This window comes from Terriglobia bacterium, assembly GCA_032252755.1.
Lineage (GTDB): Bacteria > Acidobacteriota > Terriglobia > Terriglobales > Acidobacteriaceae > JAVUPY01.
Genome location: JAVUPY010000010.1, coordinates 1 through 56,498, shown reverse-complemented (window position 1 = coordinate 56,498; position 56,498 = coordinate 1). Strand labels below are relative to the sequence as shown.

Genomic DNA, 56,498 nt, shown 5'->3' with positions numbered 1-56,498 from the left:
TGAGCGGCTACGGAGTTTTTGTCGCTCGTTCACCGAACGCACTAGGACCTTACATCGATAAGGACGGCAATTCCCTGCTCGAATCACGCATCGGCGGCACGCCCGTGGTAGGGATGAACGGGAATCGCTGGATTGGCCCCGGGCACAATGCGGTGATCACCGACTCCGCCGGAACCGATTGGATGATTTATCACGCTATTGACGCAGGCAAGCCGTACTTTGCCGGGAGTTGGACGCGACGGCCTGCAATGATCGACCGTCTCGACTGGGTGGACGACTGGCCTGTGGTTCGAAACGGGGCGGGCCCATCCGATTCGGAGCAAACCGCGCCCATTACGGGAATGACCACATCGCCGACCGCTACCGCACCGTCGCTCCCCATCCCGATTGACAGTCCTGGCCCAATTATTACTTCGCTCTCGGACGATTTCGATGGGAATTCCTTGTCGCCGCAATGGGAATGGATTCGCCAACCCTCGCCGAGTACATTCGCTGTTGCTGACGGCGTGTTGCGGTTCGACTCTGAAGCGGGCGATATCTTCGCAGGCCAGCACAGCGCTTCGCTTCTGACTGAACCCGCACCGGTAGGCGACTTCATGGTCGAAGTCAAACTGTCGAATAACGTGCCGATCGATGGTCAACTGAATTTCGTACAGGGAGGCGTCCTTATCTACAAAGACGATTCCAACTACGTAAAACTCGTGACGGTCGCGATCAACGGTACGCGCCAGATTGAGTTCGCCAAGCAGTATCCGCTCGCGGGCAACCCCCGATACGGCAGCACTTTCCTTGCCTCTCCCGCCGATACGACGTATTTACGCATCGTGAGGCATACGATCAGCGGCACTTCGCAGGAATTGTATACCGCTTATTCCAGCCATGACGGCGTGAATTGGGAACGCGGTGGAACCTGGACCCATTCGCTGGGCACGGGCGCAAGGATAGGTCTGGTTTCGATGGGGCGCGCGGGATTCTCAAATTACTTCGATTACGTTCGCGTTTACGACCTTCTAAATTAGCAGTGCTTTTGTGTCGTGCCTCTCCGGATGTGCTACGGCAAGTAGTCGAGCAGAGTCTTCTGCTGTGTTCGCGCCACAGCGGCGAGCGTCGCATCGCGCGCGTACTGTGCCTGTTGCATTCGGGTTATGGCTTCGGCGGGATCCACCCCAACCAGCTCGGTTTCACGTGCCTGGGCCTGTAATTTTGCCGATTGCAAAAACTGCTCATCGGAATCCAGCAGGCTCAACCCGCTGCCATACGTCACTCGCAACCCGCTGACGTGCGATAGCGCATCCCGAACCTGCCCCGTCGCGGTGGCAACTCCATCAGCGTCATTTTTCTTCAGAGCATTTACGAGACCTTGCAGCGATCCGAAGACGTTCGCCGCAGGATCCATGAAGAGACTGTCACCGGCGACCGCAGTCGGAACTAAATGGCCGTCGCCGACATAAACGCTGTTCACCAGCTGATTGCCACTGTATGCCACCACCGATGCGCTGTTCTCATCTGCAGAAAACGGCTTTGTCGTCAGTTTCGTACCAGAAAACAGGAAAACACCTTGAAAGCTGGCGTTCGCCAGGCTCAGCACCTGGTCGCGTATCCCATCGACCTCATTCGCGAGCGAGGTACGTTCATCACCGGAGAGTGTCCCTGTAGCGCCTTGCACGCCGACAGTCACCGCGCGCGTTAAAGCCTCAACAACACCGCTCAGGGCAGAGTCCGAAGCGCTCAACATCTCGCGCACGCTGGAAATACTTTGCAAATACTGATCTTGCCGCGACTGCTCCTGCAGGTTCACCGAGACTGCGGCGCTCGCTGCCGGATCATCTGAGGCGACCTGTACGCGGCGACCGGTGGACATCTGCCGCATAGCGACCTGCTCCTCTTCCTGGGCTGACGACAGTACGTTCAACAGGTATGTGGTCGAATCAGGATTAATTCGCATCGATTAGCGTGCCCCCAGATTCACGGCGATATCCAGCATCTCGTTTATGGTGGCGATCACCCTTGCCGCCGCTTGATATGCTTGCTGAAACCGAATCAGGTTTGCGGCTTCTTCATCGAGCGACACTCCTGAGACGGCACCCCGCAGATCCTTCAACTGACCCAATACGATTTCGCCCGCCTGTTCGTCCGCCTTGGCGTTTGCGATTGCGCTACCTACCAGGAACACCATTGCCGAATAGGCTTCCGCTGGCGTCTGCCCGTCGATCAACTGCGAATTTCGCAGAGCCATTAGCACAAGCAGATTCGCGTTGCCACCCGCGGCGCCGTCGGAGCTGGCCGCTACGGCATTCGGGTTCGCGCTCGCCAGTGCGATTCTGCTCGCGGCGCCTGACTGCGCTGCTCCGATCGTGAACATATCACCGGCGGCGTTTCCGTCCAGATCAAATCCACTTCGATGCACCTGGTTCACGGCGGTGGCAAACTGATACGCAAACGCGTCCACACTGGACTGCATAGAAGCCAAGTCCTGGTCCCGTGCCCGCAACATTCCACCCAGTTCCCCACCCTGAATATCCGCGGTCAAGTCTGTTCCATTCGCGAGCACGCGCGTCTTTAAATCGCTGCCGATCGACGTCTCCAGCAAATACGAATTTCCCGCAACCACCAACGGCTCCCCGTGCACTGTAGTTAACGTCAGACCGTCGGGTGTATCGGTTACGAATACGTCAATTTTGGACGCCAGTTCGTTAATCAATTCCGTCCGTTGATCTTCCAATGCACCGGGCTCTTCTCCAATCGCAGTTCTGTTGGCGACTTCCTGGTTAATGTTCGCGATTTGCGTTGTCAACCGGTTTACTTCGCTTAACGACTGCACAACAGACAGGTCGATCGCCGCGCTTTCGTTTTGCAGGTTCTGGGAAAGATTATTGAGGGTCCGCGCGAGGTCTCCCGCAGAGGTCAGCACACCCTGGCGCAGCGATCCGTCTGTCGGGTTCGTCGACAGTTCGTTCAGGCTGTTGAAAAAGTTCTGCACCTGAGAACCCAAACTGTCGTCTCCGGTTCCAAACAGAGTCTCTACCCCGCTCATCGAATTGATGAAAGATTCAATTCCGCTCTGCTGTTGGTGCTCGGCAGCTATCCGCAATTCCAGCACGCGATCGCGTATGCTCTCGATCGACGAGAGTTGTACCCCTCGGCCCATCAACACGCCGGACGCGTAGGTCGGTACTTGTTCGGTTATAACTGGTCTCCGCCGCGTGTAACCTTGCGTATTTACGTTCGCGATATTATCGGTGGTCGCCCGCATTGCTCCCTGTTGCGTTAACAGAGACTGCAACGCAGTGTCGAGGCTACCAAAAAGTCCAGACATCAGGACCTCCTCTGCGCCACCAGCGCTGAGTACGTTCCGTCTGCATGGGGCAACAGCGAGCGCAGCGCAATTACCGAGCGAATGCCGCGGGTCACCGCGCATCGCAGCACTGCAAGCTGGTGGGCGAGGACAGCACGGAGTTCATGCTGATCAGGAGCACAAGCCTCCGAGCCATCGTCGCCCGCAACTCTCACGTCGATTTGAGGACCGTCGAACGGGATTTTCCGGAGCAACGCCAGTTGCCGGGAAGTTTCAGATTCCAATCCCTGCAGATCGTTGCGCGCAAGTGCGGACGTAGCGCTCTCGACCGACTCGGACATGGCTCTCAGCCAGTTGCCGTCAATCATACCCACTCGCATTGAACGCTGTTCCCGCATTGGCGCTTAGAAGATGTCCTTCAGCATGGCGTCGGCAATTGCCTGCGGCTGCACTGCATAACTGCCATCCGCTATCGAGGCGCGAAGCGCATTTACCCGAACCGTTCGCACATCCGGTTCTGACATCGCCCGTGCCGCCAGCACCGAAATGTTGCTGGTTGCAGAAGAGAGACTAGCCTCGTCTTGCCGCTCCCGCCGTACGGATCGGTCCGCTGGTGCAGAATCCGCACGATTCGTCTTCTGCGTCTCAATCGAATGCACGTTCCCGAACTGTAGATCAATTCTCATAGCCACCTCGTTACACCCACCGACTCTTACATCGGCAAATCATAAGAACACTTTAATGTGCTGCTGTACTTTATCCGCTCCGGTCCCATGTCATTGCGAATCAATCACTTGAGCAGTACCCGGCACGCCGCTCCGTTGGAGAGAGCGCACGATCATCTCGCCGATTCCCAGTCCGCCGGACCGCGCCAATCCGCCACCCACAGCCGATGTCGCCAGGGACCCGAAGCTCTCGTTTGCCGAATCCGAGTCTTCGCTCTCGTCCAGTCGATAGCATTGGTTGAGCTTCTGCAGAATCTGCGCAATCAGAATGCCCTCAAACTCCGAGGCCTTCTCGCGGAGCAGTCGCTCATTGGCGTCGGCTTGAATTGAAGTGTCGGTGAGTTTTGCATCGAATCCCACCATCACAACACCTCCAATTCCGCCTGGAGGGCTCCGGCCGCCTTGATTGCCTGGAGTATCGCAATCACATCTCGGGCTGTCGCTCCCATGCTTTGCAACCCCGTTACCAATTCTTCGACCGTCGCTCCTTCGCTCAACTCAACCTTTCGGGCCGCCGATTCGCGCGCTCGAACGTCGGGTTGCGCAACTGGCGTCGTCGTTCCCTGGCTGAACGACTGCGGCTGCGATACCTCGTATTGCGTCGAAATCTCAATTGCTAAAGTCCCATGCAAGATCGAGACCGCACTCAAACGAACGTTCTTGCCGAGCACAATCGTTCCCGTACGTTCATTTACGACCACTCGGGCCGGGACTTGCGTCTCCACCATTACATCTTCGATTCGCGCCAGCAGCGCCGTAGCGCTCGCCGAACCACTTTCCCGAACATCGATTTCAATTCGACGTGCGTCGCGCACCTGGGCCGCTGGTTTTCCAACCTCGCGGTTGATTGCATCCGCCATATCCTTGACGGTCGAAAAATCAGGTTCGCGCAACAAAAGCGCGACGTTCTTCATGGACTGCATGTCCACCGCAAAGTCCCGCTCCACCGTCCCGCCGCCCGGGATGCGCCCGACCGTCGGATGGTTCACCTGCTTCGAATTTCCTGATACTCCAGCCGTATACCCGCCGAGAGTGAGCGGTCCCTGCGCCTCGGCATACACCTGGCTGTCGCCAGCACGCAGGGGCGTCAGCAACAACAACCCGCCCTCCAGCGACTTGGCGTCTCCAATCGACGATACTGTTACATCCAGTTGCGTTCCCGACCGTGCGAATGGCGGCAGATTCGCCGTCACGAATACCGCGGCAATATTGTTGACACGCACAGCCGAAGCAGGAATCTGCAGGCCCATTTTTTGCATGACATTGGCGAGCAGTTGCGTCGTAAACAGTGTCTGCCGACGATCTCCAGTCCCGTTCAGCCCCACTACGAGTCCATATCCAATCAGCGGGTTTTCGCGAACCCCTTCTACTGTGGCAATATCGCGAATTCGAACTTTGCGCGAAGTCGCATCCTGGGAAGACGTGAGTTGTGCGACCGCTAACAGCGCCAGAATTGTCACTCGGCGAAGCATGTGTCCCTCAGAAGCCCAGGATCCTGAGCAAGAAGCGAACAATGAAATTCGGCGGATGCGTGCTGTCGCTTATCACGCCCTTCCCCGCCACCTCCACCTCAAGATTGCTCAACTGCGTCGAAAGAATGGCGTTGTCTTGCGAAACATCCGCCATACGCGCGACGCCGCGCACAGTCACGTTCTGCCGCTCATTGTTCACCAGTACCGTGCGCTCCGCTTCCACTACCAGACTGTAGCCCGGGAGCACCGCGACAACTCTTCCGGAAATCGATGTCTGCAGCAGTGACTTCGACGACGTCTGTCCCTGCCCTTGCAGACTCTGGTTGGAATGCGGAGAAAACAGGTTCTCGATCCCGCTGGTATTGATCTTCCCGGGAAGTGCGCTGATTCCGGAATCCGCCTCCAGTTTTCGCTGGCTGGCGACGGCGGCACTGGACTGGGCCAGCATCTGCTCGGTGATGCGAATGACGATCAAGTCACCGACGCCGCGCGCCCTATGATCGGAACTCAAATCCCCGTATAGCCCGGAAGCGTCCCACAAACTACCCTTCGGAAGCTCACTCTTTTCCGCACTCGCTGTCGCGCGTACTCTTGTCAAATAATCCTCCAGGCTCTTACTCTTCGCCTTTCGATTCCGGCCGAACGATGCCTGAACCAGGAGCAACAGAGCCACTGCGAAAATGAAGCATCGTCGCATCATCGCCCACCCGCCAGGACCAGTTCTCCCGTTTCACTAACCAGCGCTCGTCTCGTCATTTTTCTATCCCGCGACCGCACCCGAATGATGTCTCCTGCTCTTCCAGCCTTGAGACAAATGACAGTTTCTGCAATGCGAACCCCCGAAAGTTCCACCGTCAGCCGCCTCGTCTCACCAGCGCGCACCAGAAGCGGAGTCGTGACCCGGCTCTTGTCATCAACCGACAGCCATTGCGGATCATTCACGTGGACGATCGCCAAAACTGGGACTGTGAAGCCGGCACAACTCACCTCCACCACCCACGACCGAAGCATGGCATCGAAATGCACACGCTTCACCCTCAACCCATCGGCAGTCTCTGCGCATGAAGGCGCGACCGGAACTTCAATCCGGGCTACTGCAACGCCGGCTGCGGTGCCCCACCTGTGTAATGCTGCCAATACTGCTTCTCTCGCATCCGCCGCTTTCGCGCCGGAGCCGAGCAGAAGCAGCATCGAAATCAGAATCAGGTTTCGTCGCATATCGCGCTAACGTGTCAACGAGTTGATCTGCTGGAACATATCGTCTGCCGCGCGAACCACCCGCGAGTTTGCCTCGTACGAGCGTTGCGCCAGGATCATCTGTACAAATTCCTCTACGACATTCACGTTCGAACTCTCCAGGAATCCCTGCTCGAGTGTTCCCAGTCCTTCCGAACCACCGGGATTCGCCACGATCGGATCCCCAGATGCAGTGGTTGCAAGAAAAAGGTTTCCGCCGATGCTGTTCAAGCCGCCAGGATTAGGAAACATCGCTAACTGGATGCTCCCCACTTGCTGCGCCTGGCTTTGCCCGGGCTGCACGACAGAAACCGTTCCATCGCTGCCGATCGTGATCGACTGCGCATCAGGAGGAATCGTGATCGCAGGTTCCAGTGGATTGCCTTCAGAAGTGACAATGTTTCCCTGCGCATCGAGGTGGAAAGTCCCGGCTCTCGTATATGCCAGGTCGCCGCTCGGCAGGCGCACCTGGAAAAATCCCTGGCCCTTGATGGTGAGATCCAGCGGGTTTCCCGTTTGCGTGAAGTCCCCCTGACTCTGAATCACCTCTGACGCCGCCGACCGCGTCCCGAGGCCCACCTGTAATCCCGCGGCAAGCGTGGTCTGTTGCGTGGCTGCCGCACCGGGAGAGATCAGGTTCTGATACATCAAATCCTGGAACTGGATTCTCCGCCTCCGGAACCCCGCCGTACTCGAATTCGCGAGGTTGTTCGCAACATTGTCCAGGTTCATCTGCTGCGCCGACATACCGCTCGCGGCCGTATACAGTGCACGGAACATAGCTTCTCCCTAACCGATTCGCGGCAATTCCTGCGCCGCAATCCTGTTGAATTCGTTATGAAATAGGTACAGCGCGCGCTGCAAGCTCTCCGAATTTCGTTGTATCGCAATCAGGTTTACTGCCGCCGTGAGGGGCTGTACGTTGGAGCCCTCGATCATCCCCTGGCGTAGCACCGAACCCTTCGCCGGCTGAGCAGCGGCGGTTGGCGCGGAATAGTAAGCGTCTCCAACCGGCGTGAGCCTGGTTGCGGGGTTGAACTCAATCAGCTTTAAGCGTCCCGCAACCGCGCCATTGATCGAGAGTGTTCCGTCGTCGCTCACCGTCAGTTTGCCTTCGGGAATCCGAATCGCACCTTGCTCACCCAGCACCTCGTCCCCATCTTGCGTAACCAACTTGCGATCGGCCCCCAGGTCAAAATCGCCTGCCCGCGTGTAACGCACGCCTTCGGAAGTTTTCACCGCAAACATCGCGCGGCCCTCGATGGCAAAATCCAGGGGATTGTCGGTTTTCTGCAGCGACCCTTGACTGAAGTCGGTGGTCGTATCGCCCATAACCCCGTAGGCATTCACCACCCGATTGAGTTGTCCGACGGGTACGGTGCCGGCCAGCAACTGCCGAAACACTTCGCGTTGTCCTCGGTAGCCGGCGGTGCCACTGTTCGCCAGGTTGTTCGCCGCAAGATCGAGCGCTTGCATCTTCGCGATCAATCCCGCACATGCAGCATAAAAACCACTATCCACGACGATGCCTCCAGTTAGAACCCCTGCAGGTTCTGGGCCAGCGAAGGCATCCTTTGGAATGAGTGGTTTGCGAAACTAGCGCCGCCGAGATTAGAAAAGATTAATGAGGATTGCAGAAAGATGGCCGAACTATACCGTCGCAGTCACCTCTAGAGTGACGCAAAGGATTTCATCTTCAAATCGCAAAGTCGCTTCCGCCGTGGCCCCTTCGGAGAGCGAATGCAGTTGGTAATCTGCCCCCGTAATTACGGTTGGCACAGAAAGCATGCACTGGCTGGCGAGGTTCGTGAGCTTGGTCTTAAAGTTTCCCGCGATCATGTTGCAGACTTCCCCGATTGCATCGCGGCTCTGGCCACCAGCTTCCACAATTGGAACGCCCAGCATCTTCGAAGCCATCAATGCAGCCGAACCTGCTGTGCAACGCAGGGTGATGACTCCGCACATTGAGCCCGCCAATCCAACGATGGCTGTGTATTCGTGAACGGTTCCGTTTGACACCTTATTGGTTGCCTCCAGGCTGCTACCCAACACGATCTCGAACACCTCGCATGTGGCCACTTCCAGCATGGAGCGCCAGTGCTCGACGGTTTCCCAGTTCGCATCTATCGCGGATGCCGCGCTCATATGGTCCTTTCCAGCAGAGGAGTGACCTGCTCTTTCACCTGGTCGGCTGTAAATGGTTTGCGAATGTATCCCTTCGCTCCCGCCTGCAATGCGTGCACAACATTCGACTCGCTGCCTTCGGTTGTAATCATCACGATCGGGGCTCGCGGGCCATTCTCAAGCTTCGCAGCTCGCCGCACAAACTCTAACCCGTCCATTACCGGCATGTTGATGTCGCACAGTATAAGATCCACGGATTGAGTTTGCAGAAGACCAAGCGCCTCGGAACCATTGCCCGCTTCCACAACCTGGGATATCTCGATCCCAGCCTGCCGCAACGATCTCTCCACGATCTTTCTCATGACCGACGAATCGTCTACTATCATGGCCCGAACTTTCATGGCCTCTTACCTCGGAACTGCGAAGTAGTCCTTGCGTCCAACGTACATTCTCTTCATCGGCGATATTGCGCGCCGGCTTTATTACGGCCGCTGGAAGAACAGGTCGAACTTCCCGGCTGCTCTCTCCACCCGAACCCAAATGTGGTCAAGACAACCGTGTACGCGCACCCGGTCCGCACCTAGTCGCTCCGCATATCCCGCGACACTCATTGCCATTTCCTTTGCCGTCAACGCCGTCGTGAAGGCCACCTCGTCATCGCGGTTGCCGGCGTCACTACCGAGTCGACGTTCGAGTTCGCTCTCATCAATCATGCACGGCTCGGCATGGCAATCCAGCATCTGCTCAATCGCCAGCAGCACCGTGTAATTTACGTCCTGGGCAAAACCGACAAACATGCAATTCCCGGAGTCAGCCAAATGAACCGGAGTCATTCGGTGTTTCAGCTGAAGGAGTCGCGGCACCAGTCGCTCACAACCCTGATGTTCTCCAGCGGGATACACCGGACAGCCCCATTGCACGGCCAGCGCCGCCGTTATCTGGCCTTCGTTGGCGATTCCAAGACGCCGCAGACACTCTCCAACGCGCGCTCCGGTTTCCCGATGCGCCTGCAACGCCGCGTAGAGCTGAGGCTCGTCGAGAATGCCGCGCGACAGCAAAAGAAGGCCAACAGGCGTTCGGTGCTTACGATTTCCCGCTCCTCGTCGCTCGCCGAGTAATGCTTCGAATCGGCGTTCCAATTCCTCCCGTAGGCACTCTGCCCCGCAGTACCACTGATCGGCAAAGCGCACGCCCACGGACTTACGCAGCACTCCCTGCCATCGCGTTCGCCGCCTGCAACGCTCCCATCTGCATCTTGGCGCCAGTTCATCCCAATTGATTTTTGAACCCATTCGACGCGCGGTATTCATCAACTCTGTAATCATCTGGGATCCTTTCTCAGGGATTCAACTCTCTCGCGCGCGGTTACGACTTCTCCTACTCGTAATCCATACCGACCGTCCACCACCACGACTTCACCCCGTCCAATCAGTTTCTTGTCCACCAGCAGGTCCACCGGTTCCTGCACTTGCCGATCTAGTTCCACCACTGATCCCGGTTGGAGTTCCAGGATTTCGCGCAAACGCATTCGGCGGCTCCCGAATCGCAGCCGAACGCCCAGTTGCACATCCATGAGCAGATCAAGATTCCCGCTACTTTGTGCCCCTTCCAGCGCCGGACGGTCCGTCTCGATCACAAGGTCGCGCATCCCGGCCAGCAGTTCCTCGCTGAAGCACAACCTTGCCGCTCCCGACCACTCCGGTTTCTCGAGCACAAGACTCGCAAACGCCTGAGGGGTCCATTTCGGATCCTCAAGAGCAACCGCGAACGACACTTCCGAGAATCTCGGTCGCAGCGCCGTCGCAGCTGTTCCGCAGACCTGCCGCAATAATTCCGTCAATGCTTCGCGTTCTTCGGCTTCTGCGACCTGGGCTTCCGGGCCTAACAGTGCCAGCGCCAGTTCGTGCGCAATCTTGTGGCTGAACTCAACCATCAGCTCGCCATTGAGTCCTCCTGAGGTCGCAAGCACCGCACGAATCTCTCTGTTCTCAATCACGGATACGTCCGACCGCACTTTCCATTCCTGCCCGGAACACTGCGATAGCACCGAAGCCGCTGCCTGGCAAAATGTCTCAACAAACCGTTCCATAAATTTTCCTCATTTCGCAACTTCTAGCTCTGCAAGGGCACAATCCGGGCGCCGATATGGCCCGCCCTTCGCGAACCTATTCGCACCACGTCTGCCTCGAAACAAGATTGATTTGCAACCAGCAACCGGACCGGTTGTTCCACCTGCCGCTCGAATTGAACGGTCTCCCCTGGCACAAGTTCCACCAATCGCCGCGCATCCATCGGCTGCGGTTCGAGCGAGAGTTCCGCCAGGAACGGACACTCCAGCAAACGGGCGATCAGTTGCTGGCTACACTCGGATAGTTCTTTGGGCCGCCGGTATGCCCAGTTGTCCGCGAGCTTCCGCAACAGAATGTTCGAGACAGATGACGGGCAGACCACGTTGAATACTCCCCGGCTCTCAGCCATGCGAATCTCGAAGCTCAGAGCCAGTGTCTTTTCGTTCGGCGCCATCAGTTGCTGCATTTGCCCCGGCGTCTGCCTATGCTCGAATGACACCGCCAGCCCTGCAGGCTGCCACGATATTTCCAATTCCTTGCAGACGATTCGCACCACTCCATCCAGGATCTGCTCCTCGATTTCCGTGATCTCGCGCACTTCCGCCTCCGCCTCGCCGATGCCGCCCAGCAGTAGATCGATGATCGGAAATGCCAGAGACAAGTCCATTTGAAACGCAACGCTCGCATTCGCTGGTTCGATGTGTGCTGTTGCGAGATAAGTCAGTTCCGGAAACCGCGTCAGTACATCGCTGTACGGCAGCTGTTCTACCGAAACCAGATTCGCGTCGAATACCACTCTCAGATATGCTCCCAATGAGTGCGTAAGATTGCGGGCAAATGCTTCATGCAGTTGCGTGATCGCACGCAGCGATTCCCTCCCGATCTGTCCGCTTTCGGCACAATTCCATGGTTTTACACGTTCTTCATTTGCAATGCCTTCTGTCGGGCGACCACGCGCTGCCCTGACCATCGCATCGATTTGATCCTGGTTCAGCACCTTTTCCATGACGCCTCCAGCAACGCATCGACTAAATGACCCGTCTGCCCCGGCATCATCTTGGAAACCAGCAACTCCTGCATTCGCGCACGCAACCGAACCAACGCAAGCGAATGAATTTGTGAAACTCGAGACTCGCCGACACCAAGCACTTCGCCCACTTCTTTCATCGTCAGCTCTTCGAAGTAGTAGAGCGATAAAACCTGCTGTTCTTTCTCACCTAGCTCGCCAATTGCTCGCGCCAGCGCCGACTTCATCTCCGACTGCAGGCACAAGAAGTACGGGCTCTCTTCAGGATTTCCGGCCACATATTCGCATAAGTCCTCCATCTCACCTCCCGACGCCGATTCGATCTGCAAGCTCCCCAAGTCGAGTCCGCCGAGTTCCCCGAGGATATGGTGGAGTTCTTCCACGTCGATGTGTAATTCTGCCGCTATTTCCGTTTCGCTCGCCGCGCGTCCCAGCTTTGAATTCAAACTTGCCGTCGCCTCTTCGATCCGCCGCGCCTTCCGTCGAAGGTCTCGCGGACTCCAATCCAATTCGCGCAGACTATCGAGGATTGCGCCCCGAATGCGGAACTTCGCATACGACTTGAACTGAACCTGCTTGGTCGAATCGTACTTGTGCACCGCGTCAATCAGTCCCAGTACTCCCGCATGCACCAGGTCTTCCAGTTGCACGTGCTGCGGCAAGCGCTCATGGATTCGCCGCGCGATGTAGCGCACCTGCGGTAATTGTTCCGTGATCAGGCGGTCTCGCTCGTGCTGGTCCATCATCTTGTAAGCAGTGTCGGCGGATCCCATCTGTCCTCCTTGTCCCTATCGCACCATTCCTAACGTTTGCACCGGCACAGTCGGCGGGACCTCTCCCGGCGACAGCACTACCAATTTCGGAATAAACGGCTCCAGCAACCGCCGCAGATGGAACCTGGCCGGTGTCGGACACAACAGGACGGGCGAGGCCAGCGACAACTGCTCTCCCGCCAGTCGTTTCATTCCCTCCAGCAATCGCCGTGCGAACGACGGTTGTAGCGGCAACTGCGCCGGTGCGGCAGCCTGGGGGTCGAATGCCCGCGTCAGTTCTTCTTCGATCTCCGCGTCAAGCGCCAGCACCTTGAGCGTGCCGTCGCCCGAAAGCAGCGGTTTTACCAGTGCCCGGCTCAGCGATTGCCGGGCCGACTCCACGAGCAGCACCGGGTTCTTGCTGATCGCCGCCATCTCCACCATGCTCTCCAGAATTGTCCCGAGGTCGCGGATCGACACCTGCTCCCGGAGCAACTGTTGCAGCACGCGCTGCACCTCGCCGAGGCTCAGCAGTTTCGGAACAAGTTCTTCGGCCAGTTTCGGGTGACTCTCGCTCAACCGATCCAGGAGCCGCTTCGCCTCCTGGCGCGTCAGCAACTCGTGCGCGTTCTGCCGAATTACCTCCGCCAGATGTGTCGCCAGAACCGATGTCTGGTCTACGACTGCGAATCCCGCCGCGACAGCCTGGTCGCGCGCCGCCGGCACAATCCATCGAGCACTTACGCCAAACGCGGGCTCTTTCGTTTCGATACCTGGAATCGCGGGCTCCTCCGCGGACGAACTGATCGCCAGCAAACGGTCCGCCTGCATCTCCCAGCGCGACACTTCCACCCCGCGGAGGCAGATCACGTACTCGTGCGGTTTCAGTCGAAGGTTGTCGGTAATGTGTACAGGGGGGACTACGAATCCCAACTGCTGTGCCAAATGTTTGCGTAACGCTCGCACCCGCGACAGCAACTGTCCACCCTGTCGCGTGTCGACGATCGGAACCAACCCATATCCAACTTCGAGGCTGAGTTCATCCAGTAGTGGCAATGCATCCGCAATGTCTCCAACCGGATGCTTACCCTCCGGTTCCGTCGCCTTAGCCTTTGCCGCCGTGGTTGCGTCCTGCTGCCTCTTGGCGCGTCGCGCCAGGAACCCGACTCCGACCGCCATCGCGATGAACGAAACTTTCGGCAGCCCCGGCACCAGCGCCAGCAGCAGCATTGTCCCGGCGCCGATCCACAGCGGACGGCTGCGCCCGAGCAACTGCTCTCCCACATCTGTGCCCAGGCTGCTCTGCGACGAAGCCCGTGTCACGACGATCGCACCCGCAATCGATACAAGCAGCGACGGAATCATCGTCACCAACCCATCGCCAACGGTGAGCACGGTGTAAGTCTTCAGCGCCTCGCGAAATGGAATGTCGAGTTGGAAAACACCGATCAGGAATCCCGCGATAATGTTGATCGCCGTGATCAGGACCGTTGCCAGCGCATCGCGCTGGTTGAACCTGGCCGCGCCATCCATTGCGCCATAGAATTCCGATTCCCGCGCCACCGACTCACGCCGGCTCCGCGCCTCAGCCTCATCGATCAGCCCCGCATTCAGGTCGGCATCGATCGCCATCTGCTTGCCCGGCATGGCATCGAGAGTGAAGCGCGCCGTCACTTCCGCCGTACGCACCGCACCGTGGCTGACTACCATGTACTGGATCGCGATCAGCGCCAGGAACAACACGAATCCAACAACATAATTACCGCCGACCACGAATTGTCCGAACGCCTGGATTACGCTTCCAGCCGCCGAGACGCCCTCGTTCCCATGCAGCAGAATTCGCCGGCTGCTCGCCAGGTTCAGCGACAACCTGAACAACGTCAGCAACAAAAGCAGGCTGGGGAATACAGAGAACTGCACGGGACGGAGGATGTGCACCGCTGATAACAACACCAGCACGGAAGCCGTGATGCTCAGTGCCAGCAGCAAATCGAGAAGCAGTGACGGCATCGGCACCAGCATCACGAATACGAGCGATACCGCCGCCGATGGAATGATCCACTCCGCGGCCGCGGAGAGCTTCGTTGGCGCCTGCGCCGGGACGCTCATCGCAGTGCCTCCGCCATGGCTCGCGCCCGCGCCTGGGCACGATACACGTATGCCAGCACCTCAGCCACGGCGAGATAGAGTTTGGGCGGTATCGCGTTCCCAATCGGCACAGCCCGATATAACGCGTGCGCCAGCGGCGGATTCTCTACCGTCGGAACTTCGTTCCACCGAGCTTCTTCTTTTATTCGTTCCGCTAGCCGGTCTCGTCCCTTCGCGACCACCACCGGCGACGGCATCTCGCCCGAATACGCCAGCGCAATCGCATAGTGCGTCGGATTGGTAACGACCACTGCCGCCTTCGCCACGTCGGCCAGCATCTTGCGGCGCCGCGCTTGGCGCTGCAGCCGACGAATCTTGCCCTTCACCATCGGATCGCCTTCGCTCTCCTTGTGCTCCTGCCGCAACTCTTCCCGGCTCATCTTCAGGTCGCTTTCTACCCGATACCGCACCAGCAGGTAGTCCGCCATCGACCACACCAGCATCACCAGGCCGCACTTCCACGCGATCTCGTACAGCAATGCGAATATCCACAGCGCCGACCCCGCGCCCGTTCGAAACGATGCCACCTTCAACTGGCTCCACTCGCGCGCAAGCACGCCGATTGTGAGATAAACAATCGCAGTTCCTGGAACCAGCGATCTCAGGAGACTCGCAACCGAGTTGATCGAAAACAGCTGCTTGAACCGTTCCGCAGGATTCATCCTGTCTGGCCGAAAGTTCAACACCTCTGGAGCCCACGTGAACCCTGCCTGCACAAACGATCCCGCCAGCACCATGGCCCAGCCGGCAACGACTCCGGGCAGCGCCCATCGAAACATTCCAGTCGCCGCCCACAGCATCATTGAAGTAACGTTCAGCCTTTCCCCGGCTCCAGCCGCATCAAGCCATGAATGCATCGCGTCTCCCCAATCGCGCACGTCTGCCTGAGACCGCCAATGCACCACTACCAGCAAAGCGAACACGCCGAGTGCCGACGACAGTTCACGGCTGCGCGCCACCTGCCCCTGTTCGCGCGCCTTCTGCCGTCTTCGCGGTGTCGGTTGTTCGGTCTTGTGATCCGCCATCGTTTTCCTCAGTGCGCCAGATGCAACAAGCGCTCGCCGTGCTCAACCGCACCGGCAAACGCGTGCTCAAACCATCGCGGCCAACTCACGATCGCCGCTGTCATTACAAGCAGCCCCAACACACTCTTCACCGAAAGTCCAACAAACAGCACTGGCAATTGCGGCGAGGCTTTGCCCAGGAATCCCAGCGCGAGATCCGCGAGCATCGTAGCCGCCAGCGCCGGCGCGGCAATCTGAACCCCGGCAAAGAATTGATAGCCCGCCTCATGCATCAGGGCCCCCACAACCGCACTATTGAGAACCGTTTCACCCGGCGGCACATATGCGAAACTGTGCGCGAGTCCGCGCAGCATCCAATTCGGCACATCCAACGCGAGAAAGAGCAGCATCACGATGGTCTGCTGCAATAGTCCAAATACCGGCGTGTCCGCCTGGGTCTGCGGATCGAGCACATGGACGAGCGAAAATCCCAATTGCACTCCGAGAATCTGTCCCGCCAGTTGCGAGGCCTCGAACACGAATTGCACCGACAATCCCAGAAGCAGTCCCAACATCAGTTCGCTGCTTGCCACTACGGCAAATTCTCCAGGCGTGGCGATCGCCGGTTTCGGTGCAATCCCCAGCGGATACAACAACCACATCAGCAGGATCGCCAGCCCCACCTTGATCCGCCCCGGCATCGACGCGCTTCCATAGAACGGCGCGAACAGCAGCAGCCCCGAAATGCGCAGCCCCGATACTGCAAATCCCAGCACGAGTTGTTCCAGGTTCAGCAACCTCGCTCCTAGTGCAGAAAAGGGTGAAAATCCGAAAACAACTGCACCGTAAAACCGGCCAGCCTCCGCAACATCCAGGGCATAAGCAGGACGGCCGCTACGGCCGCCGCCAGCAGTCGCGGAACGGTGGCGACTGTCGCATCCTGAACCGAGGTCAGCACCTGCACGATGCTGATCGCCAGGCTGATCACCGTCGCAATCGCCAATATCGGGGCGCCAATCAGCAGCGTTGTTTGCATCGTGATCCGCCCCAGTTCCACCACTCTCTCTACCGGCATCTCTTCCTCACGCATAACTTCGCATCAGCGAACCAATCAGCAGGTTCCATCCATCCACCATCACAAACAGCAGGATCTTCAGCGGGGTAGAAATTACTACCGGTGGAAGTTGCAGCATGCCTATCGATGTCGTAATCGCCGCGACGACCAGATCGACAACAAGGAATGGGAGAAACAGCACCGCACCGATCTGAAATCCCGCTTTCAACTCGCTCAGCAAGTAGGCCGGAGCCACCACCCGCATCGGCAGGTCTTCCGGCCGCTTCGGCCGCGGTGTATTGCTCAGTTCCACGAACAGAGCCGCGTCCTTCTCGCGGACATACCGCAGCATGAATCGCTTCAATGGCACCGAGCCCGCATCAATTGCCTGCATCGCTGTCATCCGGTTCTGCTGAAATGGAACGATTGCCTGCTGCTGGATCGCCACGCCCACCGGTTGCATCAGGAACCAGGTCAGCACCAGGGAGAGCCCGATCAGCGTCTGGTTGCTCGGCGCGGTCTGGGTTCCCAATGCCTGTCGCAAGAAGTGGAAAACGACCAGCAGGCGAACGAACGGCGTCATGGACAGCAGCACCGCCGGCAGAAGCGTCAGCAGCGTGAGAAGGATCACAATCGACCACGGCACCGAACCCGAATTCCCGTAAGCATTCCAGTTCAATCCCGCCGGCGGATTTTGCACCGCCGGAATCGGTCCCGCCCAGGCGCTGCCGGGAAGCAGCAACATGGCCAACCCGCCCCAGTCGCGAGACTGCATTAAAGAGTCTCCACGGGCGTGGCCATCTTCTCCGCCAGGCCTGCGGAGAATCTTTGGTCCTGCAATTCCGTCAGCAGGTTCACCGAGTTCGACGCCCCCCCAATCAGGAATCGCCTCTTCTCAAACTCGACCAGTGCAACGAATCGCTTCTCTCCCAACGGCACCGTCTCGCGCAATCGCAGCTGTCGCGGTGTGCGCGCCCGCCAACGAGAGGAGAACCAGCGCGCAAGTTTTGTCCACCAGTTCTTCACCGGCGGTGCGCTCTTCCTGTTCTTGCGGAGACGCCGCTTCTTCTTCGGTTCCATGGTCACCACTGCCGATTCCCGCTTCATGCCCACTCCGTGATTCGTATCGCAAGTTTCCCGCAAACCACCTCAAATTCCGCCCACGCAGCCAGTTCGCCATTGATCCTCAGCGGCACGTCTTCTCCCTGCGTCCACCTCGTGTCCAGAATCTCTCCCGGTTCCAGGCTTAACAGATCCGCCACTGTGAAATGGGGTATCGACAACTCCAACGTGACCTCGCATGGCAGGTTCAGCATCGGCCCCCATTGCCGAGGGTCATGTAGAATCCCGGCCGAAATACTTGCCACCGCGTCTTCAGTAGACGAGTTCATTGCTGCAGTAGGAATTCCGTGAAGTACACTTCCCTGGTCTGAAGTTCCGGCAGTTTGTCGTTCAATGCTTTGAGAATTTCTTCTTTCAGTCTTTTCTTGCCATCGCTGGTCGCCATATCCTCGGACTTCGTCGCCATCAGCACTCCCAGGATCACATCACGGATCGGCGCAACCGGTTTCGTTTCACTTTCTTTCGTCGTTTTCTCGCTGACCACTCCCAGATCAATCCCTGCCCGCAAGAATGTGCGCTGACCCTCATCTGCCAGGTTCACCACGAACGTCTCAAGGTGAATTACCGCGAGCACGGGCTTCTCTTGTTTTGCTTCTTTAGCGTGCAGCCATTTGCAGCCGCTCACAGTCAGCGCTATTCCCAGCGCCATCGTCAAACTCAGCACCTTCTTCGTCACTGCAAGCTCCTGAAAAACCGTAGACACACACTGCAATCGGCGTGCCGAGTTCAAAGCGAGTTTTTGTGGAGAAATATGCGCAGAAACAAATCACTTATCGCGACAGGGCATCGCGCACGCGTCCGAAGATTGGAACGCTTTAATGAGGGAGATTAGAAGGGCGCCGTCGGCATTCCGGCACCCTTCTCTATACCTATCGTTTCAAGTTAATCGTATCTTGAGTAATTTCGTCGAAGGTTGTGATCGCCTTCGCGTTCGCCTCGAATCCGCGCTGCGCCAAGATCAGTCTCGCAAACTCGCTCGCGATATCCACATTGGAGAGTTCCAGTGCGCCGCCGGATAACGTTCCACGTCCGCCCGTCCCCGGCTTTCCAACTACTGCTTGGCCCGAGGAAAGGGTTGGGGTGAAGCAGTTGTGACCATCGCGCAGGAGGCCCTGCAGGTTCGCAAAGTTCGCCAGCGCGATCTGCCCTAGGACCTTCGTCCCATTGGTGAACGAGCCCAGGATAACGCCGTCACTGCCTATATCAAAATCAAGTAGCGATCCGCTGCTGAACCCATTCTGGTACGTAGAGGATGTGTTACTGGCCGACGCCATCTGCGTGAGCATCGGCTGCCCCTTGTCGTAGAGCCGCCAATCCAACAGTAGATCCGCAGCGCCGTTCGAAAATCCGCTAATCGTCAGGCCGGTTACGTCTGTGGCCGGAGAGATCAGTTGCCCGTTGCCGTCGAACTGCACCGTCCCCGTTCCCAGCGTTACGGGATTACCGGTCTGGCCCAAGTCCTCTGCGGGAATCGTGATTGTATAGCCCCACTGGTTGAGATCCGTTTTGGAGAATTGGAACTGCAAAACGTGGCTTGCCCCGAGAGAGTCGTACACGGTCAACGGGCTAGTAAACGGCGTGTCGCCGATATTTGTATTCGCGTCAAGATTCGTCTTCATTTGAAGATAGCTGGTCGGGCTCGGCGAGTTAATCTGACCCTTGCCCAGCTGAATCGGGCCGAGGTCCAGGCTTGTGTCGATCACCCCATCGATGGCCTGGTAGCCGAGCACGCGCTGCCCGTCTTGTGTCGTCAGGTATCCTTCAGGATCTTGCGTGAAGTTGCCGGCGCGCGTGTACTGCAATGCTCCGTCCTTCTCGACGACGAAGAAGCCATCGCCGCTAATCGCCACGTCCGTCTTTACGCCGCTCGACTCTGTGCTGCCGCCAGTGAAAATCGTTCCGATGCTTCCCACCGTTGCTCCTGCCCCGGTCTGGATCGCATCGCCAGCGCCATTCGTACCCAACGTCTGGTAGAAGAGGTCGCGAAACGTCACCCGCGACTGTTTGTAGCCAACCGTGTTCAGGTTCGCCAAGTTATTACTGATGGCGGAAAGCGCCGTGGAACTCGCCGTCAGCCCGGAAAGTGGAATCGAAAAGATCGGCATTATCGGCCTCCTGCCGCGGCGTTCGCGGCCGAACTCGTGGACGCATCCGTTGTTGAGCCCAACAGCTGCCGGATCTGCATGATTTCTCCCAAGGTGTTGAATTGCACCAGTTGACCGACAAACTGCGTCGGGTCCATGGGCGAAATCGGATCCTGCGACTTCAGTTCCGTCGTCAGGAGTTGCAGGAACATGTCTCCGCTCTCTCCTGTTAAGCCCATCGCGTTTGAACTTGCATCCGTACTTGTTCCCGAACTCCCATCTACCTGCATGGCATCTCTCCTCAGGCACGCAGATCGAGCGCACCCTGGTGAATTGATAAAACCGATTTCCGGATTTCGAGAGGCCGCCAGCTCTCACCATCGCTACTTGCGTCCCTCTCGCTTCTCCCACCCGTATCCTGGCCTCTCCCTGCACCACCGTCAGACCCGGAGCTGGAAGTCTGAAAATGCGCCAGTTCCAACGACTGGTTGGCCAATGATCGGCTCAAGCTTGCCAAGTCCGCGTGTAATGAATCGCACAAACGCGCATCCGCCGACACCACCGCTCCAACGCGATCGTGGTCCACCATCGCCCGAATCTCGACACGCCCGAAATCCGGCGTATCCCATCCAAACCGCATCTCCTGGTGCGAAAGCCGCGACAGCATTTGACTCGCACCCGGCACAAAACTCTCCGGCAGGCGCCACTCGGCCTCCACAGGACGTGACGTTACGGTCCCGCTTGGCACGGGTGGTTCATGACTCCGCGCCGATCCCGGAACGTCCCCGCAGGTGATCACCGCGGCTCTCGTGAGGCCAACCGACCTTTCGGCATTCGCATTCTTATGAGGGCCTGACTCAAGCGCGACGGAGTCCACCCTGGTCGCTCCGCTCTGATTTGTTACGTGCCTTTCCAGGTGAGACTCCGTCGTACGTTCGCGGTTCGTCTGCGTGGGCAATGAACTGTCGTCTGTGTTGGCATCGACTTTCGATGCTGCCTTCTTCATTGCGGTCTGCACGGACTGCGGCTTCGAGGTCTTGCGATCTTGTGTCAAAACAGGCTCGCGATATCCCTTTACGGCGGCTTGCTCTCCGCTCGCGCGCTGGCGCACTTGTTCGGCCGCTCGTGCCAAGTCCGCGGTGTTCGCTGTCGGCTTCGGAGTCCCTTCGACGGGTTTCGCAGCGTCTGGATTTGCCGTTCGCTCCGCATCGGTAGCGGTAGTCGTTAAGTCTGCGTTCGCGACATTATCCATGCTCCGTTGTACAGAAACCTGTACGCGCGCCTCCTTAGTCGACGTTAACTCCGGCTTCGGAAACTCCGCACCCATCTCCTGCCTTTGATAGTTGTCCTCGCTTGAGTCCCTGACTTCGAGGGCCGGGGAACTGGCACCCCCCGGTTTCGTACCCTTGTTCATCAATCTTTCTGCAACCTTCTCGTCAGATCTCGCTGGGTCGGTGTTCTGCGCCTCTTCCGCCCCCCGAGGTTTCGTTATAGGGTTCGCCTCGGAAACCAACGGCTCACGTTCCACAGCGCACTGGTTCGAATCGGTGGGGGCGGCTGATTCAGCGCACTTATAGGATCCTCCCCTTCGCAACGTCCCAGTTGCGGTTGTATCCACAGTGGGGGGATGCTTCTCTGCCGTACCGGCAGGAACCGCCACCCGCATTACATCCAGAACTGAGTTTTCTGCGGAGATTATCTGTACTGGCACTGCAACTGGAGTTACCGGGGATGCCACGGATGCCGGCGTACTTTCACCCAGATCTGGTTTCTTCCCCGCGGGTCCTTTCGGCAGTCCTTCTTTGCCCTTCTCGCTAATCTTCTCTGCCGCGAGTTGCACATTATTGCGTTCTCCTGACGGGCGTGACGCAACCTCGGAAAAAACGTCTGCAAACACGGAACCTGGAGAAGTTGGCGCGCTCGTCGCTGAGTTCTCGACTTCCACCGGTGCGGCCTGGATTGTGCCTACCATCGCAAGAACACACTGCAATCGTCAGCCCGTTTCTCGCATGCGACTACAGCCCCACCCTCAACCAACGAAGGCTAAAGCTTTTATCCATCACTGCCGATATTCTTTCGGCACACCGCTTCATCCGTTGTAGGCGTGCCCTGGGCAGCCTCTGCCGAGTAGATAGGCAACGCTTGCCCACTTCGCTGCGCGCGCGTCAGCAGGTATGCCGCATCCAGGTCTCGCTGCTCTCTGCGTATTTCCTGGGTACGAAATATTTCCATCTGCTTTTCGCGGAATTTCTCCAGCACTTCACATTCTTGCCGCGTTGCCAAATACACTTGCTCCTGCTTCCCCGCTGCAGCGTTTGCCTCCTCGGCACGCTGCTTCGCCCGTCTCTCGTGAATCCCTAATACCGCGCAGCACTCCCGGACAAACCTCATCTGCGCCCCCCACGTACCGTTTGGCTGAGCGTTTGAGCTTAGCGACTCTTTTCGCAACAACTCAATCCGCTGCGCATCCTGCTGTGCTTTTGCCTTTCTGAGATTCGCCGTAGCCAATTTCAGTCGCTCCTGCTCATCCCGCAGCCTCCGCAGGTGTAGCAGGGTTGCAAGCGGAAATCGCATTAGAGTGATAAGGCGGAGAGTGCTTGAATGGTCTCCGTGATCGACGGAAGTTCATCCTTCGACTGTCGCAGGAACTTCATGATCCCCGGGTAAGCGGCAATAGCGAGGTCCAGTTCCGGATCGCTCCCTGTTTGATACGCCCCAACGCGCAGCAGGTCTTCCGAGCGCTGATAAAGCGCCAGCACGCGCCGTACCTGTCCAGCGTGCGCCAGATGGTCTGCCGCGCAAACAGCGGGCATCAGTCGGCTCAAGCTTTCGGAAATCGAAATCGGCGGATAGTGGTTCGCATTCGCCAGTTTGCGGTCCAGCATTACGTGCCCATCCAGTAGCGACCGTACCGCATCGACAATCGGGTCCTGCTGATCGTCGCCTTCCATCAGTACGGTGTAGAACCCCGTTATGCTTCCGTTGCTGAAATTCCCGGCACGCTCTACCAATTTTGCCAGCAGGCTGAATACCGATGGCGTGTAGCCCTTCGCCGTCGGTGGCTCGCCGGCGGCCAACCCAATCTCTCGCTGCGCCATGGCGAAGCGCGTCAACGAATCCACGACCAGCAGAACGTTTTTTCCTCGTGCCGCAAAGTACTCCGCAATCGCCGTCGCGGTCGAGGCCGCCCGCAAGCGCAGCAGTGGAGACTCATTCGACGTGCTTGCAACCACCACGGACCGCCGCCGGCCTTCTTCGCCGAGCGTCTCCAAGAATTCGCGCACCTCGCGCCCACGTTCGCCGACCAGCGCCAGCACCGTCAGATCCGCCGAGGTCGCACGCGTCATGATCCCAATCAGCGTCGTCTTTCCTACACCACTGCCGCCGAAGATTCCGATACGTTGTCCTCGCCCGCACGTCAGGAGCGCATCAATCGCACGAACCCCGCATGCGAGCTTTTCGGTTATTGGCCGCCGGGACAATGCCTGGGGCACGCATCCTTGCAACGGAATCGAAGCGGTACCGCGCCCAAGAGGCATACCGTCCAGCGGTTCCCCTCTGGCATCCAGCACTCTGCCCAGCACGTGTTCGCCGACTTCGAAGGCGGGCAAGACTCCACGCGTCACCACCTTATCGCCATAGCGAACACCTTCCGGCGACGTGAGTGGCATCGAAAGTACAAGAGAGCTGCGAAAACCTACGATCTCCCCCGCAATTTCCGCTCCACTGGCAGACTGAATCCAGCACTCCTCGCCCACCGAGCACAGTGGGCCCTCGGAGCAAACAATCGATCCCAAAACCTGCACCACGCGCCCGCTTGATCGTCGCCAGGGAATTCCGTTCAGCCGATCGATCTGCGGCTGAAGAGTTAACAATTCGCTCATTGCACCGCAACCGCAGTTTCCGTGCGCGATTTCCCCGCCGTACCGATGAGTCCTCGCTCAATCTCATCCAGTCGCTCGGTGATATTGAAATCAGTCACGCCCAGAATGGTTTCCACAGCGCATTGCCCAATGCCCAATTCCTCATCTCCAGCGATCTCAAGACCGGGAAAATTTCCAATTTCTTTCGTGAACGCCGCAACCCATGCCGGGACCACACCTTGCGGGACGCGCAACCGGATCTTCGACCCGCGATCGACCCTATTCAAAACCTCCTGCACTGCTGTCTCCAGCAGCACTGGGCGCGTCTCCAATTCCCGTTCGATTACTGTCCGTCCTACGGCCAGCGCCAATCGCACTACCTCGTTCTGCATGTCACGAAAATACTTCGAACGCTCCTGCTGCAAGGTGACCAATGCACGCATGAACTCCGCACGGGCGCCTGTCAGCGCCGTTTCGTACTCACGATGCAACCGCCCCTCGGCCTCGTGCACGCCGCGAATATGCGCCTCCCGCTCCCGTCGCGCCAATTCCCCAGACTGCAGCATGACTGCTTCGTTCCCTTCCGACTGCCACAGCTTCTCCAGCGGACCCATGCCAATCGGCATTCTGCTGTCAAAATGTTCCAGCGATTCAGACCACGAACTCATCTTCGCCCTCCGTCCTCAGAATCAGTTTGCCCTGCGACTCCAATTGTCTTGCCACTCCGACACATTCCTGCTGTGCCTTGGCCACATCGCGCGACCTTACCGGCCCCAGCACATCCATGTCTTCTTTCAACATCTCCACCGCCCGCGACGACATGGTTTTGAAAATGTGATTTTTCAGCTCCTCCGCCGCCCCCTTCAGCGCCAGCGACAACGTTTTCTTGTCGAGGTGAGATAGCAACTCGCGAATCCCGGCCTCCGGCACACTCAGAAGGTCGTCGAACGTAAACATCAGGTTGCGGATGCTCGACGCCAGCTTTGGATCGTCCTGCTCAATGTTCTCCAGGATCACTTTGCAGGCCGAGGGCTCCAGTCGGTTCAACAAGTCCGCCACTCCCTTGAAGCCTGCATACGCGCGCCGGCTCTGCTCGCCTAACGCCTGCAATTTCCGGTGCAGAATCATCGAAACCTTCTGCGCCATCTCGGGCGAGAACTGCCGCAAATTCGCCAGCCTCGTTACTGCCTCCGCCCGCGTCTTTTCTGGCAGTTTCATCAACAACATGGATCCCTGCCTCGAATCCAGGTGCGCCAGAATCAGCGCAATCGTCTGCGGATGCTCCGACTCAAGGAATTTTGCCAGCTGCTGGGGATCCGCCTTCTGCAGCGAATCCAGCTTGCTCGTACTCAACTCCTGTGCCCGCGAAACCTGCTCGAGAAGCTCCTTCGCACCTTCTTCCCCGAACGCTTTCACCAGCAGCTTCGTCGCGTACTCCGCGCCGCCCTGCGCCATGTAATCCTGCGTGAGCATCAACTGGTGATACTCGCGCAGCACCCTTTCCACCATGTCTGGCGGAATGACTTTCAACTCCGCGATCTCCTGCGTAATTTGCTGAAGATCGCGCTCACCGAAATGCTGGTAGACCGTGCTGGCTGCCTCCTCGCCCAGGGCAACCAGCAGAATCGCCGCCTTCCTGATCCCAGTCAGTTGGTGAGGCTGGGCGTTCACTTAGCAGCTCCATCGCGAATCCAGGTTTGCAACAATCGGCTCGTCGACACCGGCTCCGCCTTGACCTTGTTCAGTACCTGCCGCTTCAACCGCATCGAATCCGGAGTCTCCGCTTCAACCTCCAGCGTATTCTGGGCTCCCGGAGTGCCACCCTCGATCGTGGTCGACTTCGCCGCGGCTTTCAATCGTGTCCGCTGCGCCATTTCGTGAAACGACAACACGAGTTGCTTCTTTAGCGGCCGCAGGAACATCAGGTATACCGCCATGAATATCGCGCCCAGCGCCGCAATACGAAGCACACCCGACCACTGCTGCACGATCGTCTGCACCCGCTGCGGAACCGATGGCGCGAGTGGTACCTCCACGGGTTCCACCTGGAACGAGAGGCTCTCCACCGTCAGCACATCGCCGCGCGAGGTATCCAGTCCCAACGATGCCCGCGCCAACTCCTCAATCTGCTTCAATTCTCCCGGTGTCCGTTTCCGGCGTGTCTCTGTAATCTGTCCGTTACTTGTCCTCTTTTCAATTGCGTCGTCGACCAGCACCGCCGCCGTAATCCTGCGTACTCGGCCAGCCGGAACCAGCGTGTGCCTCACCGTCTTGTTCACCGCATAGGTGCTACTCTCGGATTTCGAACTCTGCGAATCATCCGCCACCACCGCCTTTGCCGCTCCCGGACTGCCCGCTCCCGGCACATTGCTCGCCGTTCCCGGGATACCCATGGGCGCCGACGACCCTACGCGCTCTTCGCTTTTCTGCACCGCAAGCGCTACCGTCGTAGCGGGATCGTACGTCTCCTGTGTCTCCTCGCCTGAGGTGATGTCCCGATCCATATGGACCGTCGCTCGCACGCGGCCGCGTCCTGCAACCGGTTCCAGCGTTTGCACCAGCTTCGCTGCGAGCTGGTCCTCGGATCTCATCGCTTGCGATGACGGATCGCGTTCATTCCGATCGTCCAACGGGCGATTCGTGTCTGCATCAATGACTGCCACATTTTCCGGACGCAATCTCTCGACCGCTCCTGCCACAAGGTTTGCGATCGCCATCTGCGCCTGAGCGTCCAATCCGCTGCGCAACCGCAATACCACTGACGCCTTTGCCGGCTGCTCCCGGTCCACGAATACGGAATCCTCCGGCATCACCAGGTGCACCCGGACCGCCTGGACTCCCCGCAGCGTCTGAATCGTCCTCTCCAGTTCGCCCTCGAGCGCTCTCTGATAATTCACTTTCTCGCTGAAGTCGCTGCCTGCCCAATTCATTTTGTCGAACAATTCAAATCCCAAGCGTCCGCTGCGTGGTACGCCCTGCGATGCGGTTTCGAATCTCGCGCGGTCGAGTTCATCCGCCTCGATCAGCACCGAGCGCCCATCCTGCGAAATCTCGTACTTCATGTTTTTCGCTGCCAGTTGCGACGCCAGCGCCTGCGCGTCCTGCGGTTCCATTCCCGACATCAGCGGCTTCATCTCCGGTTTCGCCATCAGTCGCACGAACCCAAACAGCGTCGCCGCTACTGCCACTGCGGCAATCGCCATCAGCGCTTTCTGTCGCGCCGTCAGTTCGCGCACGAACTGCACTACCTGCCCAAGTCCCTGGCTCAACGAATTGGCGGCTTCAGCCATTGCTTATCTCAGAACTGCCCGAGTCCCACGTCTGGCGTGACTAGCCGACATGGGTATAGCGCAAAACTCTAGAACTGCATGCGCGCCACTTCCTGGTATGCGCTCACGATCTTGTTCCTCACCTGCATCATCAGTTGGAATGACAAATCCGCCTTCTCCACCGCGATCATCGCTCCATGAATGTCCTGTCCATTACCGTCCAGCAGCGCCTGCACCTTCTGGTCCGCGTCGGACTGTAATTCCTGAACTTTCCCCATCGCATCTTCCAGCGTCGAAGAAAATCCACCGTCCTTCCCGGACGTCTCCGGCGAGAGCGGCACTTGCGTGTTCAGCGACGGCAATCCCTGAATCGGATTCATTCACGACTCCCTTCTCAATACCCCACATCTGCGTAGTGAGCAGATGTGACCTGCCTTTCGTATCACCGCACCAGGTCCATCGAACTCTGGATCATCTGCTTGCTCGCGTTCACCGCGGCGGCGCTCGCCTCGTATGAGCGCACCGCGCTCATCAGGTCCACCATCTCGGTTGCGGGGTTCATGTTCGGATACGCGACATATCCTTCCGCATTTGCGTCCGGATGTCCGGGTTCATACCGCAGCACCGGCGGAGTGGTGTCTTCCACTACCTGCCGCACCTCAACCCCGCGCATCGACGCAACTTGCGGGAATCCCGCATTGCCCAGCGCCAATTGAAACCGTGGCGTCCGCGATCCAAACACGACGAGTTTCCGCCTGTACGGGCCGCCTTCGTCGGTTCGCGTCGTTTCCGCATTGGCTAGATTCGCTGTCGCCACTTCCGCTCGCACTCGCTGCGCCGCCAATGCCGACGCGCTGAGTTCCATCACGCCAAACAAATTCATGAGCCGCCTCCACCCTGGATCGCCGTCTGCAATCTTCGGAACTCTACCCGCAACAACTCGACGCCCGTCCGGAATTTCAACTGCGTCTCCGCCATCAGCAATCCCTCGCGCTCCAGGCTCACATTATTTCCATCCGGACGCTGCAACAGCCCCTGGACCTCGCGCGCGTGAAACGACGCCTCTTCCTGCCCCGCCGCGTTCGCCAGATGCGTGCGGAAATCTGCATCCACCGTGCGATATCCCGGCGTATCGACATTGGCTACGTTCTGCGCGATCACCATCTGGCGGTATGCCGCCCGGTCCAGCGCGTGCGAAATTGCCTGGATATTCGGAGTGTCGAGAAAACTCATGCATACCTCCTTGGCGGCAGCCCGTAATCACGAATTTTGTTTCGAATCGTTCGCAGGCTCACGCCCATCAACTCCGCCGCACGGGTCCGGTTGCCATCTGTAGCTCGCAGCGTTACCTCAAGCAGGTGGCGCTCAGCGTCGCGCAATGAAACTCCCGGCGCGATCCGCGGCATTGCCTTTTCTTGCCGATCAATCGTCTCAAGGAAATCCGGCCCGACTTCGTCTTTTGTGCATAACACCGCGATCCGTCGCATCAGGTTCGCCAGTTCGCGAACATTTCCCGGCCACGAATGTCGCCGCAGGCCCTCCACAAATCCCTCGGACAATCTCGGCCTGGGCTCAGGTCGAAAACTCTTCAGGAAATGTTCCGCCAACAACGGAACGTCCTCACCCCGATCCTTCAGCGACGGCAGAGTCAGCGGAATAACATTCAGCCGATAGTACAAATCGAGCCGGAATGCGCCCTCCTCGACCCTCTCCAGCAGCGACCGGTTTGTCGTCGCGATCACGCGAATGTCCACCTTTTGCGGACATGACTCCCCGAGGCGTTTTACTTCGCGCTCCTGCAAAGCCCTCAACAACTTCGGTTGCAGCGCCAGCGGCATTTCTCCTATCTCGTCCAGCAACAGCGTTCCACCATCCGCCGCTGCCATACTTCCAATTCGCGAGGCCAGCGCACCAGTGAACGCACCCTTTATGTGCCCGAACAACTCGCTCTCCAGCAAACTTTCCGGAACCGCCGCGCAATTGACTGCCACAAAAGGCTGGCACCGTCTCGCGCTCTCGTGGTGAATCAACCGCGCCAGCAGTTCCTTCCCGGTTCCACTCTCCGCTTCAATCAGGATGTCGGCATCACTCGTCGCCGCCTGCCGCGCCTTCTCAATTGCATCGAGTAGGACCGGGCTTTGCCCGACAATTGCTATTTGTCGCGCATCCTGTACTCGTGCCGGGCCGCCACCGTTCAGAACGCGCTTGGCCGCCTCGCGCAGTTGCGCAAATGGAACAGGCTTCTGCAGGTAATCGAATGCCCCATCGCGCATCGCCTCCACCGCTTGCGAAACATTCCCGAACGCGGTGAGCAGGAGGATCGAAGTGCCCGGAACTCTCGATTTCAGTTCTCGCATCAACTCGATCCCGTTTCCGTCCGGCAATCGCACGTCGCTGATCACCAGTTTCGGAGTCAACTCCGCCAACTCGCGCGCTCGCCCGCAGGTCTCTGCGCACAGCACCTGCCAGCCATCCCGTCGCAGGGACTCCGCCAGTCCCGCACGTACCGCGCAATCGTCCTCTACTACGAGAACGCGATCAGCGACCGAGATTTTTGCGGACGAAGTCACAGCGCCGGAAGCTCCACGATGAACTTCGATCCCCTGCCAACCACAGTGTCCACCAGGATCCTTCCGCCATGCTGATCGACGATCTTTTTGCACACGGCGAGCCCCAGTCCCACGCTGCCCGGCCGCGTTGTGAAGCCGGGTTCGAAGATTCGAGCCCGATGCTCCGGCGAGATGCCGCGCCCGAAATCTTGGACCATAACTCGCACACACTTTTCAAGACGATCAGCGCCTTCGATTTGCTCTACTGAGAAGTTGACCTGCCCGCCGGGTTGGCTCACATGCAAGGCGTTGAGCGTCAGGTTGAGGAATAACTGCTGCAACCGTGACAGATCTGCCGCAACGGTCGCCCCCTCGCTCCGATCCTCATACGCCAGTTGCACAGAGTTCTGGTTAGCGACGGGCGCCAGAAATTGAACCGTCGATGCCAGCACATTTCCGACCTGCAGCGTCGACATAGCTCCCGTCCCCGTCGTTTCGTGAATCCGGAGGACGTTGTTCGTCAGCATGGCTAGCGTTCGCAAACCGGCCTGCAACTGCTCCACCCACCCTCGTGCGTCCTGCTCCAGATCCCCGCATTCCAGCAGAAGTTCGGTAAACAGTTCCATCGATGCCAGGGGATTTCGCACCTCGTGTGCCAGGAGAGCCGAGTACTCGCCCAGAGCTTTCGCCTGCCGCACCCGCTCGCGCTCCGCGTCCAATTCACCCTGTTTGCGTCTCAACTCGTCCCGCAGCCTGGTCACTTCCTCACGCAATCGCAGATAGCTGCGCTCCAGCGAAATCGCGGTCTCCGAGAATTTTGCGAACGCGTCCTGCAACTGCTCCCGGGTTTCACTTGCCGCCACCACCGGCGGCATTGCCGGAATAGCTAGATCGGTACTGGGCAACATATGCCTATCTCCAAATGCACGAACCGTGCCAACTTTCACAAAGGGAATGTTAGAAACCTCTAGGGTTCAGCTCTGCGACGCCGACCTCCGACTTTTCGTCCCACAAAATGCTCGCCCGTTCCATACAGTGCCGAAGCTCACGCACATTTCCTCGCCAGGGTTGCTCCGCGATCCACCGCATCGCCTCTCCACCCAAACGCGCGTTTGCGCCGCAGAACCGTCGGAGGAAGTACTTCGCCAAGAGAACCGCATCTCCGCCCCGCTCCCGCAACGGCGGTAACTCGATCGGAAAGACCGACAACCTGTAGTAGAGATCCTCGCGAAACAGCTTCTCCGCCACGCGGAGCGTCAGGTTTGCGTTCGTCGAAGCGACCACCCGCACATCAACATGCAACGACTCCGAACTTCCCAAGCGCTGCACTTCACCGTTTTCCAGGAACCGCAGCAACTTGGCCTGTAGCCCTATCGGCATGTCGCCGATCTCATCCAGCAATAGGGTTCCGCCCTGCGCGGCCTGCACTCGTCCCACCCGCGATTGCACCGCTCCCGTGAACGCCCCGCGTGTGTGTCCGAACAACTCCGCTTCAAGCAGAGCCTCCGGAATTGCCGCGCAATTCACAATCACCAGCGGTCGCGAGGCCCTTGCGCTCGACTCGTGAATCGCGCGCGCAATTACTTCCTTTCCCGTTCCCGTCTCTCCCGTCAGCAGAACCGACGTGTTCTTGCGCGCCACCAGGCGAACCAGGCTCACCACCCGCTGCATCTGCGGAGAGTTCCCAATCACCCCGGGTAGCGCGCCGTCCGATTCCTCTGGATCGTTGACAATCCACGGAGCCCCGCCAACGTCTCGGTGCGATTTACTCCATCCCGCCGCCGCACTCTGATTCGCCGAATCCAGTGGGACAACTTCAACCGCCGGAAAACGCGAATTAATCAGTTCCTTCAGTTCCTCAGCGTCCAGGTCCCAAAGACACCGGTCCAGAAACAGAACCTGGCAGGCGCCTGTTTCCAACTTGCTGAGCGCGTCCGCGCCGCCTACGGCTTCGCCGATCAGTCGCGCATCGGTCTGCAGGTCATTAATCACCTGCCTTCTGAAGTTGTCATTGGAACTCGCCACCAGAATCGTCGGCGGTTCGGGAAACAGGCTGCCGGTGCTCGTGATCATGTCCCGAAACTAACGCGGGAAGATTAGAAGGAAGATAGGAAAGGATTAGAGTTTTCTCAGAATCCTAAAGTTTTCAGCCGCTCCGTCCGATACGCTTTCCCCTAGATCGCTGCCCCTGGAAAAGAAAACAAGAACGCAGTGTAGTTCTGCAGAAATACTTGCCAAGCGGATCCCCCAGCCGCACCCACCATCCTCGCCACAATTTCTGATGCCCCACCCGGCTCAGATGCACGTAAATCCATACTGCTGATCGTTCCCGGCAACGGCGCGCGATCTTCGCCGATATAGCAGACCGCATCGCGCCCACAGCGGTACGTTGCCAGCAAAAGCCTTTTCCGATCTCGCAACCGGTACAGCGCGAGGTCCACCGCGACAAACAGAGCCCGTGAAATCCGCTCCGGGTCGGCACAAATCATCGCAGCCTCCCCGGTTGCAACCAACATTGTCCTGCCACAACTGTCGATTACTGGCTCGAAATCGGCCGCAACCGCGCGCACTGTTTCGGACAAATCCATCCGCACAGCTTTGCTGGCGCTTTCCGCGTCGAGTAGTTGCCGCTCCGACGACACAATTTTCAGCAATCGATCCGTGAGGACGGCTGCCTGGTTCAGCGCTTCCTGCAATTGCTCCTCTGTGGCCTTCCTCCTCAAGGCAAGGTCCAGGGAGCAGCGAAGCGCCGTCAAAGGCTGCCCGAGGTCATGCAGCAGGTCGTCGATGACCGCCTGCACGTATGCGCAGTTCACCACTAATCCCGGCGGCCTACCCCGTTTCCCGCAATTCATAACCCACACCTCGAATCGTGTGAATCAGCTTCGGCGAGAACGGGCCGTCCACCTTTTTGCGGAGGTAATTTATATATACGTCCACGACGTTGGTCGAAGTATCGAACCCAATATTCCACACATGCTCCACGATCATCGTTCGCGTAATGCGTCGTCCAGCGTTGCGCATCAGGTACTCCAAGAGGGCGAACTCTTTTGAGGTCAGTTCAATCTTTTGCCCTGCCCGCTCGACTCGCCGCTCCACTCGATCCAGTGCCAAGTCCGCAACCCGCAGTAGCGACGGTGCCGAAGTTCGTCCACGCCGCAGAATCGCGCGCACCCGCGCCGACAATTCGCTGAACGAAAACGGCTTGCTCAAGTAGTCATCTGCACCCGTATCCAATCCCTGGACGCGGTCTTCAATCCGGCTTCTCGACGTGAGTACCAAAACAGGCAAATTCGGCTTCAGCGGCCGGATATACCTCAACACCTCGATCCCATCCATTTTGGGCAGATTCAAATCCAGGACTGCCAGGTCGTAGTCGGTCTCGCGCAGCATAAAGCGCGCCTGCTCGCCGTCATTCGCGACATCCACGGCGTAGTGCTCCGACTCCAGACCCTTCCGCAGGAACGAGCACAGCGGCAAATCGTCTTCCACAACCAGTATTCGCATCTAGTCGAAATTCTGGGTGGGGCCATGCGCCGCGTCAATCTACTCGCTGGTTACTCCTACATTTGCTTTCCCATTTTGGAATTGCTGCAGGTCTCCCATCACCTTATCCATCAGGACTCGCAGGTCTTCCCACCGAAACGGTTTCTGCAGGAACGCCGCGTCGGCTGCCAAAATACCGCGCTCGCACAGCACCATCCTTGGGTAGCCCGAGATATAGATGACCTTCGCCTCAGGATGCTCGATTCCGAAATAACCTTGGATATCCATGCCATCCGCTCCCGGCATCGTGACATCGCTGATGATTAGGCTGATTTTCCGCTGTTCCTGCTTACAGATTTGCAACGCTTCGCCGCCGCTCCGGGCACTTAGAACTCCGTACCCATGAGTTCGCAGCAACTCCTCGACTAATTGCCTGGAATCTAGCTCATCATCAATAACCAAGACGCACGCACCGGAAATCTCTGTTTCTACCGCCTCGACTTCCTCCGATACCCTATCCGCTCTCGGAAAGTAAACCTTGAATGACGTCCCTTCCCCGGGTTCGCTATACACATACACAGCCCCACCTGCCTGCTCAACGATCCCGTAGACAGTGGACAGTCCCAATCCCGTACCTTTTCCCGCAGCTTTCGTCGTAAAGAACGGCTCGAAAATTCGTGACAAAACCTCGCGTGACATACCGCAACCCGTGTCTGTGAAACTCAGCATCACGTAATCGCCCGGGGCCACCTTCAGGTGCGTGCGAGCGTAACTTTCATCAAGCTTTACGTTCCTGGTCTCAAGCGTAATCGTTCCTCCGTTCGGCATTGCATCCCGCGCGTTCACCGCCAGGTTCAGCAGTATCTGTCCCACCTGTCCCGCATCCGCCATGATGGTTCCCAGTTCCTCGTCCAGCAAGGTCGTCAACTGGATGTCTTCGCCTATCAGTTTCTGGAGCAGCTTCCCCATTTCCCGCACAGTACTGTTGATATTGATCTCGCGCGACTTGACGACCTGGCCCCGACTGAACGCCAGCAGCTGCTGCGTCGTCATCGTGGCCCTCTCCGAAGCATTCAGGATGTTGTCCACGTAACGGCGATACTCGCTTTCCGGTGGCAATCTCAGTTTGAGCAATTCTCCATAACCTCTTATGGCCGTCAGTAGGTTGTTAAAGTCATGCGCGATTCCCCCGGCCAATAGTCCGACGGCTTCCATCTTCTGGGCCTGCTCTAATTGCTGTTGTAACCGTTTTCTCTCCGTCACATCCCGCACAACTGCCAGATGTATCCCCGGCAGCACATGCGCCTTGGCCGTGTACTCAAGGTGCTGCGGTTTACCGTCGCGCAGCTGAATCTCGCCTGTAGCCATGCTGGTGTTCGGGTCCAGCACCATCTGCAGTAACTCTCTTGCTGCTTTTGTGTCTTCGCTGAATACGCCGACTTCCCGACCTACGATTTCTTCCCTCGCTCGTCCCATAATCCTGCAGGCTGCTGGATTAACCTCAACGTACCGCAGTTCATCATCCAGGATGATCATTCCCTCCGAAGCCGCCTCGAAGATTGCCTGCCATTTCTGGGTGCTATCCGCCAATACCTCACCGGAACCTTTCCGATTCTCCATGTTCCTGCCCATAGCAATGTCACTCCTGCTTCTCAGCCTAACCACGGTCGCAGGCGCCTCGCAGGAATTTCTTTCCTGTTCCGTTTTCATCTCCCATTTTGAAACCGTTCCTTGGTAGAACTAAGGTGCTCTGTGCAGAGGATTACTACCTCTGTTCGATTGTTTCGGTCTACCGCCCGCCCTAACCTCATAACGCACTCGATAACCTCCGCGCGGATAGCCTGGATGCAATCTCCTCCCAAAAAGAATCGGCGTATGCTTTGGCGTCGCCTGTTCGAACTGGCGCGTCCCAATGCCCCCCATCTGACCGGCATCGTTCTGCTGAGCCTGCTCGCAACTCCGCTGGCTCTCCTCATGCCGCTCCCTCTTAAAATCGCCATTGATAGCGTCCTCGGCAATCAGGCCCTGCCCAACTGGCTGCGTGCCATGGTTCCCGCTTCTTTCGAGGCCAGCAAGCGGTCGGAACTTTTCCTTGCCGGTGCCCTCCTGCTTGCAATCGCCCTTCTGGCCAGCCTGCAGTCTCTCGCCAGTTGGCTACTGCAAACCTACACCGGCGAAAAACTCGTCCACGACCTGCGCGGGCAACTCCTATGGCACGTCCAGCGCGTCGGGTTGGCCTTCCACGACCGCCGTGGGCCAAGCGATACCAGTTACCGCATCCAGCATGACGCCCCTGCCGTCCAGAACATCCTCATTCAAGGTCTCGTACCCATCGTCACCTCTGCCTTCGGCTTTCTCGCGATGCTCTATGTCACAGCGCGCATCAACGGGACTCTTTCCCTCATCGCCCTTTCCCTCTCGCCGGTTCTCTTCGTGCTCGCGCGTCACTCCAGCCGCAAAGTACGTGCCGGTTACGACGAGGTCAAGCAACTCGACAGTTCCGCCATGCTGGTAATGCACGAGGCCCTGGCTTCCGTGCGTGCCGTCAAAGCCTTTGGCCAGGAGAACTACGAGGACGAGCTCTTTCGCCGCAAGTCCCGCATGAGAATGAAGGAGCAGGTCCGGCTCGCCTCCATCCAGGCCGGATTCCACGTTGTTGTTGGCATCACTATCGCACTGGGAACCGCTGCCGCCCTCATCATCGGCGTCTCGCAGGTGATGGAAAACCGGATTACCGTGGGAGACCTCTTGCTGGTCATGGCTTACATGGCGCAACTCTACGAACCTCTGCGTACGGTCAGCGGCAAGATCCCCGAGTTGCAATCATCTTTGGTCAGCGCGCAGCGCGCTTTGTCCCTGCTCGACGAGTCGCCTGAAGCCGTCAACATCGGTGAAACGATCCCCTCGCACCGCATCAAGGGAAGCATCGAATTCCAGCATGTCTCGTTTCAATACACGCAGGGCTGTCGGGTTCTTGATGACATCAGTTTCCAAATTCCTGCCGGCTCCTCGGTCGGAATCGTCGGTCCCAGCGGCTCCGGCAAAAGTACTCTTCTCAACCTGCTCACCCGGTTCTACGAACCGATCTCGGGACAAATTCTTCTCGACGGCCTCGACCTTCGCAACTACCGCCTCTCCGACCTGCGTGCCCAGTTCTCCATCGTCATGCAGGAGCCAATGCTTTTCTCAACCACCGTAGCCGGCAACATCGCCTACGCACGTCCCAACGCAAGTCGTGCCGAAATCATCGATGCCGCGAAGAAAGCCAACGCTCATGCGTTTATTGAGCGCCTGCCGCACGGATATGACACACCCATTGGCGAAGCGTCTGCCAGTCTCTCTGGGGGAGAGCGTCAGCGCATCGCCATCGCCCGCGCATTTCTCAAGGATGCTCCCCTCGTCATCATGGACGAGCCCACCAGCGCGGTCGACATCAGGACAGAAACCATGATCATGGAAGCGGTTGAGAAATTAATGCACGAGCGCACTACCATCGTGATTGCTCATCGCCTCAGCACGCTCGAAAAATGCGATATTGTCCTCGTGATGCGTCAGGGCCGTCTGAACATGATCACGGCCGATCTCAGCGAAGCCAGGGCACACCTCATGCAGACAGAAAAAAGCGCCGCTCAGGCGGCGTCCTCCTCCGGTCCGAAACTCGTGGGCCAACCAGGTTTTATTGCCCCTTCCCAAAAATGATCGAGACGAGATTCCTGGACAAGAACTTTATGCGAAACCACTCCTTCGCCGTCCCAGGCTTGCCTGTCTAAAATCCGGCTCCCGCACCCGTTTGCACATCTCGTCAAAGTGCTTGGTGCCTCGCAGAATGTCCAAATGAGGATCCACCCCGAGGAACAATGTTTTCTGAAATCTCTCCTGGCACGCTCTTTCGAGCCAGCGTACCGCGCCATTCACATCGCCCAGGCCCAATCGCACCAGCGCAATCTGGTATGCAGGTTGCGGAGCGTGGTCCTGTCCGGTTTCTAATCTTCGTAAAATTGGCTCAACATTCGCGGTCTTGCCCGCCTGCGCATATGCGTGCGCGAGATGTGCGTCCATAACTGCTGCCTCGCCATTCGCGTACTTCGCTCCTGTTTCAAACTGCAGCAATGCGTCACCAAACCGCCTTTGTGCCAGATAGGCGCTACCCAACAATGCCCTCGCTGCGCAGTTCGCTGAATCCATTTCCAGCGTTCGCCGTGCCACTCGAATCGTCTCATCGAAACGGCGCGCGTAATAACATGCCATCGCGTAGTTAGCGGCCATGAGACTCGAAAGCGGATCGAGGGAATACCCCTGCTCCATCGCCGAAACCGCTTCATCCACTCTGCCCCGCGACAAGAGCAAGTGCCCATAGCCTGCGTAGCCAAACGCGTAGCTCGAATTCAATTGCAAAGCGCGTTCGAACAATCGCGTCGAGTTCGCCCAGTCATGGTCCAGTGCAAGTTTCGCCCATGCTTGAGCCACCAACGCCTGCGGCAGATCGGCACTCAGTTCCAGTGCTCTTTCTGCTGCGGCCAGTGCCGCCTGGTAAGCAGGGCGCGGCACCACTAGATCGTGAGCGGCAAGCATGATCCAGACGTTCGCGGCACCGACGTGAGCTTGGGCGAATTCCGGCTCGCGTTCGCACAGCCGCTGGTACGCCGCCAGGGCTACTCCCAGGTTCGAACCCGTTCTCCGGAACCACAACTGCTGCGCAGAGAAATACTCCCGAGCCCTCTTCGCCTTCAGCTTCCACCACGGTCCCGGCGAAGAGTGTTTCGGCGACACTCCCGGCAGTATCGCTTGTACAACTCGCCCTGCCACATCGTCCAGTATCTCCGGCAAACCCGCGCGTTCCGTTTTGCTCTCCCAAAGCACTCTTTCTTCGGGCAGTTCGAGGAGCCGCACTCCGGCCGAAAATCGTTCCTTTTGCTGTGCGATGCTTCCCTTCAGAACGTACTGAACCCCCAGGTGGTGTCCAATTGCTCGCGCAGAGACATGGGTCCCGCAATAGCCTTGCACAGACGTTGGCGCGACGACCTTCAACCGTGGATGTAAACTCCCCAGCATCGAGATCAACTCGCCCGCAAAACCATTTCCAAGAGCCTCTTCTTCGTTCTCTTCCACCTGCAACGGAATCACTGCTATCCGGGATAGTTGCTCCTCTTTCGTCTCCTCACACTGCGACCACGCAAGCACCTCGACCGGGTGGACAAACCTGTATCCGTCACTGCCAACCGTTTCGAAATACATTGGGGTTGCGAACTCATCCTTGAGCGCAATACGCACCTTGCGCGCCGCTGCATTCAAGCCTTGGTTAACCTGGACATAGATGTCGGGCCACAGTACATGCGACATCTCCTCGCGCGTCACCAACGAGCCCTGGTGCTGGAGAAGCATCACCAGAAATTGGAAGGGTTTGCTCTGGAGAGATACAGGCTCGCCGTGCTCGAAAACCTCTTCGGTAGTAACGTCGAGTTCAAACGGCCCAAACCGAAATCGAATTGGCCTTGCTGTGTCCATCACTGTGGCCCCGGTTCAGGCCACAGTAACAGTCAATTCCCACTTTTTTTCGACAAGCTGCTTTTTGTTCCGTTTCCGGAACAAAAAGGGCGCATCCTCTATATATGTCACGGAGCGCCCCTTAGTCCCTTCTGGTCTAGACTAAATGCCACCGAATCAACAGCTTACGGTTTCGAATACAGGTCAATAACCCTGTCTATGGCACCTTGGCACACTTTGCAGAAGTAATTCGTCCGGGTAAACATGATGCAATTCACCTCCGGCCGGTAGTACCCCCTCGCCTCATAGTTCGCCCCCTCGAATGCACCGACTTTCCCGGCATACTTCTCCTCCGCGAACATCTTGTCCTCGTGCGCCTTCTCTTCCTTGAAGAGCGCATCCATCTCCGACTCCGGCCGGTTTTCCTTCCGCAATTCCCGCCGGCGCTTCTGGATATCCCGCTCGTAATTCTCAAACTCCGTCTTGCTCCACGGCGTCGGAATCGGCACCCCATGCGTCACATAACTCTTCCACTTCAGCAACTCCGGATTCAACAACGCCGTCGCATTCGGCTCCCAAGGCTCCACCTTTTCCGTCGGCGACTCATATGCCACATCGGATGTGTAGTACTCATCCGCCAGTCCCGCGAAATGATGCCCGAACTCGTGCACAAACACATAAGGTGCCCATAAGCTGTCCGCCGCCACCGTACTGTACAAATTGAAGATTCCGCCACCTCCATATGTATTGTTGTTCGCCAATATTTCCACAAATTCATATGGCGCCCACGACGCAACCTCGCGGAACTTCTTGTTCTCGAAAGTGAGCACGTATCGCTCGGAACCGAACGCGTCATAGCTCGCCCCGATCGCCGTCCGGTGATGCACACCCGTGGAAGGCCGCGAAATCCCCGAGTCCTGCGACGCCGCGCAAATCGCCCACACGTTGAAATCCGTTCGCCGCGACTTGAACGGCTCCGTCGCGAACAGAATCTCTGTCAACCGATGCGCGTCCTTCTCGCACTTCCCGCGCTCCGCCGCCGTGTACCCGTCCCCAAGAATCAGGAAATCGACCTTATTCGCCGGGTCGCCATGCTTCTCAATCTCGACCACTGCCCCAACCTCGGGCGGTTTCGCCGTGTTCACGAACATGTTTTTCGGATCGATATTCAGCGACCAGACCTCGCGGAAAGTATTCTCCTTGTCTCGCTTCTTCAAGATGATCTGCACCGGTTTCTCCGGCGCCGGGAATCGCAGCGACTCGCTAAAGGTGCGATTCATCTTCTTCGCCTCGTCTGTCGTCTCCCACTCGCCATAAATCGACGAGAACCCACGCGAATACAGCAAATTGTTCGTCGCCCGATCCCGCACCTCGAAGTAATACTTCCCGAGGTTCGTATCATCGATCGGCTTGTCCGGATTTCCCGGCCACGGCAGCGGCTCAATTACCACCTCATCCAGGCTGAACATCTCCGTCGAGCTATTTCCCGTGTGGTAGTAGTCCACCCGCATAGTCCGGGGCGTCGCCGCCACCGCGCACGTAGCAAAAAACAAAAACGCCAGTATCAGTGCTTTTCTCATGCCCCGCATTGTAGATGTCGATCTTCAGAACTGCCACGCAATGTTTTCGCAGGCGAGCGCAAAGTCGCATCGTCATTGCTTTTGTAGTTTGCTTCGGGGTTTCGGTTTTCGTTTTGCCGTTTTCCGGTTTTGCCGTTCGCCTTCTTCTGTTCTTCGGTTTCGCGCCGTACAATCATTCCGCCATGATTCCCACCACCTACCGCCTGCTCCTGATCTCCAGTTCCACGGTCGCCGGTACCGGCTATCTTGACCATGCAGAATCCGAAATCCGCGATCACTTCCGCGGGGTCGACCGGGTTCTTTTCGTACCGTATGCCCTCGCCGACTACGAAGCGTATTTTTCCAAAGCCCGCGAGCGCTTCATCCTGATGGGCCTTGACCTGACTTCAATCCACACCGCCGCCAACTCTTGCCGCGCGGTTTCCGATGCCCAAGCTATCTTTATCGGCGGCGGCAACACCTTCCGCCTCCTCAAAGCCCTTTACGACCTGCAACTCCTCGATCCCATCCGCGAACGCGTTGTCGCAGGCATGCCCTACATGGGCGCCAGCGCCGGATCGAACGTCGCCGGCCCCACAATCCGCACAACCAACGACATGCCAATAGTCGAACCACCATCGCTCGCCGCGCTTAACCTTTTTCCTTACCAGATCAATCCGCACTACCTCGACCCCGACCCGGCCTCCACCCATATGGGCGAGACCCGCGAGGAACGCCTGTTGCAATATCTGGAGGAAAACGAAACCCCGGTCGTTGCGATCCGTGAAGGGAGTTACCTGCGTGTGCAGAACGGCGAAATCTGGCTCAAGGGCCGCGCCGCCCGCATCTTCCGCCGTGGCCAACAACCCTACGAAATCAACCCGCCCGCGACGATAGAGTTATAGGAGCACCGGCGACGCGCCCGCCACGATGCCCGTCTTAATGTTGGCCCAGACGCCCTCATCGGGATCCACGCGAACCGCGTTGGTGGTGGTCGTCAGGGCAGGCGAGCAAACTCGCCGGGCTGTTGTTGTCACCCTTGCATTTCTGTTCTTCATATCGCCCGGTCCGCGGTCGTTTGGGTGATCTAGATTCTCGCTAAAGCCTGCACCCATCCGGTCGTGAGCACCCTCCACGGTCCCCAGAAGTACAGCAGTGAGGCAACGAACATCGCTGTCAGCAGAGCCGTTGCTCCGATCGCGAAGGGACGCATCAGTCGCCCGCGCCACCAATCCCACCCAGCCATAAGCAGGATCAACAGCACATTTCCATAAAACATGTAGAAGAACCAGGGAATCGCGGATGTTGGCTGGGGAACGAGATTCCCTGTGAACCGCGCGAATCCCGGGTCGGCCAGCGCGACCGTAGAAAGTATCATCATTCTCCGGTGTGCAGCCGGATTCTTCCTGAGCGTAAGCCCCCACGCCAGCAAAATGAGAAACCCGCCGATGTCAACGATGTTCACCGAAATAAATGGCGGATCACTTGCCGGTGTGTGCAGATCCACTATCTGCGATGCCATTGCCGCCCACGGTCCCATGACCGCCATAAGGCAGGCCCATCCCGCGGCGAACCAGCCCAGCTTTCGATGCCAGGCGACATGATCGCTCTCAACCAGTAGCACCTGCGCCGTTATCACGAAGAGCCAGATTACGAATACCGCAGCGTGTACATTTACAACCATCGGCGGTGTGGGTTTCTCGTGCAAATAGCGCGAGATATCCACGCCGAATCCTGCGATCATCCCCACCCATAGAATTCCGAGCCAGACCACCGAGGCTTTCCGGTCCTCCCGTGTGCTCCACGATCCGCGAACATGCCACTGGGTTCGCTGCCTCTGCACTGCGGCCGCCGCTGTTGTCACCCCACACCCCCCTGCTTTGTGTTCGCAGAACATTGCCTGACGTATTGGTATTCGTCAACGGAATTCTGGTCTAAGATGGTGTGCCGAAACGTGCCGCCGGTATCCAGGCCGCCAGCGCCGCCTCGGTGTCCATCTCCCGCAACTCGTTTTTCCCCTTTTCCCTCCACCCCTTGCCTTGCATTCTTCCCCCTGTCCCAAACCCCCGCTTTTGGACTACAATCCTGCTACTTCTTTCGAACCGACCGTGCAAAGCTCAATTGGACTATCCGCCAAATCGACCTCGAAGCTCTCGCCCGGCCTCGTACTCCATCTGCGCGATGGCCTTGACGAGCACACCGTACCGCTTGAGCGCTTCCCCGTCACTGTAGGCCGCAAACCCGAAAAGGACATCGTCCTCAAGGACGCTCGCGTCTCGCGCGACCACGCCAGGTTTAGTTGCGAGGAAGGGATCTATTTCATCGAAGACGAGGGCAGCCGTCACGGAACCTACGTCAATGGACAGCGCATCAATGGCCGCATCGAGATCCACCCTGGCGACCACATCCAGTTCGGCCCGAGCGTAACCGCCGCGCTGCAGACCGCCAGCGCCAGCAACCAGCAGGTCCTCGAACTCCTCAGCCAGATCCATGTCCCGACGAACAGCAAGAGTTCGGAACTCGAAAAGCTCACGCTCTTCCTCGAAGCCGCCCGTGCCCTCAGTTCCTCAAACGTCCTCACCGATGTCCTGAGCGTACTGCTCGACACCTGCCTCGCCCTGACCGGTGCCGAGCGGGGATTCGTCTTCCTGCGCGATGCCGAAGGCGGCGAGATGAAACTGGCAGTCGGCCGTAACAACAAGAAAGAGCCCATCACCACGGACAAGGGCATCTCGCATTCCATACTGCGCGACACCGTTTCATCGGCAGACGAGTTCATCGTCGCCGACACCACCAAGCTCAGCGACATGGCCGCGCGCCAATCGATCGTTGCCCACGATCTGCGCTCCGTGATCTCCGTCCCGCTACGCATGACCGTACAGCAGAATCGCGAAGGCCCGCAGAGCAGCGAAATCCGCGGCGTTCTCTATCTCGACAGCCAATTCATCTCCGGCGACCTCTCCAAAGTCGATCACCAGATCCTAAAGGCCATTGCCGGCGAAGCCGCGATGCTGCTCGAAAACGCGGTCCTCATGCAGGCCGAAGAAGCCCGCCGCCGCTACCAGCAGGAGCTTTCCATCGCCGCCGGCATTCAGCAGGGCCTCATGCCCGCACGCCTGCCTGATGTGCCTTTCGCGCGCGTGCGGGCTCGAAACGTTTCCTGCCGCGAAATCGGCGGAGACTTCTACGACGTGCTCTACATCAATGGCAAGCTCAACATCGTCCTCGCCGACGTGAGCGGCAAAGGTGTCTCTGCGGCTTTGCTCGCTGCCATCTTGCAAGGCCTCATCTATTCGCAACTGATGGAAGAGCGCACGCTCGCGGATGCCGCTAGCGCGATTAACCAGTTCCTTTGCTCCCGCGATCTCGGCGGCAAGTACGCCACCTTCTTTCTAGGGCGTATTCATCCCGACGGCAACATGGAATGGATTCGCTGCGGCCACGTCCCACCGGTCCGTATCCAGCCCGACAAATCCATCGAGCGCTGGGAAGAGGGGTCCATGCCCGTAGGGCTTATTCCGATCGCTGATTTCGAGATGCACACAGGCCAACTCAAACCGGGCGACCGCTTCATCGTCGTGAGCGACGGAATCACCGAGGCCGAAAACCCCGTTGATGATCTCTTCGGTGAAGAGCGCCTCGAAGGCGCCTGCCAGTGCGATGACGCCTTCACCAACATCATGGAACAGGTCGCCAACTTCCGCGGCTCCGCCGCCCAGAACGACGACATCACCCTCGTCGAGGTCACCTTCAGCGCCTGAGCTTGGTCCGAGAATGCAGCCCACGTGAGTGCGGGGAAAACGAATCGCAGTGTTCCTCTCGTCGCGCGAATGCGCGACGCCAGAAGCAACTCCTGATCCTTAGTGCCCTCGTGCCTTCGTGGTTTCCTTCCTGATAAACTGATCTGTCCCCACCCAGGAGAAACTCCCTTTGTCCACCCAGCATTCCGCCGTGCTCATGTACGGCAAGCCCGTCGCGGAAGAAATCCAGGCTCACCTGCGCGCGGAAGTCCCCGAATTCATCGCCAAATACAAGGTTGTCCCCTCGCTCGCCATCGTCCAGGTCGGCTATAACGCCGCCTCCGAGCGCTATATAAAGAAGAAGATCGAGGCCTGCGCCAAACTCGGCATGAACGCGCAGCTACGGCTGTTCCCCGATGACATCGATGCCGACTCCCTCAAGAACGAAGTCGCCCGCCTCAGCACCTCACCCGAATTCCACGGCATCCTCGTTCAACTCCCGCTGCCGCGCCACATCGAGGAGCACGAGTCCGCCCGCACCAACAAGTTCGATATCTTCGACGCCATCGGAGACGAGAAGGACGTCGACGGCGTCGGCCGCGCTGCCATCGCTTCTCTCTACCGCGCCCGCGCCGAAAAAATCCGCTTCCTTCCCGCCACCGCTCTCGCCGTCCGCCGCATGATGGCCCACTACGGAATCAAAACCCAGGGCAAACTCGCCGTCGTCGTCGGCCGCAACGACATCACCGCCAAGCCCATCCTCCACATGCTCGGCGGACGCATGTGCAACGCCGCCGCCATCTGGTGCCACCGCTACGTCTCCAAGGCCGACCAGGAGCGCCTCATCCGCGACGCCGACATCCTCGTCACCGCAGTCGGCTCCGAACACTATTCGATTACGAAGGAAATGGTGAAACCCGGCGTAGCCATCTTCGACGTCGCCACCCGCGTCGACGAAGCCGGCAAACTCCACGGCGACATCAAGAAAGACGTCGCTTCTTTCGCCGCCTACATGACGCCCGTCCCCGGCGGAGTCGGCCCCGTCACCGTCGCCGCTCTCACCGAAAACGTCTTCCGTGCCGCCAAATTCGCCACCGGCGCCGCGAAACCAGGCTACAGGTTCTGAGCCCTGAAAGCTGAAGCAGGATGCTGGCTAATGCCGTTGGGGATTTCTATCAATACAATCAATGAATGAGAAGCCCTCGCTCCTTAAGTGCGGAACCTCAAACCTTTGTTAGGTGTCTATAGATTTGTGCGGCTACCCACTGCAATAACGACGGTCATTGTTCTTGTAATGACGCTGATCTGCGTGGAGTGCAATCGTGCCCCTGAAATAAATGGCACGTTCGACCTCTCGTTTGTTTGGCGCGACCGGCAACTGCAATCTGCAACGGTTCAACCTGTCGAGCGAACCCTCACCCCGTCGGCGTTGCAGAAGGAGACTATCACAGAGTTGTCGGAGCCATACATCGCCGATACCGTGCGAGCAGCTAACCTCGACGTTGCCAGCGGATCAATTCGGATTGCGGTTTCCGGTCGTCCGCCTTACTTTGTGCAGGTCGCTCCGGTGACGATTACAACGCCAGACTTTTCGTAATTGAGCATTGAGTTGAGCAGGAGAACACCGAACAAATACGGGCTTTCGTGCGCCGATACGGCAACGTGAACCAACGAGAACTGCCCTCTAGGCAATCAGCGTTAGCAATAGCAGCATTAGGTCGGCATGACAAGAGTGTAAGGGTGTTGTTGGACTTGGGAGCGGACGTAAATGATGCTGATTACATCGGCATGACTCCACTGATGGATGCTGTCTCTGCGGACGATGCGACCGCAGTTCGGATGCTTCTCGCCGCGGGCGCGAACACGACCGTGACTAACAAATCGGGAAGGTCAGCATTGTCGTTAGCGCAGGAACTGCATCACGCTGGAATCGCCGAGTTGCTGCGTACACCCACTCTTCGTTAGTTGATGAGAAATCGGCGTAACATAATCTATCCCAAGGTGCTGGATACGTTTCACTGCCACCCACGTGCCAACTTGCGCGCACAAAAAAGGGCGCAGCCCGCGCCGCGCCCCGTGTGATTTAGTTTTGCCGTTTTTCCCTTAGCCGTTTTGCCGTTTATTTCTTCTTCTTCCCTGCCTTCACCGGCTCGGGCGGCTTCGGTGCCTCTTCCATCTTCGTATCTTTTGGAAGAGCTTTCCGTGGCAGCATCTCATCACGCATCGCAGCGTTATATAAGAAGGATGCCAGGATCACCGATGCCTGCATCATGTCCTCGCGCTGAATGCGATCGTACACGTCCATGTTCGAGTGATGCGTTCGCGAGAAGTATTCCACCGGGTCCTGGATGAACTGGAATCCCGGAATCCCGACGGCATCGAACGACAGGTGATCCGTCCCGCCCGTGTTCCGGTTCGTGATCGTTGTGAACCCAAGATCGCGGAACGGCTCGCCCCACGCCTCGAAGATCGGCGCCACCATCGGATTCTCCTGCGTATAAATCCCGCGCAGCTTCCCCGTCCCGTTATCGATGTTGAAGTATGCCGCGACCTTTGTCTGGTCCTGCTTCAGCATCAGCGTGCCCTGCTCGCCGCGCATGAAACTCGGCAAACCGTTGTCCTGCCCCGGCCGTTGCGGCGGAGCTTCACGCTTTCCAAAGTGATCGGAAACATACGCGCGCGAGCCGAGCAGGCCTTCTTCTTCGCCGCCCCACAACCCGATCCGGATCGTCCGACGCGGCTTTACTCCCAGCGATTGCAGAATCCGCATCGCCTCCATCGTGACCGCCACGCCCGCGCCGTCGTCCGTGGCGCCCGTACCTGCGTGCCACGAATCGATGTGCCCTCCGCACATTACGATCTCATCCTTCTTATCGGTGCCGGGGATTTCCGCGACCGTGTTCCACGAGTTCCCGTCATTGCTGTCGTCGAACTTCGCCTTGACCTCAGCCTCGACCGTCACCGGCACCTTGCGATCCGCCAGCCGCGCCAGCCGGTTGAAATGCTCCGCCGCCATGTATACCCACGGCACTCCTTCAGCCTCGCCCTTCTTGTATGCCTGTGAGCCGCCAACGAAGATCAAACCCTCGTCTCCGCGGCTGCCTTCGATCACCAGCGCCGGTTTCTCATCGGCAATGAACTTCTGCAGCTCGCGTTGGAACGCAAACCGTCGAATGATATCTTCGCGTGAAAAGACCCGCCCGGTCGGATCCGTAAACCGCGCGCCTGGAACGTTGTAAGCGCCGATCTCCGACAGACCCTTATCGTCGTAGCGCTTCAGCGCTGCTTCGTTCTGTGGCTTCAAATCACGTACTTCGCCCAGCAGCACGATCTTGCCGGCGAGCGCGCCCTTCAGTTTCTCCAGATCTTCTTTCGTCGTGGCATTGAGGTGCACAACCTCGCCCTTCACCACCCCATTCGTTCCAGGCGTCCACGCCTTGGGAATTACATAAAGTTGCGCACGGTCCGGAGAAATCATCTCCACCGTCGCTCCATCCGTCTCCCATCCGCGCCCGAACGGAAACGTCTCCAGGTGCGCATTCTGCAATCCCCAGCCTGCCATGGTGTCGCGAGCCCATTCATTCGCTCGCTTCTGGTTCGCCGAACCCGTAAGCCGCTGCCCCAACCGGTCCGACATGTCCTCCATGATCTCCATCACCTTGGAATTATGAAAACCCTCATTTCGAATCTTCGTCACCATCTGAAGATCCGGCTTGTCGCTAGAATTCTGTGCCGCAACCGGGACCGCGCACGCCGCGCATATCAATGCAATTGCAGCAATAACCACAGAGTTCACTACTCGGCCGCTTCTCATCACCAGTGAATCCTTTCAGAAACAGCTCGATCCGCGCCTCTCAGATCGAACTGCAAAAATGAGTAAGAATGTGCGGACGGAGTGTAGCACCTGCGTGCCATGCGCCTCCCGTGAAATCATTCACTCGCGTGCCTTCTCACTGTAAAGAATTCTGAAGAAGTTCAGTAGCTCTCGAGGCTCCAAAGAGACGCGGAGCATCGTGGTTCTACCTTCTCCATAAGGACGCGCGACGATCTTCGCCAGTTCCGTTTCCTATTTTGGATTCCCAAAATGGATCAACCTAAGTGAAGCTGAACCCGCAACCGTCGTGAGCCCGCTCGATCCGCGCCTAAATCCCTGATCCCAGTCGCATTCGCCACAAATTCGTTTGGAACTCCGTTTGCTTTTCTTCTGACGGAGCTCCGAATGGAAACTCGCACCGAACCCGCGCCGCCCAAGACCATCCTCCTCGTCGAAGACGAAGATTTTGTTCGCAACGTCACTCGTGAAGTCCTCGAACTCCACGGGTATCAAGTCCTTGAAGCCATCGACGCCGATGAGGGGTTGGAACTCTATGGGGAGAACATTGACATCATCGACCTTCTCCTCACCGATGTCGTGATGCCCGGCAGAAACGGCCGTGAATTCGCGAATCAACTGCTCGCCCTGCGACCCGGGCTGAAGGTCATCTTCATGTCCGGCTACACCGACCGTGCCGTCGTGCGCGAAAGCTTTTCCGATCCCAACCTCAACTACTTGCAAAAACCTTTCACGCTCGACACTCTCGCCGACAAAGTCCGGCACGTGCTGGAGCAAACGCCACCTCATACCTCAACCTGCGACCCAATGCCGATGCCGTCCCTTGCACCGTGAGAGCACCGTGTCACGGCGGCGATAATTTCATTCGCGATCTCCGGCAGCGGCAAGACCTTGCTCACCACTCCCGCCGTGGCGCACGCCTTCGGCATTCCATAGACGACGCTCGTCTCCTCGTCCTGCGCCACCGTATAACCGCCCGCCGCATGAATCGCGGTCATCCCTGCCTCGCCATCGTTTCCCATTCCCGTCAGGACGACTCCCATTGCGCGAGGCCCCAGCACTTCTGCCGCGCTCAACATCGTCACGTCCACCGAAGGCATGTGCAACGTGTCGCTCGGAGTCTTCGTCAACCGCACAGCGTACCGCGAATACGATTTCTGTTGGATCGCGACGTGCCACCCCGCGGGGGCAATCAGAACCGTTCCGGGCTCGATCAAGTCATTCATCTCCGCTTCTTTCACGTGAATGCTGCACATACCGTCCAACCGCGCCGCGAAAGGTGCGGTGAACCCAGGCGGCATGTGCTGAATGATTACAATGCCTACCGGCAAATTCCCCGGAAGCACCGGTAGAATTTGCTGCAGCGCCCTCGGTCCCCCCGTCGACGATCCGATACAGACCAACGAGGGCGCCACTCCCATCGCGCGCGGATCCCTGGTCTGGCGCCAGACCTCATTGTGGATGCTCCCGTTCTTACGCCTGTTCCGGAGCCGGCTCTCCGCCGCCGCCTTGATCTTCGCGATCAACTCTCTCCGGATCTGTGTTACATCCAGTCCCCCCGCGCCATGCTTCGCGACATAGTCGAACGCCCCATATTCCAAAGCCTGAAACGTGGCATCGGCTCCGTCTTGCGTCAGCGAACTCACCATGATCACCGGTCTCGGATTGCTCGCCATCAACGCCTGTACGGCTTCCAAGCCGTTCATTCGCGGCATTTCGATATCCATTGTGACCACGTCGGGATCGAGTTCTGCTGCCATATCAAGCGCCTCGTATCCGCCATGCGCACAACCCACGACTTCCAGTTCGGAGTCCGACTGGATTATTCGCTTCAGTGCCAGCCGGATGAACGAACTGTCATCCACGACCAGCACTCGTACAGTCCGGGCTTTTGCTTCCTCTCTCATCGCAAACGAAACAGAACCGTCACCAGTTCCCGAACCTCGTTGATGTAACCGTCGAGTTCATACGTGAACCTCTCCAGGTCTGTGCGCCACAGCACCGGAAACTTCTCCGCCAGGAACTGAAATGCGCTTTCCTCGGTCAGGCACACGCAACGCTTCTCAGCAAAGCCGTATCCCAAGCCCCGCAACCGGCACAGTTGATCGGCGACACTCACCAGAGCCACCGACTCCCGTGCTACCGTGGCCCGCTCGAACTCGTGATGCCGCCGGATTACTTCTTTCAATTCCGCATCCAGGCCCCACCGTTCTGCCAGTAGTGCCCCCGTCACACCGTGTCCGAAGCCGATCACCATCGGCTCCGTTTCGTCGAACCCCCGGCCCTCTTCTCGCGCAATTCGCGCCGATTCGAGAAACAGCTCCGGGACCACGGTCATGTTCACGATCAACCCGATGTCGTGCAGCAATCCCGACAGGTACGCCCGCTCTGGTCCCTGGAATCCGATCCTGCGCGCGAACCTGCGGCTCACCAGGGCCACTCCCAACGAGTGCTCCCAAAGCGTCTTCACATCGAAGCCGTCCCCCTGGTTTGGAGCCATCTTCAGGATCGAGCACGTAGTCGCCATCTGCCTGACCCGGTCGATTCCCAGTGCCAGAACCGCGCCCCGGATCGTCGACACATTCTTGTACCGCCCGAACAGCGGCGAATTCGCCATCTGCAAAATTTGTGCGGCCAATGACTTGTCGTGTCCAAGCAGTTCAATAACCCTCTGCACGTCCACTGTTTCCGGCGGCTCCTGCAGCAGTTTCAGCAACGGCACCAATATCGCCGGGATGCTCGGAATTCGATCCAGCGCCCCAATCTTTGCCGCCATCTCATCCACCGAAATCGCATGCATCGTGCTCATCGTCCTGCCATCACTTTCTGTGACTTCAGGTACCCGGTCGCCGTGGGGTAGTGAACCAGTTTGAAATCCTCTGAAACTCCAAACAGCGACTCCGCATGACCAAGGAACAGGTGCGAATCCGCAAGCAGGTTGTTATAGAAGTGCTGCACCACTCGTCTTTTGCTCGCGGTATCGAAATAAATGAGGACATTGCAGCAGAAGATGACGTCCATCCCCTTCATGAACACCATCCTCGAATCGTCAAGCAGATTGATGCGGCTGAATCGAACTTGCGAACGAACCTCGCGTTTTACCCGGTACAGATCACCTTCGCGTTCGAAATACTTATTCAGGTAATACCCCTTCACGTTTCGCAGCGCATAATCGCCATAGATTCCTGCCTGCGCCTTAACCAGCGAATTCTCGTTCAAATCGCTTGCCAGCACTTCGAACGTCCAGTTCTTTAACACACCGGCACTGTTCTCGATCAGCAGGATTGCCAGCGTGTACGGTTCCTCACCCGTCGAACACCCTGCACTCCAGATCCTCACATGATGCAGCCCCTGTCCCATCTTCCGCGCCACCAGTTCCGGCAGAATCACGTTCTGCAGCGCGTCCAGTTGCGACTGGTTCCGAAAGAAGCAGGTTTCGCCTACCGTGATCTCGTTCAGCAGATTCTTGATCTCCGCCGCTCGTCCCGCGCGTGACGTCAGGAAGCTGAAGTACTGCATCAGCGAAGTCGCGTTCACCACCGCCATGCGCCGCATGCAGCGTTCCTCGAGCGATCGAAATCGCGACTCCGGTATGAATATCCCGCATTCTTCGTAGACCAGGTTCCGGATCTGTCCCACTTGCGCGCTCGTCGCTGCGACCGTTCCCGTTGCATCGACCCCGATCGGCCTTGGTGCGGGCGACGTCATTGCACACGACCTGCGCATGAACGTTTCGCTGTTTCCACCAGCGATGCCGGATCGAGCACCAGCCTCACGCGTCCATCTCCGCCAATCGTCGCTCCCGTAATGCTCGGGGCCTCGCGTAGGAACTCGCCCATTGGCTTGATCACCGTCGATTCCTGTCCCAGCAACCGGTCTACCAGCAGCGCAATCCGCATGTCCCCCAGCGCCAGAATCACCGCCCGGCAGTTCTGCATCTGTGCCCCTTTGACGCTAAATATCTCGCCAAGCCGCAACACAGAAACGGTGCAACCGCTCAGGCAAAGCACCTCTCGTCCATCGACGAGATGAAGGTCCGCGTTCTCCACCCGAACCGTTTCCTGCACCGCATGTAGCGGCAATGCATACACCTCCTCTCCGACACCCACCAGCAGCACTGGGAGAATTGCCATCGTCAGCGGCGCTCGAATCCTGATCGTCGTGCCCTTTCCCTCCATGCTCTCCAATTCCACCGTCCCGTTCAGCTTCTTCACATTGCTGCGGACCACATCCATCCCGACGCCGCGGCCCGACACATTGTTCACCTTTTCCGCCGTACTCATCCCCGGGAGAAAGATCAAGTCCAGGATTTCCCGCCGCGAGAGCATCTTCGCCCGCTCTGCGGCAACAAACCCCTTCTCGACTGTCTTTGCCAACACCAACTCCGGGTCGATGCCTTTTCCATCATCCGCGACACAAATCACGATCTGATCGCCCTCTGGCCGCGCCTCGACGACAAGCGTTCCGTTCTCCAGCTTGCCCGCAGCTTTTCTCTTCTCCGCCGTCTCAATCCCGTGGTCGATCGCGTTCCGCACCAGGTGCACTAGCGGGTCACTGATCTGCTCTACCATGGTCTTGTCGATCTCTGTTTCCTGACCGCGAATCACCAGTTCGACATGCTTCCCAAGCGCTCCCGCGACATCCCGCACCATTCTGGGCAATCGGCGGAACACCGTCTCGATCGGCACCATGCGCGTCTGCAGGCTCGCCGTCTGCAGTTCATCTGTGATGAAACTCAACCGCGTCGCCGAGGAATTCAGCGCACCGTCCATCTGTTCTTTAGAAATCTGTCCCCCGCTGACTTCTCGGCTTAACTGCACCAGGCGGTTTCTCTCCAGCACCAATTCCCCGACCAGGTTCACCAGGAAATCCAGTTTGCGCACGTCCACACGCATGGTCGTGTTGTCCGACACCGACGCCACGATCCCCTGCTTGCTCAACGCCTGCTCGATGTGGGTGGGCGTCGCGATCTCGTGTTCGACCAGTACTTGCCCGAGTTTTTTCCCCGTGCTCTGCGACTCGGCCAGCGCTGCGTTCAGATCCGCTTCCTCGATCACCGGCTGGGTCGACAATATCCCGCCGAGCTTTACGTGATTCGCCCCCTCGTGCGCCGTCTTCAGCGCCACAATCAGCGACGCATTGTCATACTGCAGTTCACGATGATTCGCAACGTCGGCAAGCATGGCGCGCACCCGATCGCACACCCGAAGCATCACGTCGGTAATCGCCGCCGTCGGTCGGCACTCCTCGCGCCGCATCGCGTTCAAAACGTCTTCCGCCTCGTGCGTCAGTTCGACAATGAAATCGAACTGCAGGAAGCTCGACGTCCCCTTGATCGTGTGCATCGCGCGGAAAATCCGGTTGAGAGTCTCGTTATCGCTCCCGCCTTCGATCCCGAGGAGGTCCTGCTCCATGCTCTGCAGTTGCTCCTCGCTCTCGGTGACAAATTCCCTTAACAAACCCTCGTCCTGTGCCAGATCATCCGACATATGAGCTTCTTGTGGCATACCCTTCCCAAGTCGTGATGTTCGACGTGAGACGGTGGCTCTGTCCCCTTTTATCGACCCACATTGGGCTTCACTTTATCGGCCGTTCAGCCTCCCACTGCTTCTCAGGAACGGATCTTCCCGAAGTCCCTTTCGCCAGGATGACCAAATCCACTCGCCGATTCATCTGTCTTCCCTCTTTCGTCGCATTGGTCGCTGTCGGATGAAACTCGCCGTAGCCCGATGCCGACAACCGCTCGGGCGCAAAGCCGTGCTCCTGGATCAGCTTGCGAATCACTTCCGTTGCACGCGCCGTCGACAACTCCCAGTTCGACTTGAAATGCGCTGTGTGAATCGGGACGTTGTCGGTATGACCCTCGATCCTTACGTTGCACGGATACTGTTTGATTAATCCGGCGACACGCCCGAACGATTTCTCGGAATCCTTCCGCATTACCGCCGACCCGCTATCGAAAAAGCCCAGTTCCCGAAGGCTGATGACCAAACCATCCGGGCCGATGTGCAGCGCAATTTCGTGCCTTTGAATTTCCTGGGCCAGCGCATCCTCAAGTTCGCGCTTCAATGTCCCAAGATCCGGACTGCTCATCGGCGGTCCTAGCACCTTCGGCGGTGTCATCCGCGCCAACTCCTCCAAATCCGAGCGCGGCTGCGCCGGCCCTCCGCCGCCATCCTCCGTTGGAGGACCAATATTTTTCCCCTGGAACACCCCCATTTCCTGAAAGGCCGTCTGGATGGCAAACGCTAATTGCCCCATCTTCTTTTTGTCCACCTGCGACGACGCGTATAGCACCACGAAAAACGCGAACAGCAGCGTGATGAAGTCGGCGTACGACACCAGCCAGCGTTCATGGTTCTCGTGCGCGGGATGTTTCTTCCTCCGGCTCATGCCTCCGCCTCGGCCTGCGCTTTCTTCGTCTCCTTCGCCTCTTCCTTCTTCGTCTCCTGCAAATACCCCAGCAGCTTCGTCTCGAGCATCCGCGGGTTCATTCCCTCCAGAATCGAAATCACTCCCTCCAGCGTCATCTCGCGCAACATCTGCTCCTCCCGCATTCGCAGCTTCAACTTGCCCGCGGTCGGCAGGAAAAAGAGGTTTGCCGCTCCCACGCCATAAATCGTCGCCACGAATGCCACTGCAATTCCCCGTCCCACTTCATCGATGTTCTGCAAATGCTGCATCACCTGGATCAACCCAAGCACCGCCCCGATAATTCCGATAGTTGGCGAAAATCCGCCGGCCGACTCGAATACCTTCGGCACGTGCTCATCGCGCTCTCCGATGTTGTCCAACTCCAGTTCCATGATCTTCCGCAGCTCTTGTGGCTCCGTCCCATCTACCGCCAGCATCAGCGACTTCTTCAGGAAGGGGTCCCCAATCTTCTCCGTCTCCGCATCCAGCGACACGATCCCGTTCTTTCGCGCCTGGTTCGCATACCCTACAAGCTGAGTAATCATCTGCCCCGCATTGAGTTTCGGCTCTACAAACACGTCGATAAACCTTCGGAATGCCGTCAACACGATTGGCAACGGAAACTGCAATAACACCGCCCCAAACGTCCCCCCAAACACGATCATCGCCGCCGTAGGCTGTAATATCTGGCCGAGATTCCCTCCCTCGATCAGCAGCCCGGCGGTAATTCCGCCCAGTCCCACCAGCACGCCGCTCACGCTGGCCTTATCCACTAAATGCCCCCGTTCTACTTCCGTTCACAAGCAAATACCCGGTGCTCCATTCATGCCTTTTTTGGATCTGAGTGGGGTGGTTCACGCTCGGCCTCTCCCGAACTTTGCGCCTTTGCCGCTCCGTGCAGGTCCGCCAATAGTTCCCGCCGAAACACAACCACCCGCCGGACCACCTCTTCCGTGCTCTCCCGCACCACCAGCTTCTCCCCCGTTACCAACGTGATGACGGTGTCCGGCGCCTGCTCGACGAGCTTGATCAGGTCGGCATTCACCACCAGCGGCTGATTGTTCAATCGAGTCAACTGAATCACGACACCCTCGCTCCGCAAATCATCACGAAACTTTTTCATCGGCACCGAAGACCTTTTTCTTCATTTCCGCCGATGTCCGTTCTTTGGTTTCAATGGCACGATGGTCCGGTCGTCCGATGGCACGATTCATTACTTCCGTACCATCTCCCTAAAGCTCTCTCTCGCCCTGCCGATGAAATATCTGAAAACGGCCAAGGTTCCAAAAGCGGAACTCGGCAGCGGGCACACAGCTCGCGCTTGTAGCGACTGCCAAGCGGAACCCCACGCACAAGGAGAAACTTATGTCACTCAGCATTCTCAACAACATTCCGTCACTGGCCGCGCAAAACCAGCTGTCGATCACCGGGGCTTCGCTGCAGAAGACGCTCTTCCGGCTTTCTTCTGGCTCGCGTATCAATTCCGGCGCAGACGACGCAGCCGGCCTGGCCATCGCAGACGGCCTCCACGCCAACGTCACCGCGCTGACACAATCCGCGCGTAATGCCACCGACGGCATTGGTATGTTGCAGGTCGCCGACGGTTCCCTGGGACAGATCACCAGCCTGCTGAACCGGGCCGTCACCCTCGCCACCGAAGCCGCAAGTGACACCGTCACCAGCGACCAGATCACCGCCCTCAACGCCGAATACACGCAGATCCAGGATCAGATCGACAAGATCGGCGGCAAGACGACCTACAACGGATCGGCAATCTTCGGGCGAACTTCGGCAACCATCTTCATGAGCGACGGAAGCGGCGCTGCCAACGCCACCTCCCTCGATATCTCCAGCGCTCTTGGCTCCGTGGATTCCGCGGGCCTCGGCCTGACCGCCACCGGTTTCACGGACTCGACGGGAGCCGCCGCAGAACTCGACCTGATCACCAGCGCTATCGGAACCGTAGCCGGCCTCCGCGGCACGGCCGGCGCCTACATGAACCAGCTCCAGAGCGCGACCAACGTCATGAATAACCAGGTGCAGAACCTCTCCGCCTCCGAGGACGGGATCCGCGCCGCCGACATCGCGCAGGAAGTCGCGAACCTTACGAAGTTCAACATCCTGAACCAGACCGGCATCTCCGCTCTGTCTCAGGCCAACCAGATGCAGCAAAGCGTGCTCTCTCTGTTG

At 58.2% G+C, this 56,498-nt stretch carries 63 protein-coding genes (1 of these 63 running past the window's edge); 10 read left to right on the top strand and 53 right to left on the bottom strand.

The features are described from left to right. On the top strand, window positions 1-1,019 hold the 3' portion of the coding sequence (locus ROO76_01775; GenBank protein ID MDT8066874.1) for a family 43 glycosylhydrolase. 766 nt of this gene lie to the left of the window's left edge; the window shows 1,019 of its 1,785 coding nt (coding positions 767-1,785); its start codon lies beyond the left edge, outside the window; it ends in the stop codon at window positions 1,017-1,019. A 32-nt stretch (window positions 1,020-1,051) separates the two neighbouring features. On the opposite strand, the gene flgL is transcribed toward ROO76_01775, so the two are convergent. From flgL to ROO76_01710, 13 genes are all read right to left on the bottom strand, one after another. Beyond that, a complete protein-coding gene (gene flgL, locus ROO76_01770) occupies window positions 1,052-1,945 on the bottom strand; it encodes a flagellar hook-associated protein FlgL (GenBank protein ID MDT8066873.1) in 894 nt (297 codons plus the stop codon). A gap of 3 nt (window positions 1,946-1,948) precedes the next feature. Next, the gene (flgK, locus tag ROO76_01765; GenBank protein ID MDT8066872.1) at window positions 1,949-3,316 is read right to left on the bottom strand and encodes a flagellar hook-associated protein FlgK; all 1,368 of its coding nucleotides are present in this window, start codon (window positions 3,314-3,316) and stop codon (window positions 1,949-1,951) included. After that, window positions 3,316-3,663 carry a hypothetical protein gene (locus ROO76_01760; protein MDT8066871.1) on the bottom strand — a complete coding sequence of 116 codons (348 nt, stop codon included), beginning with the start codon at window positions 3,661-3,663 and terminating at the stop codon, window positions 3,316-3,318. The genes flgK and ROO76_01760 overlap by 1 nt, the downstream gene beginning before the upstream one ends. 36 nt (window positions 3,664-3,699) lie before the next feature. Then, entirely contained in the window at window positions 3,700-3,981 is a 282-nt protein-coding gene (gene flgM, locus ROO76_01755) for a flagellar biosynthesis anti-sigma factor FlgM (GenBank protein MDT8066870.1), read from the bottom strand. Between the two features lie 90 nt (window positions 3,982-4,071). Next, window positions 4,072-4,386: a hypothetical protein gene (locus ROO76_01750; GenBank protein MDT8066869.1), complete on the bottom strand. Its 315-nt coding sequence runs from the start codon at window positions 4,384-4,386 to the stop codon at window positions 4,072-4,074. Beyond that, on the bottom strand, window positions 4,383-5,492 hold the full coding sequence (locus ROO76_01745; GenBank protein ID MDT8066868.1) for a flagellar basal body P-ring protein FlgI: 1,110 nt from the start codon (window positions 5,490-5,492) through the stop codon (window positions 4,383-4,385). Before ROO76_01745 ends, ROO76_01750 begins: the two co-directional genes overlap by 4 nt. Window positions 5,493-5,499: 7 nt before the next feature. Then, window positions 5,500-6,090, bottom strand: a complete 591-nt coding sequence (locus ROO76_01740; GenBank protein MDT8066867.1) for a flagellar basal body L-ring protein FlgH — start codon at window positions 6,088-6,090, stop codon at window positions 5,500-5,502. A gap of 98 nt (window positions 6,091-6,188) precedes the next feature. Beyond that, on the bottom strand, window positions 6,189-6,710 hold the full coding sequence (locus tag ROO76_01735) for a hypothetical protein (GenBank protein ID MDT8066866.1): 522 nt from the start codon (window positions 6,708-6,710) through the stop codon (window positions 6,189-6,191). A 6-nt stretch (window positions 6,711-6,716) separates the two neighbouring features. Further along, complete coding sequence (gene flgG, locus ROO76_01730) at window positions 6,717-7,508, bottom strand: flagellar basal-body rod protein FlgG (GenBank protein ID MDT8066865.1); 792 nt, start codon at window positions 7,506-7,508, stop codon at window positions 6,717-6,719. Between the two features lie 9 nt (window positions 7,509-7,517). Beyond that, the gene (gene flgF / locus ROO76_01725) at window positions 7,518-8,249 is read right to left on the bottom strand and encodes a flagellar basal-body rod protein FlgF (GenBank protein MDT8066864.1); all 732 of its coding nucleotides are present in this window, start codon (window positions 8,247-8,249) and stop codon (window positions 7,518-7,520) included. Window positions 8,250-8,378: 129 nt separating this feature from the next. Next, window positions 8,379-8,873: a chemotaxis protein CheX gene (locus ROO76_01720; GenBank protein MDT8066863.1), complete on the bottom strand. Its 495-nt coding sequence runs from the start codon at window positions 8,871-8,873 to the stop codon at window positions 8,379-8,381. Further along, a complete protein-coding gene (locus ROO76_01715; GenBank protein MDT8066862.1) occupies window positions 8,870-9,253 on the bottom strand; it encodes a response regulator in 384 nt (127 codons plus the stop codon). Before ROO76_01715 ends, ROO76_01720 begins: the two co-directional genes overlap by 4 nt. 81 nt (window positions 9,254-9,334) lie before the next feature. Next, window positions 9,335-9,685 carry a hypothetical protein gene (locus ROO76_01710; protein ID MDT8066861.1) on the bottom strand — a complete coding sequence of 117 codons (351 nt, stop codon included), beginning with the start codon at window positions 9,683-9,685 and terminating at the stop codon, window positions 9,335-9,337. A 3-nt stretch (window positions 9,686-9,688) separates the two neighbouring features. On the opposite strand from ROO76_01710, the gene ROO76_01705 reads away from it, so the two are divergent. Then, on the top strand, window positions 9,689-9,970 hold the full coding sequence (locus tag ROO76_01705; protein MDT8066860.1) for a hypothetical protein: 282 nt from the start codon (window positions 9,689-9,691) through the stop codon (window positions 9,968-9,970). A gap of 203 nt (window positions 9,971-10,173) precedes the next feature. Here ROO76_01705 and fliN read toward each other — a convergent pair whose 3' ends face one another. From fliN to ROO76_01565, 28 genes are all read right to left on the bottom strand, one after another. Further along, window positions 10,174-10,848, bottom strand: a complete 675-nt coding sequence (gene fliN, locus ROO76_01700; GenBank protein MDT8066859.1) for a flagellar motor switch protein FliN — start codon at window positions 10,846-10,848, stop codon at window positions 10,174-10,176. Window positions 10,849-10,964: 116 nt separating this feature from the next. Continuing rightward, window positions 10,965-11,927 carry a FliM/FliN family flagellar motor switch protein gene (locus tag ROO76_01695; protein MDT8066858.1) on the bottom strand — a complete coding sequence of 321 codons (963 nt, stop codon included), beginning with the start codon at window positions 11,925-11,927 and terminating at the stop codon, window positions 10,965-10,967. Beyond that, complete coding sequence (locus ROO76_01690) at window positions 11,912-12,721, bottom strand: FliA/WhiG family RNA polymerase sigma factor (GenBank protein MDT8066857.1); 810 nt, start codon at window positions 12,719-12,721, stop codon at window positions 11,912-11,914. Before ROO76_01690 ends, ROO76_01695 begins: the two co-directional genes overlap by 16 nt. Before the next feature lie 15 nt (window positions 12,722-12,736). Continuing rightward, window positions 12,737-14,809, bottom strand: a complete 2,073-nt coding sequence (gene flhA, locus ROO76_01685) for a flagellar biosynthesis protein FlhA (GenBank protein MDT8066856.1) — start codon at window positions 14,807-14,809, stop codon at window positions 12,737-12,739. Next, window positions 14,806-15,873: an EscU/YscU/HrcU family type III secretion system export apparatus switch protein gene (locus tag ROO76_01680; GenBank protein ID MDT8066855.1), complete on the bottom strand. Its 1,068-nt coding sequence runs from the start codon at window positions 15,871-15,873 to the stop codon at window positions 14,806-14,808. The genes flhA and ROO76_01680 overlap by 4 nt, the downstream gene beginning before the upstream one ends. 8 nt (window positions 15,874-15,881) lie before the next feature. Further along, window positions 15,882-16,649 (bottom strand): flagellar biosynthetic protein FliR, encoded by a 768-nt coding sequence (fliR, locus tag ROO76_01675; protein ID MDT8066854.1) that lies wholly within the window; start codon window positions 16,647-16,649, stop codon window positions 15,882-15,884. An 8-nt stretch (window positions 16,650-16,657) separates the two neighbouring features. Then, complete coding sequence (locus tag ROO76_01670) at window positions 16,658-16,927, bottom strand: flagellar biosynthetic protein FliQ (protein ID MDT8066853.1); 270 nt, start codon at window positions 16,925-16,927, stop codon at window positions 16,658-16,660. A gap of 7 nt (window positions 16,928-16,934) precedes the next feature. After that, window positions 16,935-17,681, bottom strand: a complete 747-nt coding sequence (gene fliP, locus ROO76_01665) for a flagellar type III secretion system pore protein FliP (protein ID MDT8066852.1) — start codon at window positions 17,679-17,681, stop codon at window positions 16,935-16,937. Continuing rightward, a complete protein-coding gene (locus ROO76_01660; protein MDT8066851.1) occupies window positions 17,681-18,013 on the bottom strand; it encodes a flagellar biosynthetic protein FliO in 333 nt (110 codons plus the stop codon). The genes fliP and ROO76_01660 overlap by 1 nt, the downstream gene beginning before the upstream one ends. Further along, the gene (locus ROO76_01655) at window positions 18,010-18,297 is read right to left on the bottom strand and encodes a FliM/FliN family flagellar motor C-terminal domain-containing protein (GenBank protein MDT8066850.1); all 288 of its coding nucleotides are present in this window, start codon (window positions 18,295-18,297) and stop codon (window positions 18,010-18,012) included. The genes ROO76_01660 and ROO76_01655 overlap by 4 nt, the downstream gene beginning before the upstream one ends. Continuing rightward, window positions 18,294-18,704, bottom strand: a complete 411-nt coding sequence (locus ROO76_01650; protein ID MDT8066849.1) for a flagellar basal body-associated FliL family protein — start codon at window positions 18,702-18,704, stop codon at window positions 18,294-18,296. The genes ROO76_01655 and ROO76_01650 overlap by 4 nt, the downstream gene beginning before the upstream one ends. A 193-nt stretch (window positions 18,705-18,897) precedes the next feature. Further along, window positions 18,898-20,133 (bottom strand): flagellar hook protein FlgE, encoded by a 1,236-nt coding sequence (locus tag ROO76_01645; protein MDT8066848.1) that lies wholly within the window; start codon window positions 20,131-20,133, stop codon window positions 18,898-18,900. Continuing rightward, entirely contained in the window at window positions 20,133-20,402 is a 270-nt protein-coding gene (locus ROO76_01640) for a flagellar hook capping FlgD N-terminal domain-containing protein (GenBank protein ID MDT8066847.1), read from the bottom strand. Before ROO76_01640 ends, ROO76_01645 begins: the two co-directional genes overlap by 1 nt. Window positions 20,403-20,413: 11 nt before the next feature. Beyond that, window positions 20,414-21,364 (bottom strand): hypothetical protein, encoded by a 951-nt coding sequence (locus ROO76_01635; GenBank protein ID MDT8066846.1) that lies wholly within the window; start codon window positions 21,362-21,364, stop codon window positions 20,414-20,416. Window positions 21,365-22,164: 800 nt separating this feature from the next. After that, the gene (locus ROO76_01630) at window positions 22,165-22,620 is read right to left on the bottom strand and encodes a hypothetical protein (GenBank protein ID MDT8066845.1); all 456 of its coding nucleotides are present in this window, start codon (window positions 22,618-22,620) and stop codon (window positions 22,165-22,167) included. A gap of 65 nt (window positions 22,621-22,685) precedes the next feature. Further along, window positions 22,686-23,996 (bottom strand): FliI/YscN family ATPase, encoded by a 1,311-nt coding sequence (locus ROO76_01625; GenBank protein MDT8066844.1) that lies wholly within the window; start codon window positions 23,994-23,996, stop codon window positions 22,686-22,688. Continuing rightward, the gene (locus tag ROO76_01620) at window positions 23,993-24,643 is read right to left on the bottom strand and encodes a FliH/SctL family protein (GenBank protein ID MDT8066843.1); all 651 of its coding nucleotides are present in this window, start codon (window positions 24,641-24,643) and stop codon (window positions 23,993-23,995) included. The genes ROO76_01625 and ROO76_01620 overlap by 4 nt, the downstream gene beginning before the upstream one ends. Next, window positions 24,627-25,646, bottom strand: a complete 1,020-nt coding sequence (gene fliG, locus ROO76_01615) for a flagellar motor switch protein FliG (protein MDT8066842.1) — start codon at window positions 25,644-25,646, stop codon at window positions 24,627-24,629. Before fliG ends, ROO76_01620 begins: the two co-directional genes overlap by 17 nt. Continuing rightward, on the bottom strand, window positions 25,643-27,265 hold the full coding sequence (gene fliF, locus ROO76_01610; GenBank protein ID MDT8066841.1) for a flagellar basal-body MS-ring/collar protein FliF: 1,623 nt from the start codon (window positions 27,263-27,265) through the stop codon (window positions 25,643-25,645). The genes fliG and fliF overlap by 4 nt, the downstream gene beginning before the upstream one ends. 68 nt (window positions 27,266-27,333) lie before the next feature. Beyond that, window positions 27,334-27,624 (bottom strand): flagellar hook-basal body complex protein FliE, encoded by a 291-nt coding sequence (gene fliE / locus ROO76_01605; GenBank protein ID MDT8066840.1) that lies wholly within the window; start codon window positions 27,622-27,624, stop codon window positions 27,334-27,336. A gap of 62 nt (window positions 27,625-27,686) precedes the next feature. Then, window positions 27,687-28,127 (bottom strand): flagellar basal body rod protein FlgC, encoded by a 441-nt coding sequence (gene flgC / locus ROO76_01600; protein ID MDT8066839.1) that lies wholly within the window; start codon window positions 28,125-28,127, stop codon window positions 27,687-27,689. Then, a complete protein-coding gene (locus ROO76_01595) occupies window positions 28,124-28,477 on the bottom strand; it encodes a flagellar basal body protein (protein MDT8066838.1) in 354 nt (117 codons plus the stop codon). Before ROO76_01595 ends, flgC begins: the two co-directional genes overlap by 4 nt. After that, window positions 28,474-29,814 (bottom strand): sigma-54 dependent transcriptional regulator, encoded by a 1,341-nt coding sequence (locus ROO76_01590; GenBank protein ID MDT8066837.1) that lies wholly within the window; start codon window positions 29,812-29,814, stop codon window positions 28,474-28,476. The genes ROO76_01595 and ROO76_01590 overlap by 4 nt, the downstream gene beginning before the upstream one ends. After that, a complete protein-coding gene (locus ROO76_01585) occupies window positions 29,811-30,701 on the bottom strand; it encodes a HAMP domain-containing sensor histidine kinase (GenBank protein MDT8066836.1) in 891 nt (296 codons plus the stop codon). Before ROO76_01585 ends, ROO76_01590 begins: the two co-directional genes overlap by 4 nt. Window positions 30,702-30,750: 49 nt before the next feature. Continuing rightward, complete coding sequence (locus ROO76_01580) at window positions 30,751-31,866, bottom strand: sigma 54-interacting transcriptional regulator (GenBank protein MDT8066835.1); 1,116 nt, start codon at window positions 31,864-31,866, stop codon at window positions 30,751-30,753. Window positions 31,867-31,967: 101 nt separating this feature from the next. Then, window positions 31,968-32,489 (bottom strand): hypothetical protein, encoded by a 522-nt coding sequence (locus ROO76_01575; protein ID MDT8066834.1) that lies wholly within the window; start codon window positions 32,487-32,489, stop codon window positions 31,968-31,970. A 136-nt stretch (window positions 32,490-32,625) separates the two neighbouring features. Next, window positions 32,626-33,300: a response regulator transcription factor gene (locus ROO76_01570; GenBank protein ID MDT8066833.1), complete on the bottom strand. Its 675-nt coding sequence runs from the start codon at window positions 33,298-33,300 to the stop codon at window positions 32,626-32,628. Between the two features lie 39 nt (window positions 33,301-33,339). Continuing rightward, complete coding sequence (locus ROO76_01565; protein MDT8066832.1) at window positions 33,340-34,899, bottom strand: ATP-binding protein; 1,560 nt, start codon at window positions 34,897-34,899, stop codon at window positions 33,340-33,342. A 255-nt stretch (window positions 34,900-35,154) separates the two neighbouring features. Between ROO76_01565 and ROO76_01560 the strand changes: the two genes are divergently transcribed. Then, on the top strand, window positions 35,155-36,978 hold the full coding sequence (locus tag ROO76_01560) for an ABC transporter ATP-binding protein (protein ID MDT8066831.1): 1,824 nt from the start codon (window positions 35,155-35,157) through the stop codon (window positions 36,976-36,978). Between the two features lie 27 nt (window positions 36,979-37,005). On the opposite strand, the gene ROO76_01555 is transcribed toward ROO76_01560, so the two are convergent. Further along, window positions 37,006-38,784 carry a winged helix-turn-helix domain-containing protein gene (locus ROO76_01555; GenBank protein ID MDT8066830.1) on the bottom strand — a complete coding sequence of 593 codons (1,779 nt, stop codon included), beginning with the start codon at window positions 38,782-38,784 and terminating at the stop codon, window positions 37,006-37,008. A gap of 164 nt (window positions 38,785-38,948) precedes the next feature. Further along, the gene (locus tag ROO76_01550) at window positions 38,949-40,343 is read right to left on the bottom strand and encodes an IgA Peptidase M64 (GenBank protein MDT8066829.1); all 1,395 of its coding nucleotides are present in this window, start codon (window positions 40,341-40,343) and stop codon (window positions 38,949-38,951) included. A gap of 113 nt (window positions 40,344-40,456) precedes the next feature. Here ROO76_01550 and pepE point away from each other — a divergent pair, with 113 nt between their 5' ends. Beyond that, the gene (gene pepE / locus ROO76_01545; protein MDT8066828.1) at window positions 40,457-41,227 is read left to right on the top strand and encodes a dipeptidase PepE; all 771 of its coding nucleotides are present in this window, start codon (window positions 40,457-40,459) and stop codon (window positions 41,225-41,227) included. On the opposite strand, the gene ROO76_01540 is transcribed toward pepE, so the two are convergent. Beyond that, window positions 41,222-41,380, bottom strand: a complete 159-nt coding sequence (locus tag ROO76_01540; protein ID MDT8066827.1) for a hypothetical protein — start codon at window positions 41,378-41,380, stop codon at window positions 41,222-41,224. The two genes, pepE and ROO76_01540, sit on opposite strands and share 6 nt — an antisense overlap. Window positions 41,381-41,409: 29 nt before the next feature. Continuing rightward, on the bottom strand, window positions 41,410-42,186 hold the full coding sequence (locus ROO76_01535; protein MDT8066826.1) for a hypothetical protein: 777 nt from the start codon (window positions 42,184-42,186) through the stop codon (window positions 41,410-41,412). A 244-nt stretch (window positions 42,187-42,430) separates the two neighbouring features. On the opposite strand from ROO76_01535, the gene ROO76_01530 reads away from it, so the two are divergent. The 4 genes from ROO76_01530 to ROO76_01515 all read left to right on the top strand — a co-directional run bounded on the left by ROO76_01530 (window position 42,431) and on the right by ROO76_01515 (window position 46,027). Next, complete coding sequence (locus ROO76_01530) at window positions 42,431-44,083, top strand: SpoIIE family protein phosphatase (GenBank protein ID MDT8066825.1); 1,653 nt, start codon at window positions 42,431-42,433, stop codon at window positions 44,081-44,083. A 169-nt stretch (window positions 44,084-44,252) separates the two neighbouring features. Then, on the top strand, window positions 44,253-45,188 hold the full coding sequence (locus ROO76_01525; GenBank protein ID MDT8066824.1) for a bifunctional 5,10-methylenetetrahydrofolate dehydrogenase/5,10-methenyltetrahydrofolate cyclohydrolase: 936 nt from the start codon (window positions 44,253-44,255) through the stop codon (window positions 45,186-45,188). Between the two features lie 126 nt (window positions 45,189-45,314). Next, window positions 45,315-45,659 carry a hypothetical protein gene (locus ROO76_01520; GenBank protein MDT8066823.1) on the top strand — a complete coding sequence of 115 codons (345 nt, stop codon included), beginning with the start codon at window positions 45,315-45,317 and terminating at the stop codon, window positions 45,657-45,659. A 47-nt stretch (window positions 45,660-45,706) separates the two neighbouring features. Further along, entirely contained in the window at window positions 45,707-46,027 is a 321-nt protein-coding gene (locus tag ROO76_01515; protein MDT8066822.1) for an ankyrin repeat domain-containing protein, read from the top strand. Between the two features lie 154 nt (window positions 46,028-46,181). Here the strand turns inward: ROO76_01515 and ROO76_01510 are convergent, their stop codons facing one another. Continuing rightward, entirely contained in the window at window positions 46,182-47,762 is a 1,581-nt protein-coding gene (locus tag ROO76_01510; protein MDT8066821.1) for a M20/M25/M40 family metallo-hydrolase, read from the bottom strand. Between the two features lie 519 nt (window positions 47,763-48,281). On the opposite strand from ROO76_01510, the gene ROO76_01505 reads away from it, so the two are divergent. After that, the gene (locus ROO76_01505) at window positions 48,282-48,728 is read left to right on the top strand and encodes a response regulator (protein MDT8066820.1); all 447 of its coding nucleotides are present in this window, start codon (window positions 48,282-48,284) and stop codon (window positions 48,726-48,728) included. Here the strand turns inward: ROO76_01505 and ROO76_01500 are convergent. From ROO76_01500 to ROO76_01470, 7 genes are all read right to left on the bottom strand, one after another. Beyond that, a complete protein-coding gene (locus ROO76_01500; GenBank protein ID MDT8066819.1) occupies window positions 48,680-49,801 on the bottom strand; it encodes a chemotaxis response regulator protein-glutamate methylesterase in 1,122 nt (373 codons plus the stop codon). The two genes, ROO76_01505 and ROO76_01500, sit on opposite strands and share 49 nt — an antisense overlap. Further along, complete coding sequence (locus tag ROO76_01495) at window positions 49,798-50,703, bottom strand: HDOD domain-containing protein (GenBank protein ID MDT8066818.1); 906 nt, start codon at window positions 50,701-50,703, stop codon at window positions 49,798-49,800. The genes ROO76_01500 and ROO76_01495 overlap by 4 nt, the downstream gene beginning before the upstream one ends. Next, the gene (locus tag ROO76_01490; GenBank protein MDT8066817.1) at window positions 50,700-51,602 is read right to left on the bottom strand and encodes a protein-glutamate O-methyltransferase CheR; all 903 of its coding nucleotides are present in this window, start codon (window positions 51,600-51,602) and stop codon (window positions 50,700-50,702) included. Before ROO76_01490 ends, ROO76_01495 begins: the two co-directional genes overlap by 4 nt. Further along, window positions 51,599-53,383, bottom strand: coding sequence for a chemotaxis protein CheA (locus ROO76_01485; GenBank protein ID MDT8066816.1), 1,785 nt, complete (start codon window positions 53,381-53,383; stop codon window positions 51,599-51,601). The genes ROO76_01490 and ROO76_01485 overlap by 4 nt, the downstream gene beginning before the upstream one ends. Before the next feature lie 88 nt (window positions 53,384-53,471). Next, window positions 53,472-54,287: a flagellar motor protein MotB gene (locus ROO76_01480; GenBank protein ID MDT8066815.1), complete on the bottom strand. Its 816-nt coding sequence runs from the start codon at window positions 54,285-54,287 to the stop codon at window positions 53,472-53,474. Next, a complete protein-coding gene (locus tag ROO76_01475; protein MDT8066814.1) occupies window positions 54,284-55,081 on the bottom strand; it encodes a flagellar motor protein in 798 nt (265 codons plus the stop codon). The genes ROO76_01480 and ROO76_01475 overlap by 4 nt, the downstream gene beginning before the upstream one ends. 50 nt (window positions 55,082-55,131) lie before the next feature. Further along, window positions 55,132-55,431 carry a flagellar FlbD family protein gene (locus ROO76_01470; protein MDT8066813.1) on the bottom strand — a complete coding sequence of 100 codons (300 nt, stop codon included), beginning with the start codon at window positions 55,429-55,431 and terminating at the stop codon, window positions 55,132-55,134. A 242-nt stretch (window positions 55,432-55,673) separates the two neighbouring features. Here ROO76_01470 and ROO76_01465 point away from each other — a divergent pair. Beyond that, window positions 55,674-56,498 (top strand): flagellin (locus tag ROO76_01465; protein ID MDT8066812.1); only part of this gene is annotated, 825 nt, incomplete at its 3' end.

Coding starts and splice junctions, on each gene's coding strand:
- ROO76_01640 (MDT8066847.1), bottom strand. CDS start 20,402: ATGCAGGTAGATGGGAGTTCGGGAACAAGTACGGATGCAAGTTCAAAC.
- ROO76_01540 (MDT8066827.1), bottom strand. CDS start 41,380: ATGAAGAACAGAAATGCAAGGGTGACAACAACAGCCCGGCGAGTTTGC.
- ROO76_01560 (MDT8066831.1), top strand. CDS start 35,155: ATGCTTTGGCGTCGCCTGTTCGAACTGGCGCGTCCCAATGCCCCCCAT.
- ROO76_01660 (MDT8066851.1), bottom strand. CDS start 18,013: ATGAAGCGGGAATCGGCAGTGGTGACCATGGAACCGAAGAAGAAGCGG.
- ROO76_01470 (MDT8066813.1), bottom strand. CDS start 55,431: ATGAAAAAGTTTCGTGATGATTTGCGGAGCGAGGGTGTCGTGATTCAG.
- ROO76_01555 (MDT8066830.1), bottom strand. CDS start 38,784: ATGGACACAGCAAGGCCAATTCGATTTCGGTTTGGGCCGTTTGAACTC.
- flgC (MDT8066839.1), bottom strand. CDS start 28,127: ATGAATTTGTTTGGCGTGATGGAACTCAGCGCGTCGGCATTGGCGGCG.
- ROO76_01655 (MDT8066850.1), bottom strand. CDS start 18,297: ATGAACTCGTCTACTGAAGACGCGGTGGCAAGTATTTCGGCCGGGATT.
- ROO76_01565 (MDT8066832.1), bottom strand. CDS start 34,899: ATGGAGAATCGGAAAGGTTCCGGTGAGGTATTGGCGGATAGCACCCAG.
- ROO76_01505 (MDT8066820.1), top strand. CDS start 48,282: ATGGAAACTCGCACCGAACCCGCGCCGCCCAAGACCATCCTCCTCGTC.
- flgG (MDT8066865.1), bottom strand. CDS start 7,508: ATGTTCCGTGCACTGTATACGGCCGCGAGCGGTATGTCGGCGCAGCAG.
- ROO76_01745 (MDT8066868.1), bottom strand. CDS start 5,492: ATGCTTCGCCGAGTGACAATTCTGGCGCTGTTAGCGGTCGCACAACTC.
- ROO76_01720 (MDT8066863.1), bottom strand. CDS start 8,873: ATGAGCGCGGCATCCGCGATAGATGCGAACTGGGAAACCGTCGAGCAC.
- ROO76_01495 (MDT8066818.1), bottom strand. CDS start 50,703: ATGAGCACGATGCATGCGATTTCGGTGGATGAGATGGCGGCAAAGATT.
- ROO76_01500 (MDT8066819.1), bottom strand. CDS start 49,801: ATGAGAGAGGAAGCAAAAGCCCGGACTGTACGAGTGCTGGTCGTGGAT.
- flhA (MDT8066856.1), bottom strand. CDS start 14,809: ATGAGCGTCCCGGCGCAGGCGCCAACGAAGCTCTCCGCGGCCGCGGAG.
- ROO76_01585 (MDT8066836.1), bottom strand. CDS start 30,701: ATGTTGCCCAGTACCGATCTAGCTATTCCGGCAATGCCGCCGGTGGTG.
- ROO76_01595 (MDT8066838.1), bottom strand. CDS start 28,477: ATGAGTTTTCTCGACACTCCGAATATCCAGGCAATTTCGCACGCGCTG.
- ROO76_01760 (MDT8066871.1), bottom strand. CDS start 3,663: ATGATTGACGGCAACTGGCTGAGAGCCATGTCCGAGTCGGTCGAGAGC.
- ROO76_01680 (MDT8066855.1), bottom strand. CDS start 15,873: ATGGCGGATCACAAGACCGAACAACCGACACCGCGAAGACGGCAGAAG.
- fliE (MDT8066840.1), bottom strand. CDS start 27,624: ATGAATCCGATTCAGGGATTGCCGTCGCTGAACACGCAAGTGCCGCTC.
- fliP (MDT8066852.1), bottom strand. CDS start 17,681: ATGCAGTCTCGCGACTGGGGCGGGTTGGCCATGTTGCTGCTTCCCGGC.
- ROO76_01485 (MDT8066816.1), bottom strand. CDS start 53,383: ATGTCGGATGATCTGGCACAGGACGAGGGTTTGTTAAGGGAATTTGTC.
- ROO76_01550 (MDT8066829.1), bottom strand. CDS start 40,343: ATGAGAAAAGCACTGATACTGGCGTTTTTGTTTTTTGCTACGTGCGCG.
- ROO76_01490 (MDT8066817.1), bottom strand. CDS start 51,602: ATGACGTCGCCCGCACCAAGGCCGATCGGGGTCGATGCAACGGGAACG.
- ROO76_01510 (MDT8066821.1), bottom strand. CDS start 47,762: ATGGTGACGAAGATTCGAAATGAGGGTTTTCATAATTCCAAGGTGATG.
- ROO76_01670 (MDT8066853.1), bottom strand. CDS start 16,927: ATGCCGGTAGAGAGAGTGGTGGAACTGGGGCGGATCACGATGCAAACA.
- ROO76_01625 (MDT8066844.1), bottom strand. CDS start 23,996: ATGAGCGAATTGTTAACTCTTCAGCCGCAGATCGATCGGCTGAACGGA.
- ROO76_01580 (MDT8066835.1), bottom strand. CDS start 31,866: ATGATCACGAGCACCGGCAGCCTGTTTCCCGAACCGCCGACGATTCTG.
- ROO76_01735 (MDT8066866.1), bottom strand. CDS start 6,710: ATGCGACGAAACCTGATTCTGATTTCGATGCTGCTTCTGCTCGGCTCC.
- ROO76_01715 (MDT8066862.1), bottom strand. CDS start 9,253: ATGAAAGTTCGGGCCATGATAGTAGACGATTCGTCGGTCATGAGAAAG.
- ROO76_01620 (MDT8066843.1), bottom strand. CDS start 24,643: ATGAGTTCGTGGTCTGAATCGCTGGAACATTTTGACAGCAGAATGCCG.
- ROO76_01710 (MDT8066861.1), bottom strand. CDS start 9,685: ATGACTCCGGTTCATTTGGCTGACTCCGGGAATTGCATGTTTGTCGGT.
- flgL (MDT8066873.1), bottom strand. CDS start 1,945: ATGCGAATTAATCCTGATTCGACCACATACCTGTTGAACGTACTGTCG.
- ROO76_01570 (MDT8066833.1), bottom strand. CDS start 33,300: ATGCGAATACTGGTTGTGGAAGACGATTTGCCGCTGTGCTCGTTCCTG.
- ROO76_01635 (MDT8066846.1), bottom strand. CDS start 21,364: ATGGATAATGTCGCGAACGCAGACTTAACGACTACCGCTACCGATGCG.
- ROO76_01645 (MDT8066848.1), bottom strand. CDS start 20,133: ATGCCGATCTTTTCGATTCCACTTTCCGGGCTGACGGCGAGTTCCACG.
- flgK (MDT8066872.1), bottom strand. CDS start 3,316: ATGTCTGGACTTTTTGGTAGCCTCGACACTGCGTTGCAGTCTCTGTTA.
- ROO76_01695 (MDT8066858.1), bottom strand. CDS start 11,927: ATGGAAAAGGTGCTGAACCAGGATCAAATCGATGCGATGGTCAGGGCA.
- ROO76_01480 (MDT8066815.1), bottom strand. CDS start 54,287: ATGAGCCGGAGGAAGAAACATCCCGCGCACGAGAACCATGAACGCTGG.
- flgM (MDT8066870.1), bottom strand. CDS start 3,981: ATGAGAATTGATCTACAGTTCGGGAACGTGCATTCGATTGAGACGCAG.
- ROO76_01690 (MDT8066857.1), bottom strand. CDS start 12,721: ATGGGATCCGCCGACACTGCTTACAAGATGATGGACCAGCACGAGCGA.
- fliF (MDT8066841.1), bottom strand. CDS start 27,265: ATGGCTGAAGCCGCCAATTCGTTGAGCCAGGGACTTGGGCAGGTAGTG.